Annotated in this window: 59 protein-coding genes and 1 pseudogene (2 of these 60 running past the window's edge); 30 read left to right on the top strand and 30 right to left on the bottom strand. The window is 69.2% G+C overall.

Annotated features, from left to right (window positions below):
- A protein-coding gene (locus ACXMYJ_RS06650) for a prenyltransferase (RefSeq protein WP_260755876.1) crosses the window boundary here: on the top strand, positions 1–427 show its 3' end. The gene continues 638 nt to the left of window position 1, outside the view; only the last 427 of its 1065 coding nucleotides appear in the window; its start codon lies beyond the left edge, outside the window; the stop codon is at positions 425–427.
- Here ACXMYJ_RS06650 and ACXMYJ_RS06655 read toward each other — a convergent pair.
- Positions 424–1125 carry a class I SAM-dependent methyltransferase gene (locus ACXMYJ_RS06655; protein WP_260755875.1) on the bottom strand — a complete coding sequence of 234 codons (702 nt, stop codon included), beginning with the start codon at positions 1123–1125 and terminating at the stop codon, positions 424–426. The two genes, ACXMYJ_RS06650 and ACXMYJ_RS06655, sit on opposite strands and share 4 nt — an antisense overlap.
- A 64-nt stretch (positions 1126–1189) precedes the next feature.
- Here ACXMYJ_RS06655 and ACXMYJ_RS06660 point away from each other — a divergent pair, with 64 nt between their 5' ends.
- Positions 1190–1759: a TetR/AcrR family transcriptional regulator gene (locus ACXMYJ_RS06660; protein WP_260755874.1), complete on the top strand. Its 570-nt coding sequence runs from the start codon at positions 1190–1192 to the stop codon at positions 1757–1759.
- Positions 1760–1762: 3 nt separating this feature from the next.
- Here the strand turns inward: ACXMYJ_RS06660 and ACXMYJ_RS06665 are convergent, their stop codons facing one another.
- Positions 1763–2368 carry a TetR/AcrR family transcriptional regulator gene (locus tag ACXMYJ_RS06665; RefSeq protein ID WP_260755873.1) on the bottom strand — a complete coding sequence of 202 codons (606 nt, stop codon included), beginning with the start codon at positions 2366–2368 and terminating at the stop codon, positions 1763–1765.
- An 84-nt stretch (positions 2369–2452) separates the two neighbouring features.
- On the opposite strand from ACXMYJ_RS06665, the gene ACXMYJ_RS06670 reads away from it, so the two are divergent.
- Positions 2453–3808 carry a cytochrome P450 gene (locus ACXMYJ_RS06670; protein WP_260755871.1) on the top strand — a complete coding sequence of 452 codons (1356 nt, stop codon included), beginning with the start codon at positions 2453–2455 and terminating at the stop codon, positions 3806–3808.
- A gap of 77 nt (positions 3809–3885) precedes the next feature.
- Here ACXMYJ_RS06670 and msrA read toward each other — a convergent pair whose 3' ends face one another.
- A complete protein-coding gene (msrA, locus tag ACXMYJ_RS06675) occupies positions 3886–4395 on the bottom strand; it encodes a peptide-methionine (S)-S-oxide reductase MsrA (RefSeq protein ID WP_260755870.1) in 510 nt (169 codons plus the stop codon).
- 110 nt (positions 4396–4505) lie between these two features.
- Here msrA and ACXMYJ_RS06680 point away from each other — a divergent pair, with 110 nt between their 5' ends.
- From ACXMYJ_RS06680 to ACXMYJ_RS06715, 8 genes are all read left to right on the top strand, one after another.
- Positions 4506–4919, top strand: a complete 414-nt coding sequence (locus ACXMYJ_RS06680) for a hypothetical protein (protein WP_260755869.1) — start codon at positions 4506–4508, stop codon at positions 4917–4919.
- 67 nt (positions 4920–4986) lie between these two features.
- Positions 4987–5493 carry a nuclear transport factor 2 family protein gene (locus tag ACXMYJ_RS06685; protein WP_260755868.1) on the top strand — a complete coding sequence of 169 codons (507 nt, stop codon included), beginning with the start codon at positions 4987–4989 and terminating at the stop codon, positions 5491–5493.
- Positions 5490–6545 carry an NAD-dependent epimerase/dehydratase family protein gene (locus ACXMYJ_RS06690; protein WP_460354869.1) on the top strand — a complete coding sequence of 352 codons (1056 nt, stop codon included), beginning with the start codon at positions 5490–5492 and terminating at the stop codon, positions 6543–6545. Before ACXMYJ_RS06685 ends, ACXMYJ_RS06690 begins: the two co-directional genes overlap by 4 nt.
- On the top strand, positions 6542–7336 hold the full coding sequence (locus ACXMYJ_RS06695; RefSeq protein WP_460354872.1) for a class I SAM-dependent methyltransferase: 795 nt from the start codon (positions 6542–6544) through the stop codon (positions 7334–7336). Before ACXMYJ_RS06690 ends, ACXMYJ_RS06695 begins: the two co-directional genes overlap by 4 nt.
- Positions 7337–7367: 31 nt before the next feature.
- Complete coding sequence (locus tag ACXMYJ_RS06700; RefSeq protein ID WP_260755866.1) at positions 7368–8750, top strand: NAD(P)/FAD-dependent oxidoreductase; 1383 nt, start codon at positions 7368–7370, stop codon at positions 8748–8750.
- A 15-nt stretch (positions 8751–8765) separates the two neighbouring features.
- On the top strand, positions 8766–9140 hold the full coding sequence (locus ACXMYJ_RS06705) for a DUF427 domain-containing protein (RefSeq protein WP_260755865.1): 375 nt from the start codon (positions 8766–8768) through the stop codon (positions 9138–9140).
- 9 nt (positions 9141–9149) lie between these two features.
- Entirely contained in the window at positions 9150–10061 is a 912-nt protein-coding gene (locus tag ACXMYJ_RS06710; RefSeq protein ID WP_260755864.1) for a DNA-3-methyladenine glycosylase family protein, read from the top strand.
- A gap of 78 nt (positions 10062–10139) precedes the next feature.
- Complete coding sequence (locus ACXMYJ_RS06715; protein ID WP_260755863.1) at positions 10140–10688, top strand: Dps family protein; 549 nt, start codon at positions 10140–10142, stop codon at positions 10686–10688.
- A 66-nt stretch (positions 10689–10754) separates the two neighbouring features.
- On the opposite strand, the gene ACXMYJ_RS06720 is transcribed toward ACXMYJ_RS06715, so the two are convergent.
- A complete protein-coding gene (locus tag ACXMYJ_RS06720; RefSeq protein WP_260755862.1) occupies positions 10755–11555 on the bottom strand; it encodes a PaaI family thioesterase in 801 nt (266 codons plus the stop codon).
- 630 nt (positions 11556–12185) lie between these two features.
- Between ACXMYJ_RS06720 and gltB the strand changes: the two genes are divergently transcribed.
- Together gltB and ACXMYJ_RS06730 are read left to right on the top strand one after the other, a co-directional pair.
- On the top strand, positions 12186–16793 hold the full coding sequence (gene gltB / locus ACXMYJ_RS06725) for a glutamate synthase large subunit (protein WP_460354879.1): 4608 nt from the start codon (positions 12186–12188) through the stop codon (positions 16791–16793).
- Positions 16786–18252, top strand: a complete 1467-nt coding sequence (locus ACXMYJ_RS06730; protein WP_260755860.1) for a glutamate synthase subunit beta — start codon at positions 16786–16788, stop codon at positions 18250–18252. Before gltB ends, ACXMYJ_RS06730 begins: the two co-directional genes overlap by 8 nt.
- A gap of 479 nt (positions 18253–18731) precedes the next feature.
- Here the strand turns inward: ACXMYJ_RS06730 and ACXMYJ_RS06735 are convergent, their stop codons facing one another.
- The gene (locus tag ACXMYJ_RS06735) at positions 18732–19592 is read right to left on the bottom strand and encodes an LLM class F420-dependent oxidoreductase (RefSeq protein ID WP_460354881.1); all 861 of its coding nucleotides are present in this window, start codon (positions 19590–19592) and stop codon (positions 18732–18734) included.
- Between the two features lie 52 nt (positions 19593–19644).
- Between ACXMYJ_RS06735 and ACXMYJ_RS06740 the strand changes: the two genes are divergently transcribed.
- A complete protein-coding gene (locus tag ACXMYJ_RS06740; protein WP_460354884.1) occupies positions 19645–20214 on the top strand; it encodes a TIGR03086 family metal-binding protein in 570 nt (189 codons plus the stop codon).
- Position 20215: 1 nt separating this feature from the next.
- On the opposite strand, the gene ACXMYJ_RS06745 is transcribed toward ACXMYJ_RS06740, so the two are convergent.
- Positions 20216–21862, bottom strand: a complete 1647-nt coding sequence (locus tag ACXMYJ_RS06745; protein WP_260755857.1) for a SulP family inorganic anion transporter — start codon at positions 21860–21862, stop codon at positions 20216–20218.
- Positions 21859–22239: an ArsR/SmtB family transcription factor gene (locus ACXMYJ_RS06750; RefSeq protein WP_260755855.1), complete on the bottom strand. Its 381-nt coding sequence runs from the start codon at positions 22237–22239 to the stop codon at positions 21859–21861. The genes ACXMYJ_RS06745 and ACXMYJ_RS06750 overlap by 4 nt, the downstream gene beginning before the upstream one ends.
- Positions 22240–22395: 156 nt before the next feature.
- Here ACXMYJ_RS06750 and ACXMYJ_RS06755 point away from each other — a divergent pair, with 156 nt between their 5' ends.
- Positions 22396–23403, top strand: coding sequence for a PHP domain-containing protein (locus ACXMYJ_RS06755; RefSeq protein ID WP_260755854.1), 1008 nt, complete (start codon positions 22396–22398; stop codon positions 23401–23403).
- Between the two features lie 86 nt (positions 23404–23489).
- Here ACXMYJ_RS06755 and dinB read toward each other — a convergent pair whose 3' ends face one another.
- Both dinB and ACXMYJ_RS06765 read right to left on the bottom strand, forming a co-directional pair.
- Positions 23490–24701 (bottom strand): DNA polymerase IV, encoded by a 1212-nt coding sequence (dinB, locus tag ACXMYJ_RS06760; protein ID WP_260755853.1) that lies wholly within the window; start codon positions 24699–24701, stop codon positions 23490–23492.
- Positions 24702–24725: 24 nt separating this feature from the next.
- Positions 24726–25367 (bottom strand): TetR/AcrR family transcriptional regulator, encoded by a 642-nt coding sequence (locus tag ACXMYJ_RS06765; protein ID WP_260755852.1) that lies wholly within the window; start codon positions 25365–25367, stop codon positions 24726–24728.
- A gap of 76 nt (positions 25368–25443) precedes the next feature.
- Between ACXMYJ_RS06765 and ACXMYJ_RS06770 the strand changes: the two genes are divergently transcribed.
- Complete coding sequence (locus ACXMYJ_RS06770; RefSeq protein ID WP_460354890.1) at positions 25444–26919, top strand: flavin-containing monooxygenase; 1476 nt, start codon at positions 25444–25446, stop codon at positions 26917–26919.
- Positions 26920–26928: 9 nt separating this feature from the next.
- On the opposite strand, the gene rraA is transcribed toward ACXMYJ_RS06770, so the two are convergent.
- The 7 genes and pseudogenes from rraA to ACXMYJ_RS06805 form a co-directional block, all read right to left on the bottom strand.
- Positions 26929–27411 carry a ribonuclease E activity regulator RraA gene (rraA, locus tag ACXMYJ_RS06775; protein ID WP_260755850.1) on the bottom strand — a complete coding sequence of 161 codons (483 nt, stop codon included), beginning with the start codon at positions 27409–27411 and terminating at the stop codon, positions 26929–26931.
- Between the two features lie 12 nt (positions 27412–27423).
- Positions 27424–28185: a MerR family transcriptional regulator gene (locus ACXMYJ_RS06780; RefSeq protein WP_260755849.1), complete on the bottom strand. Its 762-nt coding sequence runs from the start codon at positions 28183–28185 to the stop codon at positions 27424–27426.
- A gap of 309 nt (positions 28186–28494) precedes the next feature.
- Positions 28495–28620: pseudogene (locus ACXMYJ_RS06785) on the bottom strand (hypothetical protein); the annotation flags it as partial.
- 147 nt (positions 28621–28767) lie between these two features.
- Positions 28768–29691 carry a CopD family protein gene (locus ACXMYJ_RS06790; RefSeq protein WP_460354894.1) on the bottom strand — a complete coding sequence of 308 codons (924 nt, stop codon included), beginning with the start codon at positions 29689–29691 and terminating at the stop codon, positions 28768–28770.
- Entirely contained in the window at positions 29688–30245 is a 558-nt protein-coding gene (locus ACXMYJ_RS06795; RefSeq protein ID WP_260755846.1) for a copper resistance CopC family protein, read from the bottom strand. Before ACXMYJ_RS06795 ends, ACXMYJ_RS06790 begins: the two co-directional genes overlap by 4 nt.
- A gap of 37 nt (positions 30246–30282) precedes the next feature.
- Positions 30283–30795, bottom strand: coding sequence for a hypothetical protein (locus ACXMYJ_RS06800; RefSeq protein WP_260755845.1), 513 nt, complete (start codon positions 30793–30795; stop codon positions 30283–30285).
- A gap of 5 nt (positions 30796–30800) precedes the next feature.
- Entirely contained in the window at positions 30801–31457 is a 657-nt protein-coding gene (locus ACXMYJ_RS06805; protein ID WP_260755844.1) for a DUF6474 family protein, read from the bottom strand.
- Between the two features lie 213 nt (positions 31458–31670).
- Between ACXMYJ_RS06805 and ACXMYJ_RS06810 the strand changes: the two genes are divergently transcribed.
- The 3 genes from ACXMYJ_RS06810 to ACXMYJ_RS06820 are packed head-to-tail and all read left to right on the top strand — an operon-like array spanning position 31671 to position 34375.
- Entirely contained in the window at positions 31671–32639 is a 969-nt protein-coding gene (locus ACXMYJ_RS06810) for a hypothetical protein (protein ID WP_260755843.1), read from the top strand.
- Positions 32640–32699: 60 nt separating this feature from the next.
- The gene (locus ACXMYJ_RS06815) at positions 32700–33191 is read left to right on the top strand and encodes an ImmA/IrrE family metallo-endopeptidase (protein ID WP_460354897.1); all 492 of its coding nucleotides are present in this window, start codon (positions 32700–32702) and stop codon (positions 33189–33191) included.
- Positions 33188–34375, top strand: a complete 1188-nt coding sequence (locus ACXMYJ_RS06820) for a hypothetical protein (protein ID WP_260755841.1) — start codon at positions 33188–33190, stop codon at positions 34373–34375. Before ACXMYJ_RS06815 ends, ACXMYJ_RS06820 begins: the two co-directional genes overlap by 4 nt.
- Positions 34376–34395: 20 nt before the next feature.
- Here ACXMYJ_RS06820 and ACXMYJ_RS06825 read toward each other — a convergent pair whose 3' ends face one another.
- From ACXMYJ_RS06825 to sodN, 3 genes are all read right to left on the bottom strand, one after another.
- Positions 34396–34794, bottom strand: coding sequence for a helix-turn-helix domain-containing protein (locus ACXMYJ_RS06825; RefSeq protein WP_260755840.1), 399 nt, complete (start codon positions 34792–34794; stop codon positions 34396–34398).
- 531 nt (positions 34795–35325) lie between these two features.
- Positions 35326–35859: a peptidase gene (locus tag ACXMYJ_RS06830; RefSeq protein WP_260755839.1), complete on the bottom strand. Its 534-nt coding sequence runs from the start codon at positions 35857–35859 to the stop codon at positions 35326–35328.
- Positions 35860–36020: 161 nt separating this feature from the next.
- Entirely contained in the window at positions 36021–36443 is a 423-nt protein-coding gene (sodN, locus tag ACXMYJ_RS06835; RefSeq protein WP_260755838.1) for a superoxide dismutase, Ni, read from the bottom strand.
- Between the two features lie 22 nt (positions 36444–36465).
- Between sodN and ACXMYJ_RS06840 the strand changes: the two genes are divergently transcribed.
- Positions 36466–36807, top strand: a complete 342-nt coding sequence (locus ACXMYJ_RS06840) for a S24/S26 family peptidase (protein WP_313901351.1) — start codon at positions 36466–36468, stop codon at positions 36805–36807.
- Positions 36808–36820: 13 nt separating this feature from the next.
- On the opposite strand, the gene ACXMYJ_RS06845 is transcribed toward ACXMYJ_RS06840, so the two are convergent.
- Positions 36821–36979 (bottom strand): hypothetical protein, encoded by a 159-nt coding sequence (locus ACXMYJ_RS06845; RefSeq protein WP_460354901.1) that lies wholly within the window; start codon positions 36977–36979, stop codon positions 36821–36823.
- Between the two features lie 365 nt (positions 36980–37344).
- Here ACXMYJ_RS06845 and ACXMYJ_RS06850 point away from each other — a divergent pair, with 365 nt between their 5' ends.
- The 3 genes from ACXMYJ_RS06850 to ACXMYJ_RS06860 are packed head-to-tail and all read left to right on the top strand — an operon-like array spanning position 37345 to position 39600.
- Positions 37345–37686, top strand: coding sequence for a rhodanese-like domain-containing protein (locus ACXMYJ_RS06850; RefSeq protein ID WP_460354903.1), 342 nt, complete (start codon positions 37345–37347; stop codon positions 37684–37686).
- A 14-nt stretch (positions 37687–37700) separates the two neighbouring features.
- Positions 37701–38774, top strand: a complete 1074-nt coding sequence (locus ACXMYJ_RS06855) for a DUF4328 domain-containing protein (RefSeq protein ID WP_460354905.1) — start codon at positions 37701–37703, stop codon at positions 38772–38774.
- Positions 38775–38778: 4 nt separating this feature from the next.
- Complete coding sequence (locus tag ACXMYJ_RS06860; protein WP_460354907.1) at positions 38779–39600, top strand: glycerophosphodiester phosphodiesterase; 822 nt, start codon at positions 38779–38781, stop codon at positions 39598–39600.
- On the opposite strand, the gene ACXMYJ_RS06865 is transcribed toward ACXMYJ_RS06860, so the two are convergent.
- From ACXMYJ_RS06865 to ACXMYJ_RS06880, 4 genes are all read right to left on the bottom strand, one after another.
- Positions 39597–40151 carry a ferritin gene (locus ACXMYJ_RS06865; RefSeq protein ID WP_460354910.1) on the bottom strand — a complete coding sequence of 185 codons (555 nt, stop codon included), beginning with the start codon at positions 40149–40151 and terminating at the stop codon, positions 39597–39599. The genes ACXMYJ_RS06860 and ACXMYJ_RS06865 overlap by 4 nt on opposite strands.
- Positions 40152–40288: 137 nt before the next feature.
- On the bottom strand, positions 40289–41575 hold the full coding sequence (locus ACXMYJ_RS06870) for an LCP family protein (RefSeq protein ID WP_460354913.1): 1287 nt from the start codon (positions 41573–41575) through the stop codon (positions 40289–40291).
- A 48-nt stretch (positions 41576–41623) separates the two neighbouring features.
- Positions 41624–42391, bottom strand: a complete 768-nt coding sequence (locus ACXMYJ_RS06875) for a CPBP family intramembrane glutamic endopeptidase (protein ID WP_260755832.1) — start codon at positions 42389–42391, stop codon at positions 41624–41626.
- A gap of 37 nt (positions 42392–42428) precedes the next feature.
- Entirely contained in the window at positions 42429–43241 is an 813-nt protein-coding gene (locus tag ACXMYJ_RS06880; RefSeq protein ID WP_460354916.1) for a DUF2470 domain-containing protein, read from the bottom strand.
- A gap of 111 nt (positions 43242–43352) precedes the next feature.
- Between ACXMYJ_RS06880 and pheA the strand changes: the two genes are divergently transcribed.
- Together pheA and ACXMYJ_RS06890 are read left to right on the top strand one after the other, a co-directional pair.
- Positions 43353–44288, top strand: a complete 936-nt coding sequence (pheA, locus tag ACXMYJ_RS06885) for a prephenate dehydratase (protein WP_260755830.1) — start codon at positions 43353–43355, stop codon at positions 44286–44288.
- Positions 44285–44980, top strand: a complete 696-nt coding sequence (locus ACXMYJ_RS06890) for a histidine phosphatase family protein (RefSeq protein WP_443188223.1) — start codon at positions 44285–44287, stop codon at positions 44978–44980. The genes pheA and ACXMYJ_RS06890 overlap by 4 nt, the downstream gene beginning before the upstream one ends.
- On the opposite strand, the gene ACXMYJ_RS06895 is transcribed toward ACXMYJ_RS06890, so the two are convergent.
- The 3 genes from ACXMYJ_RS06895 to ACXMYJ_RS06905 form a co-directional block, all read right to left on the bottom strand.
- Positions 44960–45160, bottom strand: a complete 201-nt coding sequence (locus tag ACXMYJ_RS06895) for a hypothetical protein (RefSeq protein WP_260755828.1) — start codon at positions 45158–45160, stop codon at positions 44960–44962. The two genes, ACXMYJ_RS06890 and ACXMYJ_RS06895, sit on opposite strands and share 21 nt — an antisense overlap.
- A 76-nt stretch (positions 45161–45236) precedes the next feature.
- A complete protein-coding gene (locus tag ACXMYJ_RS06900) occupies positions 45237–45590 on the bottom strand; it encodes a metallopeptidase family protein (RefSeq protein ID WP_260755827.1) in 354 nt (117 codons plus the stop codon).
- Positions 45591–45594: 4 nt separating this feature from the next.
- Positions 45595–46974: a septum formation family protein gene (locus ACXMYJ_RS06905; protein WP_260755826.1), complete on the bottom strand. Its 1380-nt coding sequence runs from the start codon at positions 46972–46974 to the stop codon at positions 45595–45597.
- Between the two features lie 124 nt (positions 46975–47098).
- On the opposite strand from ACXMYJ_RS06905, the gene serS reads away from it, so the two are divergent.
- Entirely contained in the window at positions 47099–48358 is a 1260-nt protein-coding gene (gene serS / locus ACXMYJ_RS06910) for a serine--tRNA ligase (RefSeq protein WP_260755825.1), read from the top strand.
- Here serS and ACXMYJ_RS06915 read toward each other — a convergent pair.
- Together ACXMYJ_RS06915 and ACXMYJ_RS06920 are read right to left on the bottom strand one after the other, a co-directional pair.
- Positions 48355–48702 carry a hypothetical protein gene (locus ACXMYJ_RS06915; protein ID WP_260755824.1) on the bottom strand — a complete coding sequence of 116 codons (348 nt, stop codon included), beginning with the start codon at positions 48700–48702 and terminating at the stop codon, positions 48355–48357. The two genes, serS and ACXMYJ_RS06915, sit on opposite strands and share 4 nt — an antisense overlap.
- Positions 48699–50261, bottom strand: a complete 1563-nt coding sequence (locus tag ACXMYJ_RS06920) for a Rieske 2Fe-2S domain-containing protein (protein ID WP_443188225.1) — start codon at positions 50259–50261, stop codon at positions 48699–48701. The genes ACXMYJ_RS06915 and ACXMYJ_RS06920 overlap by 4 nt, the downstream gene beginning before the upstream one ends.
- A gap of 168 nt (positions 50262–50429) precedes the next feature.
- Between ACXMYJ_RS06920 and ACXMYJ_RS06925 the strand changes: the two genes are divergently transcribed.
- The 4 genes from ACXMYJ_RS06925 (at position 50430) to ACXMYJ_RS06940 (ending at position 55587) form a co-directional block, all read left to right on the top strand.
- Positions 50430–51215, top strand: coding sequence for a lysophospholipid acyltransferase family protein (locus tag ACXMYJ_RS06925; protein ID WP_443188226.1), 786 nt, complete (start codon positions 50430–50432; stop codon positions 51213–51215).
- Positions 51216–51219: 4 nt separating this feature from the next.
- A complete protein-coding gene (locus ACXMYJ_RS06930; RefSeq protein ID WP_443188227.1) occupies positions 51220–51969 on the top strand; it encodes a lysophospholipid acyltransferase family protein in 750 nt (249 codons plus the stop codon).
- The gene (locus ACXMYJ_RS06935) at positions 51966–52778 is read left to right on the top strand and encodes an HAD family hydrolase (RefSeq protein WP_260755819.1); all 813 of its coding nucleotides are present in this window, start codon (positions 51966–51968) and stop codon (positions 52776–52778) included. The genes ACXMYJ_RS06930 and ACXMYJ_RS06935 overlap by 4 nt, the downstream gene beginning before the upstream one ends.
- Before the next feature lie 67 nt (positions 52779–52845).
- The gene (locus ACXMYJ_RS06940) at positions 52846–55587 is read left to right on the top strand and encodes a helix-turn-helix transcriptional regulator (protein WP_460354923.1); all 2742 of its coding nucleotides are present in this window, start codon (positions 52846–52848) and stop codon (positions 55585–55587) included.
- Between the two features lie 9 nt (positions 55588–55596).
- Here ACXMYJ_RS06940 and ACXMYJ_RS06945 read toward each other — a convergent pair whose 3' ends face one another.
- Positions 55597–55976: the 3' end of an N-acetylmuramoyl-L-alanine amidase gene (locus ACXMYJ_RS06945; protein ID WP_460354925.1), read on the bottom strand. It continues 1249 nt past the right edge of the window; 380 of the gene's 1629 nt are visible here — the last part of the coding sequence; the start codon falls outside the window, past its right edge; it ends in the stop codon at positions 55597–55599.

The raw sequence follows: 55976 nt of genomic DNA on the forward strand, positions 1-55976 counted from the left end.
CTACCCGGTGCTCGGCGGCGCACTGCGCGGCCCGAGGGCGCACGCGCGCATCAACGGGCGGTGGGACGACTTCGTGGTGCCCGGTCTGGGCATTCGTTGCGTCGACGACCGGCCATGGGTGACCGGCGCCGAAACCTGTGAGTTGGTCCTGGCTTTGGAGGCGATGGGGGACAGGGCGCGCGCCTACGAGCAGTTCGCCGCGATGCATCATCTGCGCGAGGAGGACGGGTCCTACTGGACCGGTCTGGTGTACGAGGACGGCAAGCGCTGGCCGGTCGAGCGCACCACCTGGACGGGGGCGGCGGTGATCCTGGCCGCCGACGCGTTGTCGTCCACCACGCCGGCCGCCGGCATCTTCCGAGGCGCCGATCTGCCGAAAGGTCTTGAGGGTCAATACGATTGTGCGTGCGCGACCAGCGGACGCTAGTCGGCGCCCAGGGTTCCGGGTTGCCCGCAGATCCGCTCGAGTACCCGCATCGACCCGGTGGCCCGAACCTCCCGGAAGTCGCCGCTGTCGAGGGCGCGCCGGTAGATGAGGAACGGGGCCTGACCGCCGTCGGCCGGATCGGGAAACACGTCATGGATGACCAGTGCGCCGCCCACGGCCACCCAGCGGGCCCACCCGTCGAAGTCGCGGTTGGCGGCCTCCTCGGTGTGCCCACCGTCGATGAACAGCAACCGCAGCGGTGTTCCCCAGCCGCGGGCCACCACCGGGGAGCGTCCGACGACGGCCACGACGTGCTCGTCGAGCCCCGCGGCGTCGAGCGTGTGGCGCAGTGTCGGCAGCGTGTCGAACAGTCCGGTGACCGGATCGACCAGGGTCGCGTCGTGGTACTCCCACCCGGCCTGATGTTCCTCGGATCCGTGATGGTGGTCGACGGTGTAGATCAGGCCTCCGGTCTGCTGTGCCGCGGCGCCCAGCATGACCGTGGACTTGCCGCAGTACGTGCCGATTTCGACCCCGACGCTGTCGGCGAGGTACTGCAGGGCGGTGTCATAGAGGGCGCGCCCCTCGTCGGCGGGCATGAACCCGGTGACCTGTTCCGCGAGCTCGAAAAGGGCTGCCGCGGCAGGCGGAAGCGCGGAGTCGGTGCCGGCTGGACGGCTCGCCGTCGTGTCACTCATCGTGCCCAACTTACCGCCACCGGCCCCTAGTGGTTGACCCCTGGTTGTAGTAGCGTCCGGACATGTGTCCGATCCGGCTCTGGAGTCGACTCGGCGTCGCCTGACGGCCCGGCAGGCCGACACGGTGGACCGCTTGGGGCGTGCCGCGGTCGAACTGCTCACACGGCACGGATATGCGGCCCTGACCGTGCGCCGGGTGGCCGCCGAGGCCGGTGTCGGGTCCGCCACGGCCTACACCTACTTCTCGTCCAAGGAACATCTTGTCGCCGAGGTGTTCTGGCGCCGGCTGGCCGCTTCGCCAGAGGTCGAGCACGGGTCGGATGACCCCGCCGCCCGGGTTACCGCGGTACTCGGGCACATCTCGTCGCTCGTCGCCGACGACCCGGACTTCGCCGGGGCGGTGACCACCGCGCTGCTCGGCAAGGATCCGGACGTCGAGGTGCTGCGGTTGCGCATCGGCCGCGACATCCGGGACCGCTTGTCGGCGGCGCTGGGAGCCGGCACCGATCCCGACGTCATCGATGCGCTGGAGATGCTCTATTCGGGCGCACTGGTGCGCGCCGGCATGGGGTACGCGTCGTACTCCGAGATCGTGGCGAAGCTGGAGAAGTCGGCGCGATTGATGCTGGCCTGACAGTCAGCGCGTGCCGACCAGTGCGGTGGCCGCGGCGACCGCGGTGTCGGCGATGCCGTGCACGTCGCGTCCGTCCTCGACGAAAAGGGCGGTGAGCTCCCGCAGTCCGCCGAGCAGCAGGACCGCCATCGGCGAGGCGATCGGCACGATCCCGGCCCGCTGGAACCCAGGGTTGCTCGTCAGCGACACCAGCAGCCCGGTCAGGTCACGCATCACCTGACGATGCAGGGGACGCGCGGCCGCGCCGAGCGCGGGGGCTTCCCGGATCCAGCACAGTGTGATCGCCGGGCGCGCACTGATGTGTTCGACGTAGGCGTCCACGGCTTGCCGAATCTGCTGCTGCCAGTCCACATCCGGTTGGACGGTCGCCCGGATGTGGGCGATCAGGTCGGCGTTGTTGCGGCGCAACAACTCGATGAGGCACTCTTCCTTGCTCGCGAACTGTTCGTAGAACGTGCGCTTGGAGGTGCGGGCATGCCGCACGACATCGGCGACCGTGCTGTCGCGGTATCCGCGTTCGACGATGGACGACGTCAATCCATCGAGCAGTCGGTCGGTCACCGACGCGTCGCGGCTGACCGGAACCGGAATCGTCACTTTCGTCTTCACCCTTGCAGCCTGTGGTACCAACCGGTACCGTACCGTATTACACCGTGGTACACAGAAGTACCAGCGCCGTCACCGGGGAGTCCGATGAGCGAAGCGACCATCACCGCAGACCACTCGACCGCGGCGGCCGGCCGGCCGGTGCGGCTGCCACCCACCCCGCGGATACCGAAAGTTCTTCAGGCGGTTGGATTTTCGCTGTCCCGGCAGTGGACGGTGGCGCAGATCGTGCGCCGCTACGGTGACGTATTCACCATGACCTTGCCGGTGTTCGGCCGGACGGTGATGGTGACCGATCCGGCGTTGGCCAAGCAGCTGTTCATGGCCAACACCGACGACGTCGGCAACATCCAACCCAATCTGTCCCGCGTGCTGGGTTCGGGTTCGGTGTTCGCCCTCGACGGCGCCGACCACCGCAGGCGGCGCAAGTTGCTCACCCCGCCGTTCCACGGCAAGAGCATCAAGAACTACGAGCGGATCTTCGAAGAGGAGACGCTGCGGGAGGCCGCCGACTGGCCGGAGGGCCAACCGTTCGAGACGCTCGAGCCGATGATGCGGATCACCCTGAACGCGATCCTGCGGGCGGTGTTCGGCGCCGACGGCGCGCACCTCGACGAGTTGCGCCGGATCATCCCGCCATGGGTCACGCTCGGTTCGCGCCTGGCGGTCCTGCCGACCCCGCAACGCACGTACGGACGTTTCAGCCCGTGGGGCCGGCTGGCCGCCTACCGGCGCCGCTACGACGAGGTCATCGGCCGGCTGATCGACGCCGTGCAGGCCGACCCGAATTTCGGCACCCGCGATGACATCCTGGCGCTGTTGCTGCGCAGCACCTACGAGGACGGCTCGACGATGTCGCGGCAGGACATCGGTGACGAGCTGCTGACCCTGCTGGCCGCCGGGCACGAGACCACCGCGGCGACCCTGGGCTGGGCGTTCGAGCGCATCAGCCGTCACCCCGAGGTGCTGGCCGAACTCATGGCCGAGGTGGACAGCGGCGGCAACGAGTACCGGCAGGCGACCATTCTGGAGATCCAGCGTGCGCGCACCGTGATCGACTTCGCCGGCCGCCACGTCTACTCGCCGACCTTCGAGCTCGGCGAGTGGGTGATCCCGCGCGGCTATTCGATCGTCGTCGCCATCGGTCAGGTACATCACCGCTCGGACGACTTCCCGGATCCCGAGCGCTTCGACCCGCGGCGGTTCCTGGGCCAGCGCCCTCCCACTTTCGCGCACCTGCCCTTCGGCGGCGGCACCCGGCGCTGCGTGGGGGCGGTGTTCGCCAACGTCGAGATGGATGTGGTGCTGCGAACGGTGTTGCAGCACTTCGAGATCGAGACGACCGCCGCGCCGGGGGAGAAGATGCACTCGCGGGGAGTGGCGTACACGCCCGCCGACGGCGGGCGAGTGGTCATGCGCCGCCGTCGGACGGGCCCGGCGTGAAATCAGACCGCCACGGCGTGCCGTGAATTAAACCGCCACGGCGTGCCGTGAATTAAACCGCCACGGCGTGCCGTGAATTAAACCTGAGCGCGCCGGGGCAGCTTCCAGCCGGGCCGCGGGAAGTGGCAGGTGTAGCCGTTCGGGTAGCGCTCCAGATAGTCCTGGTGCTCGGGCTCGGCCTCCCAGAAGTCCGGCGCCGGACTGACTTCGGTGACGACCTTGCCGGGCCACAGACCTGACGCGTCGACGTCGGCGATGGTGTCCAGCGCGATCTGGCGCTGCTCCTCGTCGACGTAGAAGATCTCCGACCGGTAGCTCGTGCCGACGTCGTTGCCCTGCCGGTTCTTCGTGGTCGGGTCGTGGATCTGGAAGAAGAACTCCAGCAGCGCGCGGTAGTCGGTCTGGGTGGGGTCGTAGACGATCTCGATCGCCTCGGCGTGCCCGGGATGATTGCGGTAGGTCGGATGGTCGTTCTGCCCGCCCGTGTAGCCCACTCTCGTGGACACGACGCCGGGCTGCTTGCGGATCAGGTCCTGCATGCCCCAGAAGCACCCGCCCGCCAGTACGGCTCGCTTGTAGTCGCTCACGCCTGCTCCTCTTCGGTCGCTTCGGATAATCCACGGTACTGCGCGCGGGTAAAACGGGGCGCGCACCGCGTTTAGTCCGGCCGCAGCCGCCGGTGGCTATCCTCTGCAGGATGCGTGTCCTCGCGGCGGTGACGGTCCTGTGGGCGATTCTGCTGACGCTTGCCGGGCCGGCCTCCGCTGAGCCGGCTGCGCCGGTCGCGGTCCCCGAGACACCGCCCGGCACCCCTGCGGCGATGTTCGCCGACGACCCGGCGATCGTGCACGCCTACCCCACGCGGCCGCAGTCCTGGAGCCGGCTCCCCGACGAACGGGCGGTGCGGCTGCACTTCACCAGCGGCACCCCGCAGTGCTACGGCGTCACCGCGACGGTGCAGGAGAACACCGACGAGGTGCTCGTCGACCTGCGCACCGGCACCCTGCCTCAGGCCGTCGACCGGGCCTGCATCGCGATCGCGCTGTTCGGCGCGCTCGACGTGCCCCTGGAGCAACCGCTCGGCGCGCGGCGCGTGCTCAGCGTGACCTGACGCGGCCCTGGACAAGCCCTCGACAGGCCCTCGACAACGGCCGCTAGAACGTGTTCTATTTCGGGGTGTGGCGGCCAACACTTTCACCCGGGACGAACTCGTCGCGGCGTTCACCGAATTCGAGAAGACGGTCGACCGGGCGGCGCGGACCAGGGACTGGGATCCGTGGGTTGACCAGTACACCGACGACGTCCTCTACATCGAGCACGCGGCCGGGACGATGCGCGGCCGCGAGGAGGTGCGGCCGTGGATTTGGCGCACCATGGAGTCGTTTCCCGGCAGCTACATGACGTCGTTCCCGTCGCGGTGGAGCGTCATCGACGAAGGCACGGGCAGGATCATCTGCGAGCTCGACAACCCGATGCGCGATCCCGGTGACGGCACCGTCATCAGCGCCACCAACATCTCGATCCTGACCTACGCCGGCGACGGCAGGTGGCAACGGCAGGAAGACGTGTACAACCCGCTGCGGTTCGTGGCGGCGACGGTGAAATGGTGCCGGAAGGCAGAGGAACTCGGCACGTTGCCCGACGTCGCGGCGGAGTGGATGGCCAAGTACGGCGGCGCCCGATGACCGGACCGTCTGCTGTCGCACCGCCGGCCCCGGTGCTCGTCATCGGCGCCAACGGCTACCTCGGCAGCCACGTCACCCGCCGGCTCGTCGCCGACGGTCACCGGGTGCGGGTGATGGTGCGCGACGGCGCCAACACCGTCGGCATCGACGATCTGGACGTGACCCGCTTCGTCGGGGACATCTGGGACGACGAGGTGGTGCGCAGCGCGATGACCGGGTGTGAGGTGGTGTACTACTGCGTCGTGGACACCCGCGGCTGGCTGCGGGACCCGGCGCCGTTGTTCCGCACCAACGTCGACGGCACCCGCAACGTGCTCGACATCGCCGTCGAACCGGCCGTCGCGGCGGGGCTGAAGAAGTTCGTGTTCACCAGCAGCTACGTGACCGTCGGGCGCCGCCGCGGGACGGTGGCCACCGAGGCCGACGTGCTCGGCGACCGTGAACTCACCCGCCTGACCCCGTACGTCCGCTCGCGGGTGCAGGCCGAGAACCTGGTCATGGCGTACGCGCGGGAACAGGGACTGCCGGCGGTGGCGATGTGCGTATCCACCACCTACGGCGCCGGCGACTGGGGCCGCACCCCGCACGGGGCGATCATCGCCGGTGCGGCCTACGGGAAGCTGCCCTTCGTGATGAGTGGCATCGAGCTGGAAGCCGTGGGCGTCGACGACGCGGCCGCAGCGCTGGTGCTGGCCGCCGAGAAGGGCCGTGTCGGGGAGCGCTACCTGATCTCGGAGAAGATGATCTCCAACGCCGAGGTGGTGCGGATCGCCGCCGAGGCGGCCGGGGTGCCGGCGCCGACGAGGTCGATTCCGCTGCCGCTGTCGTACGCGATGGCGGCGCTGGGCAGCGTGAAGGCCCGGCTGCAGCGCACCGACGAACGGCTCTCGCTGGGCTCGCTGCGCCTGATGCGCGCCGAGGCGCCGGTCGACTGCAGCAAGGCGCGAGACGAACTCGGTTGGCGGCCCGGACCGGTCGAAGAGCCGATCCGGGAGGCGGCGAAGTTCTGGGTCGGCCTGCGGCGAGCCAAGCAGGCCCGAGTCACCGGGTGACCGACAAGCTGCGCGTCGACCTGCGCGGTGCGCCCCAGACGATGCTGGCGACGCTGTACGCCAAGGCGCTCGATGCTGACAGTCCCGGCTCGGTGCTCAACGACACCTGGGCCGCAGACATCGTCGGCCAGATCGACTACGACTGGAAGACGACGACGATCACCACCCGCAACGCCCCGTCGGTCACCCTGCGTTCGGCGCACTTCGACTGTTGGGCAAGGCAATTCCTCTCCGAGCGCCCTGACGCGGTGGTGCTTCACCTCGGGTGCGGTCTGGACAGCCGCTACTTTCGTATCGCGCCGGGCGACGGCGTCGATTGGTACGACATCGACTACCCGCAGGTGGCGGCGCTGCGGAAGCGCTTCGTCGTGGCAGCGTCGGTCACCGACCCGGCGTGGCTTGCCGGCATCGCCGATGACAGGCCGACGCTGGTGCTCGGCGAGGGGCTGACCATGTACCTTCGCGACACCGACGGCATCGCGTTGCTGAGGCGGGTGGTCGACCGGTTCCCGTCCGGCGAACTGCAATTCGACGCGTTCAACTGGCTGGGGATCAAGCTCCAGTGGTCCAATGCGGTGGTCCGCCGCTCCGGCTCCACGCTGTACTGGGCGATCAACGGGCCGGCCGACATCCTCGAGTCCGTACCGGGAACGCGTCTGTTGCAATGGGTTCCGGTGTTCGAATCGGACGCGTTCGCACGTGTCCCGGCCTTCTACCGGGTGCTGGGCGCGGCGATGAACCGGATTCCCGGCGTGCGGACGATGGCGCAGTTTCACCGCTACGCGTTCTGAGCGCGCAGCGCACTGCTGCGACAATCTGTCGGTGCTCACTCGCTTGCCGGTGAACGGCCACGTGTCCCACTGGTTCGACGGACTGCCGATCAGCCGCGCGCCGCTGCCGGGGACCCGGGACGCCGATGTCTGCATCGTCGGCGCCGGCTACACCGGCCTGTGGACCGCGTACTACCTCAAGCGCGCGGACCCGTCGCTGCGCGTGGTCGTGCTGGAGGCGCGCTTCGCCGGGTACGGGGCGTCAGGGCGCAACGGCGGATGGCTGTCGGGTCTGGTTCCCGGCGACCGTGAGCGCATGGCGCACCGGTATGGCCGCGACGGGGTGATCGCGTGGCAGCGCGCGCTCAACGACGCCGTCGACGAGGTGATCGGCGTCGCCGACCGGGAAGGCATCGACGCCGGCATCGTCAAGGGCGGCACCTTGGAGGTGGCCCGCAACGCCGCGCAGGCCACCCGACTGGCCGCGGCGCTGGACGCCGAACGTCGCTGGCAGGTCGACGGTGTCGAAGCGCTGACCGCACCCGAAGCAGCCCGACGGATCCGGCTCGACGGCGTGGTCGCCGCCTACCACAACCCGCACTGCGCCCGGATCCAGCCGGCGCACCTGGTGCGCGGCCTGGCCGACGCCGCTGAACGGCTCGGCGTGGTCATCCACGAGCGGTCCCCGGTCACCGAGATCCGACCGGGCCGCGCCGCCACGCCGTGGGGCGCGGTGAACGCCGGGGTGGTGCTGCGGGCCACCGAGGGCTTCACCGCCGGCTTGCCGGGTCTGAAGCGGCGGTGGCTGCCCATGAACAGTTCGATGATCGCGACGGACCCGATTCCCGCAGAGCTCTGGGACACCATCGGGTGGCACGGCCGGGAGACCCTCGGCGACCTCGCGCACGGGTTCTTCTACGCCCAGCGCACCGTCGACGACCGCATCGCGATCGGCGGGCGCAGCGTGCCCTACCGGTTCGGATCCCGCACCGACCGGGACGGGCGGGTGCCCGAACGCACCATCGCGCGCCTCGCCGCGACCCTGAGGGCCGTGCTGCCACAGGTGTCCCACGTGCCGATCGCGCACGGCTGGTGCGGTGTGCTGGCCGTCCCCCGCGACTGGGAGGCGGCCGTCGACTTCGACAGCTCGACCGGGCTGGGCTGGGCCGGCGGCTACGTCGGGCACGGCGTCACCGCGACCAACCTCGCCGCGCGCACGCTGACCGACCTGGTGTGCGGCCGCGAGTCGGAACTGACCGCGCTGCCCTGGGTCGGTCACCGCGCGAAGAACTGGGAACCGGAGCCGCTGCGCTGGCTGGGCGTGCGCGGCATGTACCTGACCTACCGGGCCGCCGACTGGCACGAGGCTCGCGGCACCAGGCGCACCTCGCCCATCGCGGTGGTGGCGGACAGGATCGCCGGCCGCCCGCACTGAGCGTTCAATGGTGACATGACCGACCGACCCGTCCGCGAACCCTCGCCGGCCCATCCCATCACCGTCGTACCTACCGGCCGCCACGTCGTGGTCCGGGTCAACGGTGAGGTCATCGCCGAAACCGATGCCGCCTTCACGTTGCAGGAGGCGTCCTACCCTGCGGTGCAGTACATACCGTTGGCCGATGTGGCGGCCGACCGGCTGCGTCCCAGCGGCACCGCGACCTACTGTCCGTACAAGGGCGACGCCGGCTACTACGACATCGTCGCCGGCGGCCAGACCGTGCCGGACGCGGTGTGGACCTACCGCGAGCCGTACCCCGCCGTCGCGCAGATCGCCGGTCACGTCGCCTTCTACGCGGACAAGGCCGATGTCACCGTCGACCCCTAGGCTGACGTGATGCGGATTTCGGCCAGCGTCGCGTTCGCCGGCCCCGTCAATCTCGGCTGGACACTGTCTCCGCTGCGCCGCGGCCGGGGCGACCCGTGCTACCACGACGCGCCCGACGGAGCGATCTGGCGGACCAGCCTGATGCGCAGCGGCGCGGTCACCGCGCGGCTCAGTCGCGGCGCGCCCGGCGTCGTCGACTGCGAAGCGTGGGGTCCCGGCGGTGCGGAGTTCGCCGACACGCTGTCCGCCCTGCTGGGCGCCGACGACGACACCTCGGGATTCGATCCGCAGGAACCCACGGTCGCCGCCGCCCTGCGCAAGGCGCCGCACCTGCGGCTGGGCCGCACCGGCCGGGTGCTGGAGGCGCTCATCCCGGCCGTCCTGGAACAGCGGGTCGTCGGCAAGGACGCATTCGGGTCGTGGCGCCGGTTGGTGACCCGCTACGGCTCGCCCGCCCCCGGCCCCGCGCCCGAACACATGCGGGTGCCGCCGTCCGCGGACGTCTGGCGGCGCGTCCCGTCGTGGGAATTCCACCTCGCCAACGTCGACCCCGGCCGGGCGCGCACCGTCGTCGGCTGTGCGCAACGCGCCGACGCCCTGGAGCGGCTGGTCGGCCGGCCCGCCGAGGCGGCCCGCACCGCGATGATGTCGCTGCCCGGGGTCGGCATCTGGACCGCCGCCGAGACCGCTCAACGGGCATTCGGAGACGCCGACGCGCTCTCCGTCGGCGACTACCACCTGGCCAAGGTGGTCGGCTGGACTCTGCTGGGCCGCCCGATCGACGACCCGCAGATGATCGACCTGCTCGAACCCATGCGACCGCACCGGCACCGCGCCGTGCGGCTGCTCGAAGTCAGCGGTCTGGCGTTCAAACCGCGCTTCGGCCCGCGCCTGTCGATTCCGCGCCTGGCCGATCTGTGACCTTCGCGTCACTTGTGGTTACCTACCCACACACCGGGTACACGGGGCGGGACAGTCGATCGTGCGAAGGAGCAAGTAATGACTGCGTTCACCGTTCCCGGCCTGACCGACAAGCAGGGGGCCGAAGTCGCCGAGCTGCTGCAGAAAGCGCTCAGCAGGTATAACGACCTTCACCTGACCCTCAAACACGTCCACTGGAATGTGGTGGGGCCCAACTTCATCGGCGTCCACGAGATGATCGACCCGCAGGTCGAGCTGGTGCGCGGCTACGCCGACGAGGCTGCCGAGCGTATCGCCGCGCTGGGGCAGTCGCCGCTGGGTACCCCCGGCGCGATCATCAACGACCGCACCTGGGATGACTACTCGGTCAACCGCGACACCGTGCAGGCGCACCTGGCCGCACTCGATCTGGTCTACGTGGGCGTCATCGAGGACACCCGCAAGAGCATCGAGCGACTCGGGGAACTCGACCCGGTGTCCGAGGACATGCTGATCGGCCATGCCGCCGAGCTGGAGAAGTTCCAGTGGTTCGTCCGGGCGCACCTGGAGAACTCCGGGGGGCAGTTGGTCAACGAAGGCGCCGAGACGGAGAAGTCCGCGGCGTCGAAGGCCAAGAAGAACTCGTAACGCCGCGACTGCCGCCGGGGAGCACGTCGCCTCGCACCGGGTGGGCGACGGGTTCCCCGGCGGCGCTCACCGGTAGGCGGTCAGGCGGGCCGCGATGGCGGTCCGGCCGTCGCGCCCCACCGCACGGGCGTCGGCCACGGCGCTGCTGCGCCCGGTGTGGCTGGCCTCGGCCCGGTAGTGCGACTGTTCGCCGCCGTGGAAGGGCCGCAGGAAGTTCACCCGCAGTGACGCGGTGCGGTACTCGTGCAGCGTGCCATGGTTCACCGCGGCGTTGCCGACCAACTCCAGTCCCATCGACGCCACACCGCCGTGCACCGCTCCGACACTGTTGTTCAGCACCGGGTCATCACCCTGGACCAAAACCGCTGTCGTGCCACCGGATTCGCCGACACTGACCGCCATCAGCTGATCCAGGCGGGGACCCGGCAGCGTTCCGCCCGGCCCGTCCGGCCACGGGGCCAAGGTGTCCGGCACGGTGATGTAGAACGACCGGACCGTCGCGGTGGCGATCACCTCGGCGCCCACGCTCAGTTCGCACACGCTCAGCGCGACCAGCCCCTTGCGGCCCAGCGGCGTGGCCACCGCGACCACGTCGCGCCCGGGCGCCGCCGCGATGATGTCGGCGGCCTCGGGCACCAGTTCGAGGGACAGTTCGCTGGACACCGTCCACTCCCGGGGACTGCGGCGCGCGTGGTTGATCAGCCCGCCGGCGTGGTCGACCAGCATCGCCACCGGAGCGGTGGTGGCGGCACCGGTCAGCGGGTTGACCAGACCGGCGGCCGGGATGGACGCGACGCAGCGGTCGCTGTGCTCCTCGGCCGTCTCGATCCCGAAGCGACCCAGTGGCGTGTTCAGCGGATACGGCACACTTGCAGCTTGACCGCCGGGGCGCGCACTCATACCCCTGCGGGGTATATGAGAACGTCGGCCCGGAACTGACGTCCATTCTGGGATTGCCGAAGATGTTGGCGCCCAGGGCCTTTCAGTGCCGAGGGGGTCGGCGTGCAGATGTGGCCCGCCGGCGGGTGAGTTTGCCGGCGGCGGACAGGGCCGTCCGGCCGGCGGATCGAGTTTCCTAAGAATCCGGAAAGGCTTTGCGCAAAGATATCTACACTCATCGATGCAGCGCAGGGGCACCTTGCTGGGTAGCTCAGCAAAGTTACATCGCAGTGGCGCCCCAGATGTGATCCAGTTCGCACTGGCCGCCCCCGCGGTGATTGCAGCCGAAAATAGCGGCGCAGCAACGTTATTCAGTTGTGACCTGAGAATTCGCTGTCCGTGACCGGGGAGCACCCGGCGAACGTTGTTAGGTAGGGCTAAGTTGGCATGTCAGGGGCCCTTTGTCATATCGTTTTGAGCACTTGTGGCGCATGGGAAAAAGGGCCGTCGTTCAGTGCTGCACGAAGGCGCCCCCATCGCAGAACCGGCTAACGCTCTCGTCCACGGTTGCCGTCCGTAACTCTCCGCCGAGACGCGTGCATATAGAGGTAGGTGGGAATGGCTCCCAGTCGTCAAGGGCTTTACGACCCGGCATTCGAGCACGACGCCTGCGGCGTGGCGATGGTGGCCGATATGCACGGCCGCCGCAGCCGCGACATCGTGGAGAAGGCGATTACGGCGCTGCTGAACCTCGAACACCGTGGTGCGCAGGGCGCCGAACCCAACACCGGCGACGGCGCCGGCATCCTGCTGCAGGTCCCCGACGAGTTCTTCCGAGCGGTCTGCGACTTCGACCTGCCCGAGCCGGGCAGCTACGCGACCGGCATCGCATTCCTGCCGCAGTCGTCCAAGGACGCCGCCACCGCCTGCGCCGCGGTCGAGAAGATCGCCGAGGCCGAGGGGCTGGCTGTGCTCGGCTGGCGCGACGTGCCCACCGACGATTCGTCGCTCGGGGCGTTGGCCCGCGACGCGATGCCGACGTTCCGGCAATTGTTCCTCGGCGGCGCGACCGGAATGGACCTGGAGCGCCGGGCGTATGTGGTGCGCAAGCGGGCCGAGCACGAGCTCGGCACCAAGGGCCCCGGTCAGGACGGACCCGGCCGGGAAACGGTCTACTTCCCAAGCCTGTCCGGTCAGACGTTCGTCTACAAGGGCATGCTCACCACGCCGCAGCTCAAGGCGTTCTACCTGGACCTGCAGGATGAGCGGCTCACCAGTGCGCTGGGCATCGTGCACTCGCGGTTCTCCACCAACACCTTCCCGTCGTGGCCGCTGGCCCACCCCTTCCGCCGGGTGGCGCACAACGGCGAGATCAACACCGTCACCGGCAACGAGAACTGGATGCGGGCCCGCGAGGCGTTGATCAAGACCGACATCTTCGGGGGCCACGACCTGGAGAAGGTCACCCCGATCTGCACTCCCGGGGCGTCGGACACCGCACGTTTCGACGAGGTGCTCGAACTGTTGCACCTCGGCGGCCGCAGCCTGCCGCACGCGATGCTGATGATGATCCCGGAGGCCTGGGAACGGCACGAGAGCATGGACCCGGCCCGCCGGGCGTTTTACGAGTTCCACGACTCGCTGATGGAGCCGTGGGACGGCCCCGCCTCGGTGTGCTTCACCGACGGCACCGTGATCGGCGCGGTGCTGGACCGCAACGGTCTGCGCCCGTCGCGGATCTGGGTCACGGCCGACGGCCTGGTCGTGATGGCCTCGGAGGCCGGCGTGCTCGACATCGACCCCAGCACCGTGGTCAAGAAGATGCGTCTGCAGCCCGGCCGGATGTTCCTCGTCGACACCGCGCAGGGCCGGATCGTCTCCGACGAGGAGATCAAGGCCCAGCTGGCCGCCGAGCACCCGTACCAGGAGTGGCTCGACGCCGGGCTGTTCAAGCTCGACGAACTGCCGCCGGGCGACTACGTCCGGATGCCGCACCATCGCGTGGTGCTGCGCCAGCAGGCGTTCGGTTACACCTACGAGGAACTGAACCTGCTCATCGCCCCGATGGCGCGTTCCGGCGCCGAGGCACTGGGCTCGATGGGCACCGACACCCCCATCGCGGTGCTGTCGGCGCGCCCGCGGATGCTCTACGACTACTTCCAGCAGTTGTTCGCCCAGGTCACCAACCCCCCTCTGGACGCCATCCGCGAGGAGGTCGTCACCAGCCTGCAAGGTGCGGTGGGTCCGGAGGGCGACCTGCTCAACCCCGGTCCGGAATCGTGCCGCCAGATCGTGCTGCAGCAGCCGATCCTGCGTAACGCCGAGCTGTCGAAGCTCATCTGCGTCGACCCCGACCACGAGGTCCGCGGCCACAAGCACGGGATGCGCGCGGCCGTCATCCGCTGTCTGTACCCGGTGAACCGGGGCGGTCAGGGCCTCAAGGAGGCCCTCGACAACGTGCGGGCCAAGGTCTCGGCCGCGATCCGCGAGGGCGCCCGCATCATCGTGCTGTCCGACCGCGAGTCCAACGAACAGTTGGCGCCGATCCCGTCGCTGCTCAGCGTGTCCGCGGTGCACCACCACCTGGTGCGTGAGCGCACCCGCACCCAGGTCGGTCTCGTCGTCGAGGCCGGCGACGCGCGCGAGGTGCACCACATGGCCTGCCTGGTCGGCTTCGGCGCCGCGGCCATCAACCCCTACATGGCCTTCGAGTCCATCGAGGACATGGTCGACCGCGGCGTGATCTCGGATATCAGCAGCGACGAGGCCAAGGCCAACTACGTCAAAGCCGCAGGCAAGGGTGTGCTGAAGGTGATGTCCAAGATGGGCATCTCCACGCTCGCGTCGTACACCGGTGCCCAGCTGTTCCAGGCCATCGGAATCAGCCAGAAGGTGCTCGACGAGTACTTCACCGGCCTGACCTGCCCGGTCGGCGGCATCGATCTCGACGACATCGCCGACGACGTCGCTGCCCGGCACGCGATCGCCTACCTGGACCGCCCCGACGCGCGGGCGCACCGCGAACTCGAGGTCGGCGGCGAATACCAGTGGCGCCGCGAGGGCGAGTACCACCTCTTCAACCCGGACACCGTGTTCAAGCTGCAGCACTCCACCCGCACGGGGCAGTACTCGATCTTCAAGGAGTACACCGAGCTCGTCGACGACCAGAGCGAGCGGATGGCCTCGCTGCGCGGCCTGCTGAAGTTCCGCGACGGCCAGCGGCCGCCGGTGCCGCCGGAGGAGGTCGAGCCGGCCACCGAGATCGTCAAGCGCTTCTCGACCGGCGCGATGAGCTACGGCTCGATCTCGGCGGAAGCCCACGAAACCCTCGCGATCGCGATGAACCGGCTCGGCGGGCGGTCGAACTCGGGTGAGGGCGGCGAGTCCGTGGCACGGTTCGACCGCGACGAGAACGGTGACTGGCGCCGCAGTGCGATCAAGCAGGTGGCGTCGGGCCGGTTCGGCGTGACGAGTCACTACCTGACCAACTGCACCGACATCCAGATCAAGATGGCCCAGGGCGCCAAGCCCGGTGAGGGCGGGCAGTTGCCCGGACACAAGGTGTACCCGTGGGTGGCCGAGGTGCGGCACTCCACGCCGGGTGTCGGCCTGATCTCGCCGCCGCCGCATCACGACATCTATTCCATCGAGGATCTCGCACAGCTGATCCACGATCTGAAGAACGCCAACCCGCAGGCCCGGGTGCACGTGAAGCTGGTGTCGGAGAACGGGGTCGGCACCGTCGCCGCCGGCGTCTCCAAGGCGCACGCCGACGTGGTGTTGATCTCCGGACACGACGGCGGCACCGGCGCGACCCCGCTGACGTCGATGAAGCACGCCGGTGCACCCTGGGAGCTCGGTCTGGCCGAAACGCAACAGACGTTGCTGCTCAATGGTCTTCGCGACCGCATCGTCGTGCAGGTAGACGGTCAGCTCAAGACCGGCCGTGACGTGGTCATCGCCGCGCTGCTGGGTGCCGAGGAGTTCGGTTTCGCGACAGCGCCGCTGGTGGTGGCCGGATGCATCATGATGCGCGTCTGCCACCTCGACACCTGCCCGGTGGGGGTGGCCACGCAGAACCCGCTGCTGCGCCAGCGGTTCAACGGCAAGCCGGAGTTCGTCGAGAACTTCTTCCTCTTCATCGCCGAAGAGGTGCGGGAACTTATGGCGCAGTTGGGTTTCCGCACCGTCAACGAAATGGTCGGTCAGGTCGGGGCGCTGGACACCACGCAGGCCGCCGAGCACTGGAAGGCCCACAAGCTGGACCTGTCGCCGGTGCTGCACGAGCCGGAGTCGGCGTTCATGAACCAGGACCTGTACTGCAGCTCGCGCCAGGACCATGGTCTGGACAAGGCGCTCGATCAGCAGTTGATCGTGCAGTGCCGCGAGGCTCTGGATGCCGGTTCCCCTGTTCGCTTTTCTACTACGATCGCCAACGTCAACCGCACCGTCGGCACCATGCTCGGCCACGAGGTCACCAAGGCCTATGGCGGGCAAGGGCTTCCGGACGGCACCATCGACATCACCTTCGAGGGGTCGGCGGGCAACAGCTTCGGCGCGTTCCTGCCCAGAGGAATCACTCTGCGCGTCTACGGTGATGCCAACGACTATGTGGGCAAGGGCCTGTCCGGCGGCCGGGTGGTGGTGCGGCCGTCCGACAACGCGCCGGGCGACTATGCGGCAGAAGACAACATCATCGCCGGCAACGTGCTGTTGTTCGGTGCCACCAGCGGGCAGATGTTCCTGCGCGGCCAGGTCGGCGAGCGCTTCGCGGTCCGCAACTCGGGCGCCCACGCGGTGGTCGAGGGAGTCGGCGACCACGGCTGCGAGTACATGACCGGTGGCCGCGTGGTCATCCTCGGCCCCACGGGTCGCAACTTCGCGGCGGGCATGTCGGGCGGTATCGCCTACGTGTACGACCCCGACGACACGCTGGCCGAGAATCTCAACGCCGAGATGGTGGAACTCGAGGACATGGGCGGTGTCGATTCCGAAGACGCCGTCTTCGTCCGAGACATGATCCAGGCACACGTCGACGCCACCGATTCCACGGTGGGGCAACGGATCCTGGCGGGATGGAACGGATCGGAATCAGAAGTGCGCAACTTCAAGAAGGTCATGCCGCGCGACTACAAGCGTGTGCTGGCTGCGATCGCCGACGCCGAAGCGCAGGGCGCTGACGAGAACGGTGTCGCCGAGGCGATCATGGCGGCCGCAAATGGCTGACCCCCGCGGCTTTCTGAAGATCACCGAGCGCGAGACGCCGAAGCGGCGTCCGGTGGACCTGCGTCTGAAGGACTGGAAAGAGGTCTACGAGGACTTCTCCCACGACACGCTCAAGGCGCAGGCCGGCCGCTGTATGGACTGCGGTATTCCGTTCTGTCACAACGGATGTCCACTGGGTAACCTCATCCCGGAGTGGAACGACCTGGTGCGCACCGGCCGCTGGCGCGACGCGATCGAGCGGCTGCACGCCACCAACAATTTCCCGGAGTTCACCGGAAGGCTGTGCCCGGCCCCGTGCGAGGGCTCGTGCGTCCTGGGCATCAACCAGGACCCCGTCACCATCAAGCAGGTCGAAGTCGAGATCATCGACAACGCCTTCGGCGAGGGCTGGGTGGTCCCATTGCCGCCCACCAAGCTGACCGGCAAGACGGTCGCCGTGATCGGGTCCGGTCCTGCGGGACTGGCCGCCGCGCAGCAGTTGACCCGGGCCGGCCACCAGGTGACGGTGTTCGAGCGCGACGACCGCATCGGCGGCCTGCTGCGCTACGGCATCCCCGAGTTCAAGATGGAGAAACGCCACATCGACCGGCGCCTCGACCAAATGCGCGCCGAGGGCACCGAGTTCCGCACCGGCGTCAACGTCGGGGTGGATATCACCGCGGCGCAACTGCGTTCGGAGTTCGACGCGGTGGTGCTCGCCGGTGGCGCGACCGCGCGCCGCGATCTGCCGATCCCGGGGCGGGAACTCGACGGCATCCACCAGGCGATGGAGTACCTGCCGTGGGCCAACCGGGTGCAGCTCGGCGACCCGGTGGTCGATGCCGACGGTCAGCCTCCGATCACCGCGAAGGGCAAGAAGGTGATCATCATCGGTGGTGGTGACACCGGTGCCGACTGCCTCGGCACGTCGCACCGGCAGGGTGCGGTGAGCGTGCACCAGTTCGAGATCATGCCCAGGCCGCCGGAGACCCGTGCCGACTCCACGCCGTGGCCCACCTACCCGCTCATGTACCGAGTGACCTCGGCGCACGAAGAGGGCGGCGAGCGCGTCTATTCGGTCAACACCGAGGAGTTCGTCGGCGAGGACGGCCGGGTGACCGGCCTGCGCGGCCACGAGGTCGTGATGAACGCCGGGAAGTTCGAGAAGGTCGACGGCACGGACTTCCGGATGGACGCCGATCTGGTGTTGCTGGCGATGGGCTTCACCGGCCCGGAGCGCGAAGGCCTGCTGACCGACCTCGGGGTGGAGATCAACGAGCGCGGCAACGTCACCCGTAACGACGCGTTCGCGACGTCGGTGCCCGGCGTGTACGTCGCCGGTGACATGGGCCGCGGTCAGTCGCTGATCGTGTGGGCCATCGCCGAGGGCCGCGCGGCGGCCGCCGCGGTGGACCGCTACCTCATGGGCAACTCCGCGCTGCCGGCGCCGATCAAGCCGACGGCTGCTCCGCAGCGGTAGGCGAGATCGCAATTTCGTAACATCTTGCGGTGCCTATGACGGCCCCTGGGGCGGATTTTGCGACGGTGGCAAGAGGTGAGCTGTCACGAAATGGTGTCAGCTCACCTCTCTAGTCACAGTAGTCACAGCAGAAACATCTGACCTTTCGTTCGGCGTGCCTGCGTCAGTTTGCCAACGGGCAGGTATCTAATGACTTGACGAGGGGGCTGGAGTAACGTGGCTCCCCGGTTCAGCTATTGCACACCGCAGGAGTAATCGCCATGTATCTCAACCCGATTACCCGGACACGGGTGGGTCGAATCGCCTGGACATTGTTCCGTCACCCGGTCAAGAGCCGTGAATTCCCCGCGAAGGCAGAGCGACTGATCACCGCCGACGAGCTCTTGCGCTACGGCGTCTAGCGAACTCCGCGACGGCCGAGCCGCGGCGCGTGGGCGGCCGTGACGGTTTGTTTGCTTGACCGTTATCGATCTGTGACCTCAGCCTTGTTTGCTGTCAAGCAATCCTGATCCTCTGATTTTGTCGGCCAGCGGTTCCAGCACGGCGGGGTCGTACGGCGGCGGCAGGTAGATGATGGCCAGGTCCAGGCCTTCCTCGCCCAGCGCGGCGGCCTCGGAGATCGCCCTGTCGTAATCGTGATCGGGGCTCAGCCGGATGTGGGCCGACAGTCTGATCTCGTACGGGTCGCGGCCGATGTCGGCGCAGTGCCCGGCGAGCACGTCCCGCTTGCGCGCGAACTCTTCAGGCGTCCCGCCGACGAAGTTCCAGTGGTCGGCGTACTGCGCCGTGATACGCAAGGTGCGCTTCTCGCCGCTGCCGCCGATGCAGATCGGCGGGTGCGGCTGTTGCGGGCCTTTCGGTTCGTTGCGCGCGTCCTTGAGTTGGTAGAACTGGCCGTCGAAGCTGGTGGTCTCCTGCGAGAGAAGGCCGCGCAACACCTGGCAGGCCTCCTCGAACCGGTCGAATCTCTCTTTGACCGTGCCCAGTTCGATGCCGTAGGCGCCGGATTCCTCCTCGTTCCAGCCCGCGCCGATACCGAGTTCGAGTCGGCCGTCGGAGACGATGTCGAGTGTGGAGGCCATGTTGGCCAGCACCGCCGGATGGCGGTAGTGAATCCCGGTGACGAGCACGCCGACCCGCAACCGGCGGGTGGCCTGGGCCAGCGCGGTCAGCGTGACCCAGCCCTCCAGGCACGGGCCGGTCGGATCGGAGAAGATCGGATAGAAGTGGTCGAAGGTCCAGCCGGATTCGAAGACGTCGATCTCGTCGGCGGCCTTCCAGACCGTGAGCATGTCGGACCAGGCGGTGTTCTGCGGGGACGTCTTGAAGGCGAATCTCACTGCATCGACTCTAGGCCGATGAGTTTCGCGCTGCTCGCCGGTCAGTACCGCCATGATGGACATGTCCGGGGCCTGTGCCCGCACCGCCACGCTGCTGGGGCAGCTGGCCGACCACCAGTTGAGCGCGGTGACGCCGTGCCGCGACATGGATCTCGGTGCGCTGATCGCGCACATCGGGGGCCTGTCGCTGGCGTTCGAGGCCGCCGCGCGCAAGGACTTCGGCGTGCTGACCGACACGCCGCCACGGTTGGAGGAACGGCCCGACGACGACTGGCGGGAGCTCTACCCGGCCCGGTTGGCCGCGCTGGCCGAGGCGTGGCGGGATCCGGCCGCCTGGCAGGGGACGTCCCGGGCCGGCGGCGTCGACTTCCCCGCAGAGGTCGGCGGCATGATCGCGCTCGGCGAGGTGGTGGTGCACGGGTGGGATGTGGCGGCCTCGGCCGGGTTGCCCTACGCCGTCGAGGACCGGGTGCTGGAAGTCCTGCTGCCCCATGTCGCCGCGTTCGCCGAGGAGCCGGTCGAAGGGTTGTTCGCCGCGCCGGTGCCGGTGTCCGAAGAAGCGCCGCTGCTGGACCGGGTCCTCGGGCTGACCGGCCGCGATCCGTCGTGGACCGCGCCGTGAATCAGTGAGGCTGTCTGCGCGCGTGCGTCCTGGCGTGCTCGATCGCGTCGTCGAGGGTGTCCACCAGATGATTCTCGTGGCGCAGCGATTCGAAGACACCGACATTGGCCAGCAGCGCGGTGTGTTCCGGCCGAACTCCTTTGATGATCACCGTGATGCCGCGGGACTCCAACTCGGTGCAGATCTGCGCCAGGGTGTTGGCGCCGGTGGCGTCGAGCATGCCCAGCTGGGACATGCGGATGATCACGACCGATGTCCGCGGATGGTCGGGGTCGACGATGGCATTCGAGATCCGTTCGGCCACACCGAAGAACATCGCACCGTCCAGCCGCAGCAGGGCGATCTCCTCGTCGCCCGGAACATAGGGTGCGGGTAGCTCCTCCCGGACCACGCTGCTGCGCCTGGCCACACTGCGCAGCGCGAAGAACGCCGCCACCAGCACCCCGATCTCGACGGCCTCGATCAGGTCGAAGCACACCGTGACCGCAGCGGTGAGCACGAACGTCAGCGCGTCGGATCGGGTCGAGGTCAGGATCTTGCGGATGGTGGAGCGCGAGATCATCCGGAAGGACGTCACCATCAACACACCGGCCAGCGCCGCCAGCGGGATCGCCGCCACCGGCCCGGTGGCCAGATAGACGACGCCGAGCAATACGAGCGAGTGCACGATCGCCGAGAGCCGGGTGCGGGCACCCGACCGCACGTTGACGGCCGTGCGCGCGATCGCCCCGGTGGCCGGCATACCGCCGAAAACTCCGGAGGCAACCGAGGCCAGGCCCTGCCCGACGAGCTCCCGGTCCGGGTCGTACGGCCCCGTCGGCGCCATCGTGGCCGCGACCCGCGCCGACAGCAGCGATTCGATGGCGGCCAGCGCGGCGATGGCCAGTGCTGCTCCGAGCAGGTCGCGCAGCGCGTCGACGTCGGCGTGGGGCAGCACCGGCGCGGGAAGATGCGACGGCAACTCGCCGATGGTGGCGACCGACAGGCCCAGCACCGCCACGGCGACAGTCGCCGCGACGACGGCGGCGAGGGACTCCGGGATGGCCCGGTGGACCCGCGGCAGCACGAGCATGAGGACCGCGACGAACGCGATCACACCCAGGGTCTTGCCGGCCTGAGACCAGTCGGCGTGGCTGACCACGTGCCAGGCGGCGGGCAGGGTGCGCTGGCCGGACGGGCCGGCCGCGGAGAACGCCGCCGGGACCTGCTGCAGGAAGATGATCGTGGCGATGCCCAGGGTGAATCCCTCGATGACCGGCCACGGGATGAAGGTGACGGCCCGGCCCAGTCCGGTCACGCCGGCGAGGAGCACGATGACGCCGGCGAGCACGGTCACCAGGGCGATGCTGCCGAGGCCGTGCGCGGCGACGATCGGTGCCAGGACGACGGCCATCGCGCCGGTGGGCCCGGAGACCTGGACCGAGGAGCCGCCGAACACGGCGGCGACCAGGCCGGCGACCACCGCGGTGATCAATCCGGCCGCGGCACCGACGCCTGAGCTGATGCCGAACGCCAGGGCCAGCGGAAGGGCCACCACGCCGACCGTGACGCCGGCCAGGATGTCACGACGCCAGGACCGGGGCAGGTCGGCGTAGTCCCGCCGGTGCGGAAGCAGGCGGCCCAGATTGCGTGCGGCCGTGGCGATCATGGCCGCTTCTCCAGAGGCGGCAGCGCCTTGAGTGTCTTCAACTGGTCGCGTTGCCCGGCCAGGGTGTCGGCCAGAAAGGTGCGGGCGATGATCAGGAGTTCGGAGATCAGGGGGTGGGCGAGTTCGTAGAACACGGCGTTGCCGGTACGGCGCGCGGTCACCACATGATGACGCTTGAGGACAGCGAGGTGCTGCGACAGCAGGGTCGGCTCGAGTCCGGTGGCGGCAAGGATGTCGCTCACCGAAGTCGGGCCGCCGGCGGCGGAGAGGATCTCCAGCACGCGGATGCGCGCCGGGTGAGCAAGCGCCTTGAACAGGTTGGCCTTGATCTCGTAGAGCGGCCGCTGCTGGTCGGCGGGGAAGCGGTCGGGCGTCACCGTGGCCTTAGGAATTGATGGATTGAACGAATCTTCAATCAGGGTAACCCGCCCCGGCCCCGCAGGCGATCGACTGTGCCGGGACTCACTGTGCCGCCGCACTTCACCGGGGTCGGTGCAGGAGTTTCCTGTCGCCGACCGGGGCACACTGGAGCCATGGACCCGGTCACAGCGTTGCGCCAGATCGCGTACTACAAGGACCGAGCGCGGGAGGATCCGCGTCGGGTGATGGCCTACCGCAACGCAGCCGATGTGGTCGAGGCGCTCACCGACGCCCAGCGCGAGAAGCACGGCGCCGCCGACAGTTGGCAGTCGCTCCCGAAGATCGGGCCGAAGACCGCCAAGGTCATCGCCCAGGCCTGGGCCGGTCACGAACCCGACGTCCTGGTGGAACTGCGGGAGGCCGCCCCGGATCTCGGGGGCGGCGACATCCGCGCCGCGCTGCGCGGTGACCTGCACGTGCACTCCAACTGGTCGGACGGGTCCGCGCCGATCGAGGAGATGATGCTGGCCGCACGCGACCTCGGCCACGAGTACTGTGCGCTCACCGACCACTCGCCGCGGCTGCGGGTGGCCAACGGGCTGTCCCCGGAGCGGCTGCGCGAACAACTCGAGGTCATCGACGAGATCCGCGAAAAGGTCGCTCCCATGCGGATTCTCACGGGCATCGAGGTCGACATCCTCGAAGACGGCTCACTCGACCAGGAACCCGAACTCCTCGAGCGTCTCGACGTCGTCGTCGCCAGCGTGCACTCCAAGCTCGCGATGGACGCCCCCGCGATGACCCGGCGCATGCTCAAAGCCGTCACCAACCCGCACACCGACGTGCTCGGTCACTGCACCGGGCGACTCGTCACCGGCGGACGCGGCATCCGGGCCGAATCGAAGTTCGACGCCGAGAAGGTGTTCACCGCCTGTCGCGACGCCGGCACCGCCGTCGAGATCAACTCTCGTCCCGAGCGGCGCGACCCGCCGACCCGTCTGCTCACGTTGGCGATGGACATCGGCTGCGTGTTCGCCATCGACACCGATTCCCACGCACCCGGCCAGTTGGAGTTCCTCGGTTACGGCGCACAACGCGCCCTCGACGTCGGTCTGGAACCGGGACGCATCGTCAACACCTGGTCCGCGGACGATCTGCTGGAGTGGACCCGCTCCGGTTAGCCGGGCTGCGCTCCAGCGACTGACGGTGTGTACACGTCCCGAACGGAACCGGATCACCCGAACCGTTGTACCGGTGAACGGTCGGATCAGTCGGGAAGCGTGGGCATCTCCACGCCCGGGTCACGGCCGACCAGCACCCCGCGGGTCAAGGCCGCGTTGCCGTAACGTCCGCGCACCTTGTCGATGGTCAGGTCGATGGCCAGTGAGTCCTCGGCGTCGAGGGCCGGACCGAACGGCAGCTCGAGCTGTTGCGCGCCGTCGCGGTCGATGTTGCACACCGCGAAGCCGATCAGCGTCAGTCCGCGCTCGGAGATCAGCGGCCTTGCGGCCGCCACCAGGCCGCGTGCGGCGCCGAGGATCGCGTCCGTCGACGCCGTGGCCCTCGGCATGGTGTGCGACCGGGTCGCGCGGCCGAAGTCGGCGAACCGCAACCGCAGCACCACGGTGCGTCCGGAACGGCCGGCCTTGCGCATCCGCCGGGTGATCCGGTCGACCAGATTCACCACCACCGCGTCCACCTCGTCGGCGGACATCGCGCTGCCCGCCCGGCCCAGCGCGCGCTGCGCGCCGACCGACCGCCGCCGATGCCCGGTCACCACGCGGCGCCGATCGACGTTGTGCGACAGCGCGAACAGCTGACGGCCCATGGCGCCGCCGACCAGTGACCCCAGTGTGGTCTCGCTCAGCTCGGCCACATCGGCCACGGTCTCGATCCCGTGCGCGCGCAGCTTGTCGGCGGTCTTGGCGCCGACACCCCACAGCCGGCGCACCGGGAGCGGATGCAGGAACGCCAGTTCCCGGTCGGGCGGCACCAGCAGCAGGCCGTCCGGTTTGGCCTCCTGGCTGGCCACCTTGGCGAGGAACTTGGTGCGCGCGATCCCGACCGTGATCGGCAGCCCGACCTCGTCACGCACCCGTTCGCGCAGGCGGGCACCGATCTGCACCGGGGTGCCCGACACCCGCCGCAGGCCCGAGACATCGAGAAACGCCTCGTCGACGGACAGCGGTTCCACGACGGGAGTGGTGTCGTGGAAGACCTCGAACACGGCCGCGCTGGCCTGCGAATAGGCCGCCATACGAGGCGGCACCACGATGGCCTGCGGACACAGGGCCCGCGCCTGCCGGCCGCCCATCGCGGTACGCACCCCGTAGGCCTTGGCTTCGTAGCTGGCGGCCAGCACCACACCCCCGCCGACGATCACCGGCCGTCCGCGCAGCGACGGATCGTCGCGCTGCTCGACCGAGGCGTAGAACGAGTCGAGATCAGCGTGCAGGACGGCCGCGGTGGACACGAACATATGTTCGCATCACGCACCGACAGGTCAGTCCGCCGTGCCGTAGATGCTGGTGGTCCAGATGTGCACCAGGTTGTCGAGCACGCGGTGATCGGGAATGGACGGCTGATGGCCGGCGAAGGCGGCGGTCATCACCGACTCGTTCATCAGGTTCAACGCGGTCGACAACTCGCGGGCCGGCACGGTCACCGGCGCGGTCCCGTCGGCGCGCTCGGCCTCGATCACCGCAGCGATGTGGTCGATCCACCGCTGCATCGAGGTCGCCCACAGCGCTCGGGCCTCGGAGTTGGAGTTCTTCACCCCGACGGTCGCGGCGCAGACCGCGCGGTGGGCGCCGAAGGTCTCGACGAAGACGTTGATACCGCGACGCCAGATCGCGCGGCGGTCGGCGGGCCGGTCGGCGATCAACTGTGCCAGCGCGGCATCGGCTTCGGCGATCACGCGCTCCAGCAGCGTGAGCAGCACCGCGTCCTTGGACGGGAAGTAGAAGTAGAACGTGGGCCGCGAGATGCCCGCTCCTTTGGCCAGGTCGTCGACGGAGATCTCGGCCAGGGAACGGTCCTCGAGGAGGCGTTCGGCGGTCTCCAGAATCGCCAGTTCCCGATCGTCACCAGAGGGTCGGGCGGCGCGCCGACCCCGGGCGGGGCGGGCTTGTCGGGCGGCAGTCACAACAGCGACTTTACACTGTGTCGAGTTTCTCAACAGACTGTTGACTGCTTCGACATGGCGTTGATAGCTTGACACCATGACCGAATTTGTCGACGTTGTCATCGTGGGCGCCGGAATCTCCGGTATCAGTGCCGCCTGGCATCTGCAGGATCGCTGCCCGACCAAGAGCTACGTAATCCTGGAGCGGCGGGACAATCTCGGGGGTACCTGGGATCTGTTCAAGTACCCCGGCATCCGTTCCGATTCCGACATGTTCACTCTGGGCTTCCGGTTCAAGCCGTGGACATCGGAGAAGGCCATCGCCGATGGGCCGTCGATCATGGCCTACCTCAAGGAGACGGTCGCCGAGTATGGCATCGACAAGCACATCCGCTACGGGCAGGACGTGAAGTCCGCCGACTGGTCCGACGCCGACAACCGGTGGACCGTGCGGGTCGAGCGCGACGGTGAGCAGATCGAGATCTCCGCGAAGTACCTGATGGCCTGCAGCGGCTACTACAACTACGACGAGGGGTATTCGCCGGAGTTCGCCGGCTCGGACGATTTCGAGGGCACGATCATCCACCCGCAGCACTGGCCGGAGGAGCTGGACTACACGGGCAAGAAGATCGTCGTCATCGGCAGTGGGGCGACCGCGGTGACATTGATTCCGGCGCTGGCGAATTCGGGTGCCGGCCACGTGACGATGCTGCAGCGCTCGCCGACGTACATCGGCTCACTGCCGGACGTGGACCCGTTCACGGTCCGCATGAACAATACCCTGCCCACCAAGGCGGCCTACGTGGTGAACCGGTGGAAGAGCATCATCTTCCAGTCCGTGCAGTATCAGATCGCGCGCAAGTTCCCGAATTTCATGCGTAAGACGTTGATGACGATGGCTGAGCGCCGACTGCCCGCAGGCTACGATGTCGCCAAGCATTTCGGGCCGAGCTACAACCCGTGGGACGAGCGGTTGTGTCTGGCCCCCAACGGCGACCTGTTCAAGACCATCCGGTCCGGCAAGGCCGACGTTGTCACCGACACCATCGAGCGGTTCACCAAGACCGGCATCCAGCTCGCCTCCGGCCAGCACATCGATGCCGACATCATCGTCACGGCAACGGGTTTGAACCTTCAGCTGTTCGGCGGTGCGGCGATCTCCCGCAACGGGGAGCCGCTGGAACTCAACGACTCGATGGCCTACAAGGGCATGATGCTGACCAACATGCCCAACATGTCGTTCACGATCGGCTACACCAACGCGTCGTGGACGCTGAAGGCCGACCTGGTCTCCGAATTCTTCTGCCGTGTCATCAATCACATGGACAGCAAGGGTTATGACACGGTTGAGCCGCGCCATCCCGGTACGGCTGTCGACGAGCGGCCGCTGATGGACTTCACCCCCGGCTATGTGCTGCGGGCGCTCGACTACCTGCCGAAGCAGGGGTCGCGGGCACCGTGGCGGCTCAAGCAGAACTATCTGCTGGACCTGCAGTTGATCCGGCGGGGCAAGGTCGACGACGAGGCGCTGGCGTTCTCGCGGCACCAGGCGCCGGTGACCGCCTCTGCGTGATCGGCGTGATCAGTCTGCGGCGATGACGACGATCCCGTCGTCATCGCTGTAGGCGATGTCGCCGGGCGTGAACACCACCCCGCCGAACTCGACGGCCTCGTCGCGCACGCCCTCACCGGTCTTGGTGCTCTTGCGCGGGTTGGTGCCGAGCGCCTTGATGCCGATGTCGAGTGTGCGCAGCGTGGCCGCGTCCCGGACCGCGCCGTTGACGATCAAACCGGACCACCCGTTGGACCGGCCCAGTTCGGCGATGACGTCGCCGACCAGCGCCGTGTGCACCGATCCGTCCCCGTCGATCACCAGCACCCCGCCGCCGCCGGGTTCCGAGAGCACCGACTTGAGCAGCGCGTTGTCCTCGAAGCACCGCACCGTGGTGATCGGACCGGCGAACTCCGTACGGCCTCCGTACTGGCGGAGCTGCAGGTCACAGCTGCGGACATCGGGGCCGATCTCGTCGACCAGGTCAGCGGTGGGACGCGGAGTCACTGTCACGCGGCGATTATCTCAGTCGCCGTCGTACCCGGCCACGATGACGTCGTGCACGAACTGTGCCAGCCCGGGCTCGGCGTCGTCGTAGTAGCGGGTGAAGCGCTCATCGGCGAGGTACATCTGGGCCAGGCAGCGGTGCATGTCGTCGTCGCAGTCGTAGAACCGTTCGATCGAGTCCCGGTGCCGGACACGGAGTTCCTCGGCGGCAGGCGACCCCGGCGCCACACCGGCCCGCTTGGCCTCGGCCAACGCGGCCAGTAGGGCATCGCCTTCGGCCTTCACCTCGATCCAGTCCTGCTTGGTGAGTTCGGCGCTGCGCTGTTGGGACTGCCGCCACACCTCCGTGCCGCCCCAGCGCTGTTCGGCCTCCTTGGCGTATTCGCCAGAGGCGACGGCGGTTCCGAAGATCTCGATCTGTTCCTCGGCGGTCAGCTGGACCCCGCTGCGATGTGCGTCCATCAGTTCCTCCACTGCTGTGATCATGTGCTGGAGACGGTCGGCCTGCTCCAGCAGCAGCTTGTGCTGGCGTTGCAGGTGCTCGACCACATCGACGGTCGCGTCGTCGAGCAGCGTGCGGATCTCCTCCAGAGGTAGACCCGCACCGCGGTACACGAGCACCAGGTGCAGCCGCTCGACGTCGGCGTCGGTGTACCCGCGGTAGCCCGCACTTGATCGCACGCTGGGCACCACAAGACCGAGGTGGTCGTAATGATGCAGCGTGCGCACCGACACCCCCGTGAGTTCGGCGACGGCGCCGACGGAACGAGTGGTGCTCATGGCATCACTATCGACCCTCACGCCACGTGAGGGTCAAGGGTTTTCGGGTCAGTGCCCGCTGTTGCGCCTTGCGGCCAGCACAACGACCAGGAGGGCCAGGATGCCGGTGACCAGCGCCGCAGCGACCGGCAGACGTGACGAGTCGCGGCTGTCCGGCGGCGCGGGGACGGGCGCCGTGATCGCGGTGCTGGCCGTCGCGACGGTCGACTTCGCTTGCGCCGCAGTCTCTTCAGCAGCCGCGGCCAGATCAACCTTGGCGGCCGGCCCCTTCTTGGCGGGAGCCTTCTTGACGGGCGCGGCTTTCTTCGCCGCAGCCTTCGTCGCGGGAGCTTTAGCCGGAGCCTTCTTGGCCGGGGTCTTCGTCGCCGGAGTCTTCTTGGCCGGTGCGGCTTTTTTCGCCGGCGCGGCCTTCTTGGCGGCAGCCTTCTTCACCGGCGGGGCCGGTGGAGGCACCGCCGGGGTTGCGGCATCGGGACTTTCGTCTGGCCGATCCGGCTGGTCTGCCATCTCTGCTCCTTTGAGAGTGTGTGCACCCGGCAGGGTTCCCATCATGCCAGCTGGCTACCCGGGCTCATCTCGGTGTCAGCCGGTCACCGACAACGTCGCCGCCGCCGCCAACGTCAGCGCCATCAGTGCCAGTTCGGTGTACGCGCGGGTGCGGGACACCGCGGCGGTGCTGCGGTGCGTCCGGGCGGCGGGTAACCACCACCCCCGGTTGCGCCACCCGAGCCCGATGAGCAGCACCGTCAGCGCGATCTTGGCCGACAGCACCCGGCCGTAGCCGGTGGCGTAGAGGTCTCGGTACCCATCCAGCACGCCGGCCCCGGCGGCCGTGCCGCCGACGAGCAGCGCTGCCACGCACACCACCGACAGTTGCGAGAACCGGGGCAGCACCCGGGCCCACTGGCCGCGATGATCGACCGTCAGCACCAGCGCGGCGAGCGCTCCGCACCACAGCGCCGCCGCCAGTGCGTGCACGGCGACCGCAACCCCGCCGACCGGGCTGTCCGCCAAATGCCCGGTCAGCGGGTGTCCCACGATGCCGATGCAGGCCACTCCGGCCGCGACGATGCCCCAGGGCCCCGACGGCGGCGCCGCCGCGGCCAGTACCCCCAGCGACACCGCGGCGATGACCGTGAGCAGACCGGCCCGGCCCACGGCGGTGTGCGCCGCGAACTGCCAGGTCTGGTCCGCGGCGAGACGCATCACCGAGGTGCCCGCCGCCTCGGAGGCCGCGACCACGAGCCGGACCAGTTCGGCCACCGCCCACACCGCCGCCGCGACCACGAGGGGTACGGCGGCGCGCCGGACCAATTCGTCGCGGTGCCGGGCGCCGTCGAGCACGGGCACGGCGGTGAGCCCGAGTGCGACCACGGCGGCGGCATCGGCGAGCGTCCTGACCGCCGCCCCGGCGAGCGGAGCCGACGGGTAGGCCAGCGCCCACGCCGCGACGCAACCCGCCGCGGTGACGAGCAGTCCGCCCGTCACCGCCCTCCCGCGGATCATGACCGGCGCCGAACCGCCCACAACGCGCCGGCCGCGACGAGTGCCACCGCCGCGACCACGAACGGCCAGACCGGGACACTCCCGCTGGCACGGTCGTTCTCGGCGGGTGCCGCCACCGGGCTGGTGTCGGGGACTTCGGCAGTCGGGGACGCAGCGGCGGGCGCCGCCGTGCGGACACGGTAGGACCAGGACCCGGTCACCACGTGGCCGTCGGCGGAGGTGGCGCGGTAGTTCACCGTGTACTCACCCGCCGGCCCGCCGGGCCGGACCGCCACGCCGATGACGGCGCCGTTGACGGTCGGATCGCCGTCCGACCACAGCGCGCCGTCAGGGCCGACCACCGTCATCGCCGCGAACTGGCTCTGCATCGGTTCGTTGAACGTCGCGTTCACCGAGGAGGGCGGCAGCTCCAACTCGGCGTTCTCGCCGGGGTCGCTGGCGATGCGGGCGGCGTGCGCCCACGCCGTTGACGCGGAGCCGAGCGCGCCGGCGGCCAGCCCGAACGTCACGGCGGTGATGAGCAACGCGTGCATGGCACGCTGTACAACAGTCATTCGATTGTGCTTTCTGGAGTCGAGCGGAAGGTTGCGGTCAGCGGTGCGCAGTGACCGGCGGCCCTCGGTGCGACATGGAGAAGGCGAGCAGCAGGGTGGAACGCAGCGGGTGATCGACAGTCCGCACCGCCGTGGTCGTCGCAGCGGCGGGGGCCGCGACGCCGCGAGACCGGAAGATCCGCAGGACAGTCGACAGCGCCAGGCACAGTCGCGCCGCCATCTCGATCAGCACCGCACCGACCACCACCGCGAGGATGTGTGCCGCCGCCATCGCGGAGGCAGGGGGCGCGCTGTGCGGGTGACCGTGCACCGAGAGCACCGCATGCCCGATGACCTGGCCGGCGCCCAGCACGCCCACCAGCACCGGCAGCCGGTCGGTGCGCGGGACTGCCGAGGTCACGGCCGCGACGACCGCGGCGACCAGGACCAGCTGGACAGCCGACGCCCCGACGGGGAGCAGCCCGCCGCCGGCACTGTGCGCCGCCAGGGTCAGGGCTGCCGTGAGCAGCCCTGCAGCCGCGCCGCGCAGTCGCGCCGGGCCTCTGGACAAGAGGGTCAGACCACGCCCAGGCGGGCCATCAGGTCGGCGTCGATGCCGTCGAGTTGCTCGGCGATCGCCGCGTGGGCGGTGCGCCGGCGGGCGGACGGCATGTTCTCGGCGGCGGCCACGGCGGCCCCCAGATCGGTCAGCCGCTCGGTGATCGCATTGACGAACTGCTTGGTCTCGGCGTCCTTGGGCTTCTTCTCGGCGATCATGCGCAGCGATTGCTCGGCGCCGGCGATCCGGGCCGACAGCTGCGCGCCGTGCCCGGAGAACTGGCCGAGCTGACTCAGCGGGACACCGAGCCGGTCGGCGCGGCGTTCGTCGATCAGTCCGCGGGCCGAGATCGACGCGCGGTACACCAGCGGCACCACCACCGGAGCCAGCAGACGCGACACGGTGAGCGCCCGGCGGATCCGGCTGGGCGAGAACAGTTTGCCCTCACGGGCGGCCTTCAATTGCGTCTCAGCAACCTTGAGCGCGGCGCGGTCACTGTCGCGCTGCGCCTTCAGTTGGGATCGCAGCGCGCGGGCCTGCGCCTTCTGCTCGGCTTTGAACCGGCGGACCTCGTTCTTGGCCGACAGTTTCGCTTCCAGCTTGGCCTTGGCCTTGATGGCGCGGGCCTCCGCCTTCCGGGTGGCGCGGGATTTCCGTCGTTTGAACAGACTCATCCCTGCGGCCTCCCAGTCGACTCATCGGCACGTCCGCCGCCGATTCGGCGGTGATGGTGACCAACACTAGCGTTCACGGCCGGACCGGATGTCCCCGCGCCCTGGATGATGGGCCGGTTTGCGCCACGCAGCAAACGGAACAGGCCGGTTGTGCGAGAATCGACCCACATCGGGGTCAGACGGCGGCGCGGTTCGCCGAAGGGTGGTGACAACGTGGGTGGGGGTGCGCGTGTCGCTGCAGCAGCCTGCCTGGTGATTTCCGGGCTGTTGGTCGGTGGTGGCGCCACCGCTTCGGCCGACACCCGCACGCCGGCCGAGGACGTCGCCGACAGCCCCGCCCGCCCCGAGACCCTCGGCGGTGCCGCCGACGGGCGCGACCCCGACGGGGCCAAGCCTGGCGACGATGCCGGGGACGGCCAGGAAGGCGAACCGGACCTGGATCCCGACTCCTCTCCCGATGCGGAGGGGAAGGACGACGGCGGCGACAGCACCGAGTCCCCGCCCGTATCCGACGAGCCCGGCGCCGAGGACGACGGTGCGCTGAGCCCGCGTCCGCCCTGTTGCGAGGGCGCAGACAAGGACTGCGAACCGGGCTGGCCCTGGCCGTGGCCGCCGTGGCCCTGGTCCGACATCCCCGACGACGGGCCCGGATCCGACAACGACTACGGCGAAGGGCCGCCGCAGGGGGTGCCTTCGATCCGGCCGGTGCCGGGCGGGGTCATGCGGCCCGGAGTCGAACCGCCGGTCGGTGAACCCGAGCATCCCGACGTGCTGGACGTGGTGCCCGATGTCGGCGTCGCCGCCGGTGACCTGCCCGAGGCGCCGGTCAGCGTGCCGATCCTGATCACCGTCCCCGCCGTCGGCGGTGCGCCGGGACCTGCCGCTGCCGGCTCGGGTCCCGCGACGTCCGCCGGTCCTCGCCGGTTCGCCGAGAAACCGCCGCCTCGGCAGCAGACCACGACGACCACGGTCGGGGCCGACCTCACTGTCCCCGCGTCGGCCAACCGGGTCGGATACGGCGATTATCTGCGCGGAGCCGGGATATCCCAGATTGCGGCGCTGGCATTGCCCGGACTGGCCGGGTTACTGGTCCTCACCGGGGCCGGGGGGCTGGTCGGTTACCGACAGGCCAGAGCCGGACAAGGAGTGCGCACCGCCGCCACCGCGCGCTTCATGAACTGACAGTGGCGCCCATCCCGCCGGGACGGGCGCGCATAGTGGACTCCACCGAGAGGAGGATTCATGCCCGCGAGCCGCAGCGTCACCGGAGCGGTCAGTGACGTGCTCGCCCTGGCCCCGCGCCATGGCGAGGTGTCACTACCGCGTCTGGTCGAAGCCGTCAGTGAAAACCGGGGCAGGCCCATCGAACTCGCCACGGCCGAACTGCCGCCGGGTGTGTGCGGACAGTGGCGGCAGTACGCCGACCATGACGTTTTCCTGATCCAGCAGGGGCTGCCCGCCTGGGATCGAACGCTGGCCCACGAACTCGGGCATCTCGTGCTGGGTCACGAGGGGATCCCGGTGGTGCAGGCGGCGAGGCAGAGCACCGAGCTGGCCAGCTCGGAACTCATCGGCTACATGCTCAATCAGCGCACCGGTTGCATGGGACCCAGCGGGGAGGACGCCGAGCAGGAGGCAGAGGACTTCGCCGCACTGCTGATCTACCGGCTCGGACGGCTGCCTTCGGACCGATCCTCGATCGTCCAGGTCCGTCTCGGAGAGGCGTTTGGTTGATCGTCTGGGTGATCGCCGGTCTCCTGGGGCTGGCCACCGGCCTGCGTATCGGCTGGGCACTGGTCAACAAGCAGTCCCTGGTGAGCACGGCGATGATCTTGGCGCTGGGCAGCCTCGCCCTGGTCGCCGCACTGAACTGGCAGCCGCTGACCCTGTTGATCGACACCCTGCTGCGTTGGCCGAACATCTCGATGGGGCTCAGCCAAGTGGCGCTGGTGGCCTGCGCGGCCGGCAGCTGCGTGATGATCACGACGGTGTCGTCCAACCGCGCCCCCGCCACCGTCAGACGGATCGCGATGTTCCAGTACGGCGTCGCCGCGGTGATCGCCGCCTTCAGTTTCGGGATGTTCCTGGCGGCGGGGCAACAGCCCGAGATGGCGCCCGACGAATATCTGCGGCGCAACCTCGGGATCGGCGGCAATGCGCTGCCGTGGCTGCTTCCGCTGCTCTATGTGCTGCTGGCGCTCAGCCTGGTGGTGTGGGCCGGACTGCGCCATTCCAATCGGACCCGCCGGGGCCGGGCGCTGTTCGTTTTCACCGTCGGCATCGTGCTGATCGTGCTAGCGCTGGCGTTCTTCCTGCTGCGGGCGGTCGGCACCTCCGGACCGGTCGGGGTCGGTGCGGCGGCGACGCTGCTGGGCTGCGCGATGCTGATCGTCGCGGCCGGCTCCCTGCTGCCCAGCTTGGAGGACTGGTTCGGCGCGCGCCGGGAGCTGCGCACGATCCAGCCCCTGCTCGATGAGCTCGGCCGCCGCCATCCCGATGTCGGGATCGGGGTCCGTCCACGGGGCCCGCTCGTCTTTCGCGTCGCCGAACGCATGTCTCTGATCTCCGACGCGCTGTTCCTGGAGGCCACCGCCGCAGACGGCGCGCTGCGCACGGTAGAAAGCAACGGCGCCGACGTCACCGACCTTGACGAGCTCGTGGAGCGGGCGCGGCTGGAGGCACCGGACGCCTCACCGACCGAGCAGGCGGCCGCGATTGCGGCATGGATCTACGAGGGGCGGCACGGAGCCGCAGGGGCGGGGCGGGAGAGATTCCCCGGTTTGGCATGGCTTCGTCAGCCCGCAACGTACTCGGATCGAGAGTGGATCCTGGAGATCGCCCGCCAGTACCGGCGGCTGACCGCGGATGCCGATGACGCCGTCCCGGAACACGCTGGCCGGGGTGCGGTTGCCGACTGAATGTCGCGCCCGCGACAGGGTTAAACGTCGAGGTTTTCGCGGCGACGCAGTTCGTCGACCTTCTGCACGATGTCCTGCTTGGCCTCGGCCGACAGTCCGACCGTCCTGGCCGCAATCTTGCGGACGCCTTCGTCCCGCATCCCGGCGAGCAGCGTCAGCTCCTTGTCGAGCTTCTCGTAGTACTCGTCGTCGGTGAAGTACGCGGGCTTGATGCGGAAGAAGTTGGCAAGCGCGGCCATGGTAGCCACCGACGGGTTGGTGCGGTTGCCGGAACGCAGCTGCGACAGGTACGGGGCGGACATGGTCACCCCCTCGGCCTTGAGCGCTGCGATCACCTCGGCCGAGGTGTGCGGCCCGCGTCCGGGCGGGTAGACCGTGTCAAACAAGCGGTTGAGGCGAGCGGCAAACGTATTGCTCATTGGGATGACCTCCACATACAGGCGAGCGGGTTCATAGGGCGGCGTATTTGCTGATTATCGTAGCGACAGTTGTGGCCACAACCAAGTGCAAACCGGGTAAAAGTCGTCCCGGTCGGCGCTGTGACGTGCCGCTGCTGGCGTGAACGGCGTCGGTATTCGCACCTCGCACCGCCATAGTACGGTGCGGTTAAGCAAATACTAACGGCTCCGTAGCCAGCATACGCACGTCTCTTTGACAGCTGCAGTCACATAAGTTGCCTCATGTACCGTCGGCAACGATCGCAGAAGGGGTGGCGCAGACCACGTTTGGTTTGCTGGAGGCTGGGTGTCCCTGGGTTCTGCCCAGCGCCGGCAAGTCGCTTCTCGGCATGTGATACGGCAAACGTCCGCGTCCGCGGTGTGACGCACCTCTCGTCACGGTGTCAGTAGCCAGTGGCAGGCCGGCAGGGATGATCCGCCACCGGCCTGTGCGGCGCGGCCGGTTCGCCTGAGGACCGACACGCCCGCAGCGGTCTGGTACCGGAAGGGCCGTCAGGCGGCCAGCAGCATCGCGAGGATCGCGGTGTCGGGATGGCTGATCGGATCCACCCCGACGCGGCTGACCATCGAGGTCACCGTGCCGTCGGATTCGGCCTCGACCCATGCGGCGCGGTGTTCGAGACCCAGGTGCGGCAGCCCGGGCAGCAGCACGCAGCCCGACGCCGCGCCGGTGCACTCGGGAAGTGACGGCGTGGTCTCCGAGGGGGGATGCAGCATCATCAGCGCCGGGGGCTGACGATCGGCGAAGTGGCCGGGGGGCACCGCCGAGTCCCCGACCACGGTGCCCTCGGCGAGCACCAGCCCGACCGTGCAGGGCTCGGGCTCCTCGGGCAGTTCCTCGCGCACCCCGAAGATCGTGGTGGTGGACAGCAGCCCCGGCATCGACGCGACGCGGACCGCCACCATGAGCAGCTGTGCCCACTCCTTGGTGGAGTCGGGCCACCGGCCCGAGACGACGAACCCTTTGAGAGATCCGCGTGAATGAAACGGGGCGATCTCGATCGCCCGTCCGGACCCGAACTCCATTTCGCCTCCTGGCATCCAGACCAACGCCCGACACGCCTCTGGGTCGATTGGCACAGAATGCGGCACAAGCCTGTTGGCAGACAAGAGGACACGACTGCTAGCTGGACAAACAAAACCCGGCTCGGTCGACGACCGAGCCGGGCAGGCGTTGGTGGGGTGGGTCAGGCAGGCGGGTAGACGCCCATCTGCTTGCCCTTGTCGGTCTGCCAGAAGATGTCGGCGATCTCGTCGATCGTCTTCAGCAGCTTCTCGGCGACGGCCACGTCGAGCGACTTCTTGACGTCGCCGGCACCGTGCACGCCGTCCCAGAAGAGCTGGTGCAGGTTCGGGAATTGCTCGAAGTGGTCCTTGGTGAAGAAGTCGGCCCACAGCACCATCAGGTGGTGTTTGACCTCTTCGGCCTGACGTTCCTTGATGATGATGGCGCGGGTCTTGAAGTGCTCATCGTCGGAGTCGTGGTATTTCTGGATCGTCTTGAGGCAGGACAGCGCCTCGATCTTGGCCTGCGCGGGGTCGTAGACGCCGCAGTACAGATCGCAGTGGGCGTGGGCAGGGGTTGCGTTGGCGAACAGTCGATGCAGCATGGCCCTAACTTACCCTTAGGCGATGCGGCGAAGCCATGGGCCACAGGACTCCGGGTTCGACTGGCCGGTGCGCCGTTTCGTGGTGGTGGAGGACTCCATGTTGCCCACGCTGAAGCCCGGGGACATGTTGCTGGCGTGGCGTGACGGGCGGCCCCGCGAAGGGCAGTTGAGGATCTTCCGGCATCCGAACACGTCGACCCGCTGGCTGGTCAAACGCGTAGGCGACGTCTACGGGTCGGTGTTCGAGGCCCGGTCGGACAATCCGCGTGCGGCAGGGGCGAGCGATTCTCACGATTTCGGACCGGTGGCGGCCTCGGGCAGTTACCGCGTGCTGTGGCGGCTGCCGGGAAGCGCGCGCGGGTGAACGTGGGGGACGGTCAGTACAGGACGATCAGCGCAAGGATGCCGAGCAGGACCAGGGCGATGAGCCCGGCCCGCATGCAGGCCATCAACTGACTGCGGGTGTAGACACGCGCGGAGGACGGCCACTCCGACGGCTGGAAGGCCGACCCCGAATCCATCGAAGACGACGCCATCAGACGCTCCTCCTGTGCACGCTGTTTACCTCCCCGGACCCTGCGCTCAGTGAGATCAGTCACAAGCCCACTCGTGTGACGGCGATCATAACCCCTTGTGATCGCGCTGAGAAGTCGACTGGCAAATGCTGTCACTTAACACCGTGTGACGCCAAATTGGTTAGCACGGCAACGTATTTCGCTCGGGGCGATCGTGGCCTGTTGATCGCGTAGGCGGTGGGCGGGCAGGTTATCCACAGAAACCCCGGCGGACTGGGGCGGGCTCTGTGGATGAAGCTGTGGAAACTGTGGATAGTGTCGTCCGGGCGATTATTGCTGCTCTCCCGTCCTGGCCACCCGGGCGGAGCGCGTGCCAGCATGAAGTCATGGATGACACCGACGTGCGGCAGGTGGCGATCGGCGACGTTCCGGTCGAGTTCGACGAGAATGTGGTTCTGCTGGACGTGCGCGAGGACGACGAGTGGCAGCGAGGCCACGCGCCGGGCGCCCAGCACATCCCGATGGGGGAGGTGCCCGCGCGGATGGCCGAGATCGACAACAAGGCGCAGTTGTTCGTGGTCTGCCATGCCGGCGGCCGCTCGCAGCGGGTCGCGCAATACCTGGTCCGCAACGGCTACGAACCGGTCAACGTCACCGGCGGCATGCTGGCCTGGGCGGGGGCGGGACGCCCTGTGGTCACCGACGCCGGAGATGCCGGCACGGTCTGACTTACTCTGGTCCGATGATCCAAGTGTGTTCCCAGTGCGGGACGCGGTGGAACGTGCGCGACCGGCAGCGGGTGTGGTGCCCGCGCTGTCGTGGCACCCTGCTCGCACCGTCTGGCCACGCTTCCGGATCCGAATGGCGCAGCCCGGCCCGGGACGCCGCGCCGCAGGGTCAGCGGCTCCCGTCCGGTTACCGCTGGGTGGCCGTCCGGCCCGGCGCGCCGCCGCGTCCGCGCCGTGGGCGCCGTGACCTCGGTCCCACCCCCCGATACCAGACCATCCCGCGCTGGGGCCTGGTCGAGCAGTTCGACACCCCGGTCGAGCAGACCGCCCCGCGCACCGGGCCGTCGGCGACCGCGGTCCGGATGACGCTGGTGATGGCGGCCGCCGCGCTGGGTGCCGCCGCGTTCGTCCATCTCGTGCGCTACGTGCTGCTGATCATCAACCGCTCGGTGCTGCTGCACCCGTGGATCGCCGGAGCGGCCACCTGGGGTGGCGTCGCGGTCAGTGTGGTGGCGGCGTTCATGACGGTCGCCGGCATCGTCGTGCTGTTGAACTGGCTGATCGCACGGCGGGCGGCGGCGTTCGGTCATCTCGGCCAGCCGGAACCCAGATCCAGGTGGATGCTGCGCCTGGGCTGCCTGATCCCGTTCGTCAACCTGCTGTGGGCCCCGGTCTTCGTGACCGAACTCGCCGGCGCCGAAGAGCGACAGCGCCGGCTGCAGAGACCGATCCTGCTGTGGTGGCTGCTCTGGGTCGCGAGCACCGCGGTGTCGGTGTTCGCGTTCGCGACCAGTTTCACCGCCGACCCGCAGGGCATCGCGGACAACACGGTCGCCACGGTCGTCGCGTATCTGGTCGCCGCCGCCGCGGTGCTCGCCGCGTTACGCGTGTTCCTCGGTTTCGAGCGGCAGCCGGTGGAGCGGCCGTCCCGGCGCTGGGTCATGGTCGAGGCCATGCCCGGCAAACCGGCCCACCGAGCCGTCGCCGAGGACGAAGGAAACCCCGACGCCCCGGGCCGATCCGAGGACTCCGTGGACGCCGAACCCGCGCGTGCGGTTGAGCGCTCCGGGGCGAACCCGGCAGCATAGCCCCATGAGCTCCGGCGGGACGTTCGGCGGTCATCCATTCGTGGTCGCTCACCGAGGTGCGTCGGCGGATCGCCCGGAGCACACCAGGGCGGCCTACGAGCTTGCGTTGGAGGAGGGCGCCGACGCGGTCGAATGCGACGTGCGACTGACCCGCGACGGGCATCTGGTGTGCCTGCACGACCGCAGGCTGGACCGCACGTCGAACGGAACCGGCCTGGTCTCCGAGATGACGCTGGCGCAGCTGCGCGATCTCGACTTCGGTTCCTGGCACCCCGGTTCGAAGGCGGACGGCAGCACCGGGGGCACCGGGCTGCTGACGCTCGAAGAACTCGTCACGTTGGTCCTGGACTGGAACCGGCCGGTGAAGATGTTCATCGAGACGAAGCACCCCGTCCGGTACGGCGCACTGGTGGAGAGCAAGGTGCTCGCGCTGTTGCACCGGTTCGGTATCGCGGCACCGGCATCCGCCGATCTGGCGCGCGCGGTGGTGATGTCTTTCTCCGCGGCCGCGGTGTGGCGAGTGCGGCGGGCGGCCCCGATGCTGCCCACGGTGCTGCTCGGGGAGACCTCGCGTTTCCTCGGTGGCGGTGCGGCCACCACAGTCGGCGCCACCGCGGTGGGGCCTAGCATCGCGACCCTGCGCGAATACCCGGAGCTCGTCGACCGGGCGGCCGCCCAGGGCCGCGCGCTGTACTGCTGGACCGTCGACCACTACGAGGACGTGCAGTACTGCCGTGACCTCGGAGTGGCCTGGATCGCGACCAACCACCCGGGCCGCACCAAGTCGTGGCTCCAGACCGGGGCGACCGGCGTCGAACGCGACTAGAGCGCGCCGCCGGCGGCCTTCGGTGCCGTCGAGTCCGCCGACGGCGCGGCGATCTCACGCGCGACGTAGTCCTCCAGGTGGAACAGGTCCGAGCCCGCCCGTTCGGCGATGCGGACCAGCGTGGTCATCAACGAGACCTCTTCCACCTGCTCCTTCAGGAACCACTGCATGAACTGCTCGCCGAGGTAGTCGCCCTCGTCGCGGGCGGTGGCGGCCAGACTGCTGATCTGCTCGGTCACGGCACGCTCGAGATCGAGCGCCAAGGCGATGGCGTCGCGGGGTGTGTCGAACGCGTTGCGCACCGGATCGACTGCGGGGATCTCGGCCTCGACGCCGCGGTCGATCAGGTACTGCACCAGCATCATCGCGTGATTGCGCTCCTCGACCGACTGGCGATAGAAGAACTTGGCCAGTTGCGGTAGGTCGGAGCTGTCGAAATACACCGCGATCGCGAGATACTGCTGGGACGCACCGAGTTCGCTGCGCACCTGGTCGTTGAGGAGCCGGTGGAACTTGGTGTCGAGGGCGTCGATGGCGGCGGCGGAAGTCATGGCCCGAGAATAGACCAGGTCATACCTGCTTTTCAGCAAAGGTCATCCTTACCGAGGCAAGTTTCGCCTTAGTAAGGATGGGCATGGTGACGTGGCCTACACAATTTGCTGGCTGGCGCCAAGATGTCTACAGACGTCTACCGGCGGCCGGCGTCGATGACGTCCTGAGGGATGGGTGAGTCCGACGCCAATGCGGAGAACAGCCGCTGCGCGGCGTCGGTGTCCCAGACCACGATGGATCCCGATCCGTTGGAGGTGAACTCTCCGATCGGCACCGTCACGTTCACGACGTCGCCGCGCAACCCCCACGCCAGCCGGGCGAGGTCCCACACGTGGTCGCCGTCGTCGACGGCCACGGTGTCCGCCGCGGCCCGCAGCATCGGATACCAGCGCAGCGGGTTGAGCAGCACGGTCGGGCTGGACGCGCGTTCCACCAGCGCGGCCATGAACTGGCGCTGGTTGGCCATCCGGTCCAGATCCGCGCGTGGGGTGGCGCGGGACCGCACGAAGCCCAGCGCCGACCGCCCGTCGAGGCGCTGGCATCCGGCGGGCAGGTCGATGCCGGCCAGCGGGTCGCTGATCGGCTCCGCCGGACACATCGTCACCCCGCCGACGGCGTCGACCAGCCCCGCGAACCCGCCGAAGCCGATCTCGGCGTAGTGGTCGATACGCAGACCGGTCGACGCCTCGACGGTCTGCGCGAGCAACTGCGGACCACCGGCGGAGAATGCGGCGTTGATCTTGTCGCTGCCGTAGCCAGGGATCGAGACGTAGGAATCCCGGGGGATCGACACCATCGTGGCCGGAGTGCTGCCGCCCAGGCCGGGCAGATGCACCAGCAGGATCGTGTCGGTGCGGCCACCGCCGAGTTCACCGCCGGTGGCCAGCGCGGCCTGCTGCTCGGGAGTCAGGCCCTCGCGGGCATCGGAACCGACCAGCAGCCAGGTGGTGCCCTTGCCCTGTGCGGGGCGATCGGCCAGACCGGTCAGCGCGGGCACCCGGGTCAGCGACGAATCGATCCACACGCCGGCGGCGACCGTGCCGACGGCGGCCACCAGCACGAGCACCGCCGCGATGCGGAGCAGACGGCGCAGCCGCCGGGGTTTTCTGCGGGCAGCTGCCGGGGGCGGGGGTGGTGCGGGAGCGGTCTTTCGTTGCCGTGGCGGCGGAGGCGGCGGCGGTGGTGAGGCCGGTCGCGGCCGGGCGGGCGGCGGGTTGGGCGACGGTGGGTGACGCGTCGGCGGAGACGGTGGCGGCGCGACCGGCGGCGCCGGCCTGCGCGGCGGCGTCGGCGGGTTGGGCGGCCACACGGGACGGTAGTTCGGGTCGCGCCGGATCACCTGTGACGGCTCACGACGGCCCTGGCCTGGGCGCGGAGGAGGAGGCGGAACCGGCCCCGGGAGCGGCGGCCGCTTGTCGGTCACGACAAGAATGTACGCGCCGGCGCTGTCGGCAGCGGTGTCGCCGCACGGTCAGAGTAGCCAGCTGATCTGGTCGTAGAGCAGCGAATACCCGACGAACGCAACCGCGTCGATCAGGGTGTGCGCGATGATCAGCGGCCACAGTCGACCGGTGCGCTGGTACACGTAACCGAACACCAGGCCCATCGCGATATTGCCCAGACCGGCTCCGAAGCCCTGATAGAGGTGGTAGATCCCGCGCAGCACGCTCGAGGCGAGCAGCGCCGTCCACGGGTTGACCTGCAGTTGGCGCAGCCGGGTCAGCAAGAATCCGACCACGACCACCTCCTCGGCCCAGCCGTTGCCGAAGGACAGCAGCAACAGCAGTGGAATCCGCCACCAGGTGTCGTTGAGTTCGGCAGGCTCGACGGACGCGTTGAGTCCGAGCAGCCGGGCGATCTGGTACAGCGCCAGCCCGGGCACCCCGATCAGCAGCGCCAGCCCGACGCCGCCGAGAACATCTGCGCGCCAACGGATCGGGGCCAGACCGATGCGGGCCGGACCGTCTCCGCCGCGCCACAGCAGGTACACCGCCAGTGCGCCCCAGGCCAGCAGCTGGAACAGCACGGCCAGGTTCAAGCCGAGGTCGATCAGGTCGAACGGTGAGCGGATCGGGTTGAGCGCCACGATCTGATCGGACAAACCGAGCAGGACGCTCTCGATGAGGCGCAGCAGCGCGGTGTAGCCGCTGAGGGCGAACGTCACCGCCAGCACGACACCGATCTCGACGCGCAGTGCGCGCCGCTGCTCGTCGGTCGGTCCTTCTGCGGTCACGCCCACCGCAGACACGGTAGTGGCCGCGTCGGCTGGGGACGGCTCAGGCGCCGCGGGCGCGCAGGCCGTTGAGGAACGGGCAGCCCATCAGTACCCGGATGGCCTGGCTCAGGCCGGTCACGTTCTCGACCGGACGGGTGAACGGCAGTCGGACGTCGTGGTCGCCGTCCTCGCTCTCCACCCGTAGCTGCACCCCGTAGCGGTCCAGCCCGAGAGGTCGTACCCGACCCTGCCGCAGCGAGGTGGGCAGCCGGGCTGCCAGCCGGTCGACCACGTCGCGGTGTGCCGACTCCATGTGCTGCAACCAACACGACTCCATGGCGTAGAACGGGTCCGGTCGTGCCCCCAGCAGGGCGCTGAGCGCGACGGACTCGGCGCCGGTCGAGTCCGCGACCACCACCGACTCGATCTCCAGCCGCATCAGCGCGTAGCGGGTCTCGTCGCGGTGTCCGCTTCCGGGACCGCGATGCCCCGCCTCGACCTGCAGCAGAGCCGGGTTCGGTTCCGCTGCGGCGATCAGATCCAGCAGCGCCGGCACCTCGGGGAGCGGCACGTCGCGCAGCCTGCCCTGAATCCAGACCAGCGAGCGCACCGGTTCCCGCAACGGCAGCGGCGCGTAGTCGGTCATCTCCAGGACGGCCTGGATGCCCGCGTTGCCCTTCGAGGTCACCTCGGCGGCCAGCGGGCCGTCCCCGGGCACGGTGATCGCGAACGACCCGTCGTCGAGCAGGTGGTGCACCGGCGTGGCCGTCGGGTCGATGCCTTCCACGGCGAGCATCGCGCCCCCGGCCCGTGCGCAGGCGCTGCGGATCCGCTCCGCGGTAGTGGGGGCTGAAGTCGCTGTCGATGGGGTCATCGCCGCCTCCTCAAGTTGGTAAGGTGAGGCTAACTTAACTACCCTCGCCACCGCCGCGCAAGGGCTTCCGCAGCGGAACGGGATTACCGGGGCAACCGTTAGGGTGGTGCGGTGCCCGGCATCGCATACCTCGGCCCGGAGGGGACGTTCACCGAGGCGGCGCTGCGCGCCATCGAGGCCAGCGGGCTGATCCCGCCGCCGACCCCGGACGCCGGGCCGGAGCCCGTGACCCGGATCCCCGCCGAATCCACCTCGGCCGCGCTGGCGGCCGTGCGGTCCGGCGACGCGCACTACGCCTGCGTGCCGATCGAGAACTCGATCGACGGGTCGGTGATCCCGACCCTGGACAGCCTGGCCGTCGGCACCCCACTGCAGATCTTCGCGGAATTGACCCTGGATGTGGCGTTCACGATCGCGGTGCGTCCCGGCGTCGCCGCGGCGGACATCCGCACCGTGGCCGCCTATCCGGTGGCGGCCGCGCAAGTCAGGCGCTGGCTCGCCCAGCGGCTGCCGCACGCCGAACTGGTGCCCGCCAATTCGAACGCCGCGGCCGCACAGGACGTGGCGGCCGAACGCGCGGACGCCGCCGTCAGCACTGCGCTCGCCACCGAGCGGTACGGCCTGGAGGCGCTGGCCCGCGACGTCGTCGACGAGCCGAATGCACGAACCCGGTTCGTGCTCGCGGGCCGCCCCGGTCAGCCCCCGAAGCGCACCGGTGCCGACCGCACCTCGGTGGTGCTGCAGTTGGCCAACGTGCCCGGCGCGCTGGTGTCGGCGCTGACCGAGCTGGCCGTCCGCGACATCGACCTGACCAACATCGAATCGCGGCCTACCCGCACCGAACTGGGCACCTACAAGTTCTTCCTCGACTTCGTCGGGCACATCGACGACGTGCTGGTCGCCGAGGCCCTGCGGGCGCTGTACCGCCGCTGCGCGGACGTGCGCTACCTGGGGTCCTGGCCGACCGGCGAGGTCGTCGGCGCGGTGCCGCCGCCGACGGACGGCGCGACGGCGTGGTTGGACCGGCTCCGGGAGGGGCGACCGTGAGCGGGCGCCTGGTGCTGGTGCGGCACGGCCAGACCCACAGCAACGTGGCACGCCGGCTCGACACGCTGCCGCCGGGGGCTGAGCTCACCGATCTCGGGCGCGACCAGGCCCGCTCGTTCGCCCGGACGCTGGCCCGTCCGCCGGCGCTGGTCGCGCACTCGATCGCGATCCGCGCCGTCCAGACCGCGCACCACATCACGGCCGAGCTCACCGCGCCGGCGCACGGCCGCCACGAACTCGAAGGTCTGCACGAGGTGCAGGTCGGTGAGCTGGAGAACCGCGACGACGAGGCCGCCCACGACCAGTTCAACAGCATCTACCGGCGCTGGCACGAAGGAGAACTCGATCTCGCCCTGCCCGGCGGCGAGTCGGCGCGGCAGGTGATCGACCGATACGTGCCCGTGCTCGAGCAGCTGCGGATGCGCTACCTGGACGATCCGGGCTGGCACGACGACATCATCGTCGTCAGCCACGGCGCCGCCATCCGTCTGGTGTCGGCGGTACTGGCCGGGGTGGACAGCCGGTTCGCGGTCGACCACCACCTGGCCAACACCGAATCCGTGGTGCTGGCCCCGGTCACCGAGGGCCGGTGGAGCTGTGTGCAGTGGGGCAAGTTCACCCCGCCGTTCGACCCGGACACCCCGGTGACGACCGGCGTGGACCCGGCGGCCTCAGCCGACCCGATGGGCTGAGACCGTCACGTGCTCGTCGCACACGCATCCGACCGCGCTGCAGTCGAGGTGGATCTCATGGACGCTGTCGGTGGCGATGCAGCCGTCCTCGGTGCATTCGGCACGACGGTAGGCGTGGTGGATGAGCGCGCCGTGGCAGTGCTCCAGCCCTGAACGGCAGGCGCGGCACTGATTGGTCATGCCCCGTTCATAGCACCCGCCGGTGACGGGTCCCGGTTGCCGCGCGGCCATTTCACGAACGGGCAGGGCGGACGGGTCAGCCCCAGCCGAGTTCGTGGAGGCGGTCGTCGTCGATACCGAAATGGTGGGCGATCTCGTGGATCACGGTGATGGCCACCTCGTCGACCACCTCCGCTTCGCTGTCGCAGATGTCCAGCAGGGCCCCGCGGTAGATCGTGATGGCGTCCGGCAACGAGCCGGCGGCATACCAGGAGTCCCGTTCGGTCAGTGCGACGCCCTCGTAGAGACCGAGCAGTTCGGGTTCTTCCTCGTTGCGGTCGGCGACGAGGACGACCACGTTGTCGATCGCCTTGGCCAGCTGCGGCGGGATCAGATCCAGCGCGTCGCCGACCAGCTCGTCGAACCGTTGCGGGCTCATCCGCACGGCCATCGGGCTACACCCCGGGTGGCGGCGGCGGTGGCGGTGCGAGCGGCGGACCGGGCACCGGTGGCGCCGGTGCGGGAGGCGGTGGCAGCTGATCTACAGGCGGAGGCGGAGGCGGAGGCAACTGGTCGGCAGGGGGCGCGGGCGGAGCCGGCGGCGCTCCGTTGAGGAACGTGTTACCCGACTCCGGAACCTGACCGGCCGGCTGCTCGGGCTGTGCCGGGGTCTGCGGCCCGTGCACGGTCGACTGCTGGCTGTCATCGGAGCTCGAACCCGACGAGCTCGAAGACGACGAGCTCGAAGACGACGAGCTTGAACTCGACGAGTCCGACGAGCTGCCGGACGACTCCGGCATCGGGATCGGCGGCAGGTTCAGGCGCTCCTCCGGGATGTCCGGCGGGGGGACGGGTGGCTGCCCGTTGATCATCAACGGGCCCTTGGCGCTGTTGAGCAGAGTCGACCAGCCGCCGTTGCCGAGGGTGGCGCCGATGCTGCACGACACCTGGCGGCTGCCCGCTGACCAGCTCGGTAGCGACACCGTGCTGTAGACCAGCGTCAGCGTGGTGTCACGCAGTTTGATCGGGGCCAGGTAGGCGTCGGTCAGCTTGGTGCACTCGTCCTTGATGAACGTGTCCTGCTCCGGCTCGGGCGGGACCGCGTCCGGGAATTTCGCGGCCAGGTTGACCGCACCGGTGACCTCCATCGCGTGCGGTGCGGCGCAGTCGATGGGAATGTCGGTGGGCTGATTGGTCGCGGAGTCGATACCCAGGCAGGTGCCCGCAGGCCACACCTTCGACTGGTCGATCTCGGCGACCCTGCCCTTAAACGGCAGCTGCTGGTTGTTCGGGCCGGGCAGCTGCAGGCCGCACAGCATGCGCCGCTCACCCGACTGCCGCCAGGCTTTGTCACCGGACCACAGCATGCTGATGGTGAAGCGGGAGTTGGGATCGAAGCGCACCCCGAGGTAGCGCTTGACCGCGGCCGAGCACTGCTCCTGGCTGATCTGCTGGATGCGTGCCGCCGACGGCGGCGCGGCGTCCGGGCCGTACTCACTGCCCGGGAACGTCCGCATGTCCACCGACTGCGCCACCTCAAACCGGTGCTCACCGGCGCAGTCCACGATCTCCGCGGCGTCCGGTGTGCGGTCCGGCCAGTTCAGGCAGTCGCCGCTCTTGGCATGGTCGAACGTGTCGTTGCCGCGGGGGCCGAGTGAGATCGAGTTGGCGGTGAGCCCGCCGTTCGGGTCGGTCGTCGGGAGGGCGGTGATCACCCCGGCGATCAGAAGGCCGCCGAGGGCCGTCAACAACAGCGCGCGCCGGGTCGACGCGGCCTGCAGACTCCGCCACCACGGGCTCGGTGTCGGGCCAGGTATCTCTGACATCCGCTCCATTGTGACAGGCGTGTCAGGTGCTGTGACAAGTGATGCAATTGTAAAGTTATGCGGCTGGAGCCGGCTCGGCGGCGACGTTGCGCGGTTATGCCAGGACCCCGGCCGACCCCGTAGGGTTGCGCCCGTGATCGACCTGAAGGTGCTGCGAGAGAACCCCGACGCCGTACGCGCTTCACAGCTGGCCAGGGGCGAGGACCCCGGTCTCGTCGACGCGCTCGCCGACGCCGACACCGCGAGGCGGGCCGCGATCTCGGCCGCCGACAACCTGCGCGCCGAGCAGAAGGCCGCCAGCAGGCTGGTCGGCAAGGCCACCCCGGACGAACGGCCGGCGTTGCTCGCCGCGGCCAAGGACCTCGCCGAGAAGGTCAAGGCCGCCGAGTCCGCCCAGGCCGAGGCCGAACGGGTCTACAGCGCCGCCCACATGGCCATCTCGAATCTCATCATCGACGGTGTCCCGGCCGGCGGCGAGGACGACTTCGTGGTGCTCGACACCGTCGGCGAGCCGAGGGCCATCGACAACCCGAAGGACCATCTCGAGCTCGGCGAGTCGCTCGGGCTGATCGACATGGAGCGCGGTGCCAAGGTGTCGGGGTCGAGGTTCTACTTCCTCACCGGGTTCGGCGCGCTGCTGCAGCTCGGCCTCTTCCAGCTTGCGGTGCGCACCGCCACCGAGAACGGCTTCACGCTGATGGTGCCGCCTGTGCTGGTGCGGCCCGAGATCATGGCAGGCACCGGCTTCCTCGGCGCCCACGCCGACGAGGTGTACCGCGTGGAGGCCGACGACCTGTACCTGGTCGGGACCTCTGAAGTGCCGCTGGCCGGCTACCACTCGGGCGAGATCCTCGACCTGTCGGCCGGGCCGTTGCGCTACGCCGGGTGGTCGTCGTGCTTCCGCCGTGAGGCCGGCAGCTACGGCAAGGACACCCGCGGCATCATCCGGGTGCACCAGTTCGACAAGGTGGAGGGCTTCGTCTACTCCAGACCCGAGGACGCCGAGGCAGAGCACACCCGGCTGCTCGGCTGGCAGCGGCACATGCTCGGACTGATCGAGGTGCCCTACCGGGTGATCGACGTCGCCGCAGGCGATCTCGGCTCGTCGGCGGCGCGCAAGTTCGACTGCGAGGCGTGGTTGCCGAGCCAGCAGGCCTACCGCGAGCTGACGTCGACGTCGAACTGCACGACGTTCCAGGCGCGCCGGCTGTCGGTGAGGTACCGCGACGAGAACGGCAAGCCGCAGACCGCCGCCACGCTCAACGGCACTTTGGCCACCACCCGGTGGCTGGTCGCCATCCTGGAGAACCACCAGCAGCCGGACGGCAGCGTGCGCGTCCCCGAAGCGCTGGTGCCGTATGTCGGCACCGATGTGCTGAAGCCGAAAAGCTAACGGGCGTCCAGGAGTTCGTCGAGCACCTCGATGAACTCCTCGGGTCGCTCCGGCGTGCACGCCGGGTCCAGCCGGGTCCCGTCGACGTCGAACGTCACCAGCGTGGAGCGCCGCATCCGGTTCACGTCCAGCGGTAGCCAGCGACGGAAATCCGAGGTGCCCCACAGTCGGAAGCGATGGGTGAACGCGCCGAGCGGCTCGGCACGGTATCCGCGGATCTCGCGCAGCGGGATGATCTTCGACGTGCCCGACGGAAAGTGGTAGCGCCGCAACGTGACCGCCTCGCGGTCGAGCTGGATACGGCCGTCGTCGTAGAAGCGGGTGGACCCGCGGGGCTGGGTCACAGCTTCTCCGACCGCAGCTCGTGGCCCTTGGTGGTCAGGCAGCGGCCGCTGGCCAGGTTCCACTGCCAGCCGTGCAGATTGCAGGTCAGCGTCTCGCCTTCCACCACACCGAACTTCGATAGGTCGGCCTTGAGGTGCGGACAGCGCCGCTGAATCTCCCAGCCGTCCAACGTGATCGAGGCGCTGTCGTCGTGAGCCTCGGCAAACCAGCCGTCGGCGTACGCGATCCGCTCGTCGGTCAGGCATTTGAAGAACGTGTAGAGGTATTCGTTATAGCCGCCGACCCGCCACGCCGAGAAGCGGGTGGACAGAAAGATCGTGTTCACCCAGTCGGGCTCGCGGTCACGCAGCACGGTGCGCACCAACTCCGGCGCGATGGCGAAGCCGTATCGGAACTTCTCATCCGGAACAGCTTCGCGCACAGCGCGTTTTGGAAAGTCGATGACCACCGTCTCGTCGTGGCCCGGACCGGACAGGCGCAGTTCGACCGGATAGCCGATGCCGTCGCAGATCTGGTCGGAGGCCAGCATGATCGGCTCGAACAGCTCGCGCAGCGGGTCCAGCAGCGGCGGCCCGGCCGCCGGGGCCCACCCCGCCTTCTGCGCCGCCAGCACCGGCGCCATCCGCTCGGCGTAGTCGGCGATGTACTGGGCCTTGCCTGTGGTGAAGATCGCCAGGACGTCGTCGTCGGGGATCGGGTGGGTCAGCGAGTTCAGTTGCGACCCGGTGAGATCGGCCGTCGACCCGGGGATCATCAGCAGTCCGCCGTCGTGACCGTGGCTGCGCATCTGGTCGAGGAACACAACCTGGTCGGGGAAGATGTTGGCCGGATCGGCGTGGTCGTCGTTGAGGCTGCGCAGCGCGGGATCCAGGAAGCACGGTGGCCCGGCCGACGGCACCACCCACGTCGCGCCGACCTGCGCGATGTACTGGCGGCACCGGTCCATCTGGCGCTGCCGCTTCTGGGTCCCGAACGCCTCCTTGGCGCGTGCCGGCATGTCGTAGACCATCGGATACCAGATCGCTCCGGAGTACTGGAGCATGTGGACGTCGACCTGGCCGAAGTCGGTGTGCAGCACGTCCAGATCGACCGGGCGGGCGTCGTTCATGTTGAACGCGACGGTCTCGCCGTCGTCGATTACCAGGCCGGAGTCACCGATCGGTCCGTCGGCCGGGGCGCGCAGCGCGATGATCATCACGTCCAGATCGCCCTTCGGGCCGCTGACCCGGTGCTTCACCGAGTCGGTGGTCTCGAAGAACGTATGGAAGCCGAGCTTCTCCAGCTCCCGGCGCAGATCCGGCACCGGGAAATCGGGCAGTAGCACCACGGCGTCCTTGTTGACGTGCTCGCGGAGATTTTGCGGGTCGAAATGGTCCTTGTGCAGATGCGACACGTACAGGTAGTCGACGTCACCGAGGGCCGCCCAGTCCAGCTCGCTGTTGTCCGGGAACGGGAACCACGACGCGAAGTACGCGGGGTTCACCCACGGATCGCACAGGATGCTCCCGGCCTTCGTGTCGATACGGAAGCCGGCGTGGCCGACGCTGGTGACCTGCACAGATACCCCTTCTGCACCCGGATCGGGTGCTGTTGGTCCGCCCTGCAGCTTAGCCGGGTGAGAGGGGCTCGTCGTTCCAGTGAGGCCCCGGACGCGGTTCGGTGGGGGCACTCACGGCCTGGATGTCCCTCGTGTGTCGCGGATTGGCAGCGCACTACGCTGGCGGCTGTGGAACCGGTATACGGCACTGTCATCCAGCTCGCGCGCCTGGCCTGGCGGGTCCAGGGCCTGAAATTCACGGTGACCGGGGTGGAGAACCTGCCGAAGACCGGCGGCGCGGTGATCGCGATCAACCACACCAGCTACTTCGACTTCACCTTTGCCGGCCTGCCGGCCTACCGGCAGGGCCTCGGGCGCAAGGTGCGGTTCATGGCGAAGAAAGAAGTCTTCGACCACAAGGTCACCGGCCCGATCATGCGCAGCCTGCGTCATATCGAGGTCGACCGCGACAGCGGCGCCGCATCGTTCGAGGAGGCCTGCCGCAAGCTGCGGGAGGGCGAGTTCGTCGGGGTCTATCCCGAGGCGACGATCAGCCGCAGCTTCGAGATCAAAGCCTTCAAGTCGGGCGCGGCGCGGATGGCGATCGCGGCGGGGGTGCCGATCGTGCCGCACATCGTGTGGGGCGCTCAGCGCATCTGGACCAAGGGGCAGCCGAAGAACCTGTGGCGGCCGAAGGTGCCGATCTCCATCGCGGTCGGCAAGCCGATCGAGCCCACGCTGCCCGCGGCCGAGCTGACCACGGTGCTGCACTCACGGATGCAGCACCTGCTCGAGCAGGTGCAGGACGCCTACGGGCCGCACCCGGCGGGCGAGTTCTGGGTGCCGCACCGGTTGGGTGGCGGGGCGCCGACGCTGGCCGAGGCCAACCGGATGGATGCCGAGGAGGCGGCGGCCAAGGCCGCCAAGCGCGGCACACCGGGGCTGGACACCGGAACCGCCGAGACGCCGGGGTAGGCCGATGGAACCGGTCTTCCGCACCCTGGAGATCACGGCACACCTGGCGGTCAGAGCCACCGGAACACGGATCACCTTTCGCGGGGAGGACAACTTGCCCGCCGTCGGGGGCGCCGTGGTGGCCATCAACCACACCGGGTACGTCGACTGGCTGCCGGCTGCGCTGGCGGCCAGCAGGCGCAAGCGGCGGATGCGGTTCATGATCAAGGCCGAGATGCAGGACGTGCGGATCATCGCGTGGCTCATCCGCCACACCGGGACCATCCCGGTGGATCGCCGCGCCGGTTCGGGTGCCTACGCCGCCGCGGTCCAGGCGCTTCGCGGCGGTGAGCTGGTCGGGGTGTATCCCGAGGCGACCATCAGCCGCAGCTTCGAACTCAAGGAGTTCAAGTCCGGCGCGGTGCGCATGGCCAGGGAGGCGCAGGTGCCGATCGTGCCGCTGATCGTCTGGGGCGCCCACCGGATGTGGACCAAGGATCATCCGAGGGCGTTGGGACGCAACAAGATTCCGGTCACCGTCGCGGTTGGTGAACCGATCCGGCCGGACGGCGGCGATGCCGCCGGTCTGGACCGGGAACTGCGCGCGAAGATGACCGATCTGCTGCACGAGGCGCAGGAAGGCTACCCGCGACCCAGCGGTGCGTTCTGGGTGCCGCGCCGGCTGGGCGGCGGAGCGCCGACGCCGCAGGAAGCCAGACGTCTGGAGGAGGCCGAGTTGGCGGAGCGGGCGCGTAGACGGGCCGAAAACCGGTGAAGCCGTTGCTGATCGCCACCGACGTGGACGGCACACTGCTCGACGACGACGAGAACGTCAGTCCGAGAACCCGTTCGGTGGTGCGTGCCGTGGTCGACGGCGGCGCACAGTTCGTGCTCGCGACGGGCCGGCCGCCGCGGTGGGTGCCGCCGATCGTGGACCAACTCGGGTTCGCCCCGATGGCGGTGTGCGCCAACGGCGCGGTGATCTACGACCCGGCGACCGATCGGATCGTCTCGGCGCGGACGTTGGCCACCGACGCGCTGGCCCGGCTCGCCGAGATCGCCACCCGGATCATCCCGGGCGCCGGGCTGGCGGTGGAGCGGGTAGGGAACAGCGCGCACGACGCCGCCACTCCGCAGTTCGTCAGCTCGCCGGGATACGAGCACGCCTGGCTGAACCCGGACAACACCGAGGTCTCGATCGAGGATCTGCTGAGCGCACCGGCGGTCAAGCTGTTGATCCGCAAGGCCGGGGCGCGCAGCGCCGACATGGCCGCCGCGCTGGCCCCGCACATCGGGGTCGAGGGCGACATCACCTACTCCACGAACAACGGGCTCATCGAGGTGATGCCACTGGGCATCAGCAAGGCCGCGGGTATCGAGGAACTGGCCCGGCCTCAGGGGATCGACGCGGCCGACGTGGTGACCTTCGGCGACATGCCCAACGACGTGCCCATGCTGGACTGGGCCGGGCTCGGCGTCGCGATGGGCAACGCTCACCCCGACGCCGTCGCGGCCGCGGACGAGGTGACCGCCACCAACGCGGAGGACGGCGTCGCCCGCGTCCTCGAGCGGTGGTGGCTGTAGTCGATAGACCACAGGGATCTTGCAGGACACTCTCACCTTCCGGTAAGTGCCCGGGTTTGCTCCTGGCATGATGTCCGGTGTGGGGGGTGGGTATGGCCCCGCGGCGTCGACCGCCGTGGGGTATTTCCTCGCAGCAGCCCGCAGGCAGCCGGTCGGGATGCTGATCGAGGGTGAGGCGGGCATCGGTAAGACCACGCTGTGGGCCGGAGCGCTCGCGCGCGCCGCCGAGGCCGGATTCGTGGTGCTCTCGGCGCGCACCGGCGAGGCCGAGAGTGGGCTGGCGCACGCCGCCGTCGCCGATCTGTTGAGCACCGTCGACCAGGACGTGCTGGCGGCGCTGCCCGGCATGCAGCGGCTGGCCGCCGACCGTGTCCTGCTGCGCAAGAACACCTCCGGCCGGCAGACCGACGAAAGGGTCACCGCCGCAGCACTGTTGAGCACCGTGCAGATTCTGGGGGCGCAGGCCCCGGTGCTGATCGCCGTGGACGACGTGCAGTGGCTCGACCCGTCCAGTCGCGCGGTGCTGGCGTTCGTGGCCCGCAGGCTCAGAGGACCCGCCGGTGTCGTCGTCACCGAACGGACCGGCGCGCAGGTCGGGGAGCCTGCCGCCTCCTGGCTGCAGGTCGGCACCGGTGCGCTGACCCGGGTGCAGGTCACGCCGATGAGCCTGGGCGCGCTGCACGCCATGCTGTCGGCTCGCCTGGGGCGCAGGTTCTCACGACCTGCGATCGTGCGGATCGCCGAGGTGTCGGGCGGCAACCCGCTCTACGCGCTCGAGCTGGCACGGGTGATGGACGGCGAGTCGTGGGGGCCGGCGGTGCGGTTGCCCGCGACGTTGGCAGAGCTGGTCCGGTTGCGGGTGGACCGACTCGACCTGCAGGTGCGCGACATGCTGCTGGCCGCCGCGTCGGCGACCGCACCGACGGTGGACCTGATCGCCGAAGCCGTTGAGCGCAGCGCAGATCAGGTGACCACGATGCTGGAAGCCGCGGAGGTCTCCGGCGTTGTCGTCATCGAGGGCAACCGGGTCCGCTTCACCCACCCGCTGCTGGCCAGTGGCATCTACGACAGCGCGCCGCCGGCCCGGCGGCGCGAGCTGCATCGTCGACTGGCCGACCTCAAGCAGCACCCCGAACTGCGCGCGCGGCACCTGGCGATGTCGGCCACCGTCGCCGACGACGCCACGCTGGCGGCGCTCGACGCGGCGGCCGACTCGGCGCGTCACCGTGGGGCGCCCGCGGCAGCCGCCGAGTTCATGGAACTGGCGATCCGGCTCGGCGGCGACAGCGTGTCCCGGCGGATCCGTGCGGCCGAACACCACTACGCCGCCGGCGACATGCCGCGGGCAGCCACCCTGCTCGACGGCATGATCGGTGAACTGGGCTCAGGCGTGCTGCGCGCGATCGCGCTGAATCTGCTTGCCGGCGTGCGGATTTTCGAGGACGACTACGGCGCGGCCGTCGCCCTGCTGGAGCGCGCCTGCGTGGACGCCGAGGGTCACGACGCCGTGCACGTGTCTGCGCTGCTGATGCTGGGGTTCGCCCAAGGGATGACCGGGGCGTTCGACCGTCAGATCGCGTCGGTGGACCTGGCCGTCGAGATCGCCGAACGCACCCGGATGCCGGCGTTGACCAGCCAGGCGCTGGCAACGTCGGTGTATGTCCGGTGCCAGGCCGGGGACGGACTCGACGAAGCCGCGCTGCAGCGTGCGGTCGACCTGGAGGACGTCGACGCAGCGATCCCGGTCCCGTTCCGGGCCAGCGCGACCCGCGGCCTCACCCTGGCCATCACCGGTCGTCTCGACGAGGCCGACCGGCAGCTCACCGACATCGCCGAGCGGTGTGTGCAGCGCGGCGCCGAACACGACGTGATGGCTGTGACGGGGTACCGCACGCTGGTGGCGATCTGGCGCGGCCGATACGACGAGGCGGACCGGCACGCCGCGGACCTTCTGGAGCGAGCCCGGCAGGTCGGTGGGTCGATGGTGATCCCGACCAGCATCTGCGCGGTGGCGGCCGCCTACCGCGGCCGCGAGGCCCATGCGCGGGAACTGGCGCAGAGCGCACTCGAGCGGGGCGCCGGGTACGCGGCGCTGACGGTCTGGGCGCGTGCGGCGCTGTCGTTTCTGCACGTGTCGCGCGGTGACCACTCCCGCGCGGCGGCGATGGCCGAACCGCTGATCGAGCTGTACCGGCCGTTCAGGGGGACCGAGCTGATCGGATGCTGGTTCGTGCCCGACGCGGTGGAGGCGCTGATCGCGCTCGGCCGGCACGGTGAGGCTGAGCCGATGATCGCTGCGTTCGAGCGCAACGGCGCGGCGCTGGACCGGGCGTGGCTGCTGGCTGTCGGAAACCGTTGCCGGGCAATGCTGTGCGCGGCGCAGGGTGACCTGGACGGCGCTCTTGCCGCGGTCGGGCGGGCGATGGTCCAGCACGATCGGTTGCCGATGCCGTTCGAGCGGGCCCGCACCCAGCTGGTGATGGGTGGTATCCAGCGCAGCCTGCGCCGCCGGGACACGGCGGCCGGCACGGTACGCGGCGCGCTGCGCCAGTTCGAACAGCTCGGCACGCCGCTGTGGGCCGAGCGGGCCCGAACGGAACTGGCGCGCATCGACGCCGGAGACCGCAGCGGCGCCGAGCTGACCGATTCCGAACGCCGGATCGCCGAACTCGTGGCCTCCGGCATGAGCAACAAGGAGGTCGCCGACACGCTGTACGTGAGCGTCAAGACGGTGGAGACCAACCTCACCCGGGTGTACCGGAAACTGGGGATCCGCTCCCGGTCTCAGCTCGGCACCCGGCTGACGTAGCCGGCCGGTCTAGACGGGGTTGCTCGGCGGGGTGAACCGCTCCAACTGCACCGGCTCCGAATCGCCGGTGTCGGGCGGCAATTCGACGGGAACGCCGTCGATCACGCGGGTGACGGTGCCCTTCTCCCGGTCGAAGTTCAGGGTGCCGTGCTGGAAGTTCTGCACGATCCACAGCGGTTCGGCGATTTCGGCACTGGTCGGCAGGCCCAACGCGCCGCGCTCGAATCCGAGTGCGCCCCAGGCCTTGTACAGCTCTCCGGTCACGGGCTCGGCCCCGCTCTCGGGGGACCAGTACACCGCGCCGCGCTCGAAGGTCACATAGCGGGTGGCGCCTTCGCCGGACGCCTCGGGTGAGGTCGGCCGGCCGAGGAAACTGTTCATGCCGCCCA

The organism is Mycobacterium sp. ZZG (genome assembly GCF_054786995.1).

Bases quoted from the DNA above. Each gene is read 5' to 3' on its own strand.
- ACXMYJ_RS06655 (WP_260755875.1), bottom strand. From the start codon at position 1,125: ATGAGTGACACGACGGCGAGCCGTCCAGCCGGCACCGACTCCGCGCTT.
- ACXMYJ_RS06670 (WP_260755871.1), top strand. From the start codon at position 2,453: ATGAGCGAAGCGACCATCACCGCAGACCACTCGACCGCGGCGGCCGGC.
- ACXMYJ_RS06680 (WP_260755869.1), top strand. From the start codon at position 4,506: ATGCGTGTCCTCGCGGCGGTGACGGTCCTGTGGGCGATTCTGCTGACG.
- ACXMYJ_RS06690 (WP_460354869.1), top strand. From the start codon at position 5,490: ATGACCGGACCGTCTGCTGTCGCACCGCCGGCCCCGGTGCTCGTCATC.
- ACXMYJ_RS06705 (WP_260755865.1), top strand. From the start codon at position 8,766: ATGACCGACCGACCCGTCCGCGAACCCTCGCCGGCCCATCCCATCACC.
- ACXMYJ_RS06710 (WP_260755864.1), top strand. From the start codon at position 9,150: ATGCGGATTTCGGCCAGCGTCGCGTTCGCCGGCCCCGTCAATCTCGGC.
- ACXMYJ_RS06715 (WP_260755863.1), top strand. From the start codon at position 10,140: ATGACTGCGTTCACCGTTCCCGGCCTGACCGACAAGCAGGGGGCCGAA.
- gltB (WP_460354879.1), top strand. From the start codon at position 12,186: ATGGCTCCCAGTCGTCAAGGGCTTTACGACCCGGCATTCGAGCACGAC.
- ACXMYJ_RS06730 (WP_260755860.1), top strand. From the start codon at position 16,786: ATGGCTGACCCCCGCGGCTTTCTGAAGATCACCGAGCGCGAGACGCCG.
- ACXMYJ_RS06740 (WP_460354884.1), top strand. From the start codon at position 19,645: ATGATGGACATGTCCGGGGCCTGTGCCCGCACCGCCACGCTGCTGGGG.
- ACXMYJ_RS06745 (WP_260755857.1), bottom strand. From the start codon at position 21,862: ATGATCGCCACGGCCGCACGCAATCTGGGCCGCCTGCTTCCGCACCGG.
- ACXMYJ_RS06755 (WP_260755854.1), top strand. From the start codon at position 22,396: ATGGACCCGGTCACAGCGTTGCGCCAGATCGCGTACTACAAGGACCGA.
- dinB (WP_260755853.1), bottom strand. From the start codon at position 24,701: ATGTTCGTGTCCACCGCGGCCGTCCTGCACGCTGATCTCGACTCGTTC.
- ACXMYJ_RS06770 (WP_460354890.1), top strand. From the start codon at position 25,444: ATGACCGAATTTGTCGACGTTGTCATCGTGGGCGCCGGAATCTCCGGT.
- ACXMYJ_RS06780 (WP_260755849.1), bottom strand. From the start codon at position 28,185: ATGAGCACCACTCGTTCCGTCGGCGCCGTCGCCGAACTCACGGGGGTG.
- ACXMYJ_RS06790 (WP_460354894.1), bottom strand. From the start codon at position 29,691: ATGATCCGCGGGAGGGCGGTGACGGGCGGACTGCTCGTCACCGCGGCG.
- ACXMYJ_RS06795 (WP_260755846.1), bottom strand. From the start codon at position 30,245: ATGACTGTTGTACAGCGTGCCATGCACGCGTTGCTCATCACCGCCGTG.
- ACXMYJ_RS06805 (WP_260755844.1), bottom strand. From the start codon at position 31,457: ATGAGTCTGTTCAAACGACGGAAATCCCGCGCCACCCGGAAGGCGGAG.
- ACXMYJ_RS06815 (WP_460354897.1), top strand. From the start codon at position 32,700: ATGCCCGCGAGCCGCAGCGTCACCGGAGCGGTCAGTGACGTGCTCGCC.
- ACXMYJ_RS06825 (WP_260755840.1), bottom strand. From the start codon at position 34,794: ATGAGCAATACGTTTGCCGCTCGCCTCAACCGCTTGTTTGACACGGTC.
- ACXMYJ_RS06830 (WP_260755839.1), bottom strand. From the start codon at position 35,859: ATGGAGTTCGGGTCCGGACGGGCGATCGAGATCGCCCCGTTTCATTCA.
- sodN (WP_260755838.1), bottom strand. From the start codon at position 36,443: ATGCTGCATCGACTGTTCGCCAACGCAACCCCTGCCCACGCCCACTGC.
- ACXMYJ_RS06840 (WP_313901351.1), top strand. From the start codon at position 36,466: ATGCGGCGAAGCCATGGGCCACAGGACTCCGGGTTCGACTGGCCGGTG.
- ACXMYJ_RS06845 (WP_460354901.1), bottom strand. From the start codon at position 36,979: ATGGCGTCGTCTTCGATGGATTCGGGGTCGGCCTTCCAGCCGTCGGAG.
- ACXMYJ_RS06850 (WP_460354903.1), top strand. From the start codon at position 37,345: ATGGATGACACCGACGTGCGGCAGGTGGCGATCGGCGACGTTCCGGTC.
- ACXMYJ_RS06855 (WP_460354905.1), top strand. From the start codon at position 37,701: ATGATCCAAGTGTGTTCCCAGTGCGGGACGCGGTGGAACGTGCGCGAC.
- ACXMYJ_RS06860 (WP_460354907.1), top strand. From the start codon at position 38,779: ATGAGCTCCGGCGGGACGTTCGGCGGTCATCCATTCGTGGTCGCTCAC.
- ACXMYJ_RS06865 (WP_460354910.1), bottom strand. From the start codon at position 40,151: ATGACTTCCGCCGCCGCCATCGACGCCCTCGACACCAAGTTCCACCGG.
- ACXMYJ_RS06880 (WP_460354916.1), bottom strand. From the start codon at position 43,241: ATGACCCCATCGACAGCGACTTCAGCCCCCACTACCGCGGAGCGGATC.
- ACXMYJ_RS06895 (WP_260755828.1), bottom strand. From the start codon at position 45,160: ATGACCAATCAGTGCCGCGCCTGCCGTTCAGGGCTGGAGCACTGCCAC.
- ACXMYJ_RS06900 (WP_260755827.1), bottom strand. From the start codon at position 45,590: ATGGCCGTGCGGATGAGCCCGCAACGGTTCGACGAGCTGGTCGGCGAC.
- ACXMYJ_RS06905 (WP_260755826.1), bottom strand. From the start codon at position 46,974: ATGGAGCGGATGTCAGAGATACCTGGCCCGACACCGAGCCCGTGGTGG.
- ACXMYJ_RS06930 (WP_443188227.1), top strand. From the start codon at position 51,220: ATGGAACCGGTCTTCCGCACCCTGGAGATCACGGCACACCTGGCGGTC.
- ACXMYJ_RS06940 (WP_460354923.1), top strand. From the start codon at position 52,846: ATGATGTCCGGTGTGGGGGGTGGGTATGGCCCCGCGGCGTCGACCGCC.